Here is a 56,479-nt window from a genome sequence, read left to right on the forward strand (position 1 = left end):
CAGTACTCGCCCCTCCTTCACCCAGCCTCCTACATGGGCGCCGTAAGCATCGTCGGTGGCGTTGAACAACAGCAGGTCCAAGGGCTGCGCAACCGATACGCGAGCTGTGATCCGCGTGTCGGCCCGCAGTTCACTGGAACGCATATCAGGTGGAGCCAGGTTGAAGTGCCGGAGCGTCGCAGGCGAACAGTTGGCAGTTCGCCCCCGCCGTCAGGCCGGGAAGGCCAGCGCCCTCCGGCGACCCTGGAAACCGGGAGCCCACAAACGGAACGGTGCAGAAAGCGGCCGATAGTTGGTGCGGCAGTGCATCCACGGCCCTGTCGTCCCCGAGGCCGAACCGGGCAGGGTGCCCCACTCACGCGCACCTCTCGGGCGGTTGGGGGCAGCCTCTACGACTCATCTCAATCGGTGGTCAGAGTCTGCGGAATGTGTTGGCCGGGCGGGCACGGCAACGGCGGAAGCGGCGGCGGCCATGTCGACCGAATCGCTGGCGCGGTGGGCGCAGTCGAGAGAGATGACTTGTCAGCCTTCACGCGCGTCTCCGAGCGACACCACGTCGGCCATATCGGGGGCCTCAATGGTGAGCGGCTTGTTGAAGTCCAGGAAGGTGACGTTCAGGTCCAGCGGACCGTTGCCGGTCCCGGGGAAGAACTTCTCGTCGTGCGTGCCCCTGAGGCGGAACTGCTTGGTGTGGCGGTCGCCGTCGACCCACAGGTCCATGGTGAGCGGTTCGGTGATCTCCAGCCCGTAGAGCTGGTCCAGCCGGTCACCGGTCACGTCGTCCATCGCGACGGTTCCCGCGTAGTGGACCGTGCTCGCGCCGGCGACCGTCTCGGTCCCGACCATCTTGAGGTCCTTGGACCCGGTAAGCAGCACGGCCTGCTCGATCGGATTTTCCTCCAGTACGTCCGGCAGTAGGCCGAACGCCTGGTTCTCCGAACTCCCACGTCCCCAGACGGCCGGAGCGGCGCTGAGCCAGCCCTTGTGGTCGGGCCGGCGGGCGCGCAGCGCGCTTCCGCCCGCGTACATCGTGTCCTTGACGAACCGGAACTCCATCGGCCCGTGCCAAGCCGTGCCGGACTCGGCCGTCACCTTCATGTTCATGGCCCAGGGCTTCGTGGTCATGGAGACCTCGCCTTTGACATGCCCCATGGACGGTACGGTCCCGGCGATCCGGTAACGGAGCGAGGTGAAGTTCTCGGTGCTCTGGGCTGCCTTCGCCACGACTGCTTCGGGCTTCTCTCCGGCTATGGCATCGGTTCCTGCAGCCGCGGTCGAGTCGACCGCGGCCCTGCGCGCGGAACTGTCCGCGGAAGGAGCCGTGGAGTCCTTCCCATCGGCTGCGGCGCAGGCCACGCTTCCTCCGGCGAGCAGCACACCCGCGCAAGCGGCGCGGATCATTCTCCGTGGCAGCGTGCCATGCAACCAGAACTGCACAATTCCCCCATAGGGCGAAGATCCATGTCAGGGCCGCGAGGGGGTTTCCGTGACGTTCGGTAAGTCCTGCGGCCTGTTGGACGTATGTTCACCTCACATGAATCCGCTGGTCAAGTGCGTTCATGGGCGTCGCCAAGCTCGACACCCGGACCGGTCGCGTCCGGTCCTTCGCCCAGACGCTCACCGAGCGCCAGGGCGAACGGCTCCCGCAGCGACTCGAAGCCGTCCGTCAAGACGATTTACCCAGCCTCCACACTCTCGCGCCAGGAGTCGACCGAGACCGCGAAGCTGTCATCGCTGGCCCGGCCCTGCCCTGGAACTCCGGTGTTGTTGAAGGCCACGTCAAGGGGATCAAGATGTTCAAGCGGCAGATGTTCGTCGGCCGAGCCAGTTTCAGCCTGCTACGCAAGCGCGTATTGCTGGCCGCCTGATCAACCACCCGACTCCCGGTGATAGGACTTGCCTCCACGGAAAAGTGCGACAGCATGGACGCAGAAGTGGCAATCAGCCTGATCCGTACGGCCGCTGCAGACTTGGCCATGGAACCCTGGCAGCGTCTCTCGGACGCCTACCTGGCCCAGTTGGGCCTGGACGCCCTGATGGCCGGCATCGAGGCTCCGTCGCTTCTCCTACTGGCCGGCCTCGCGCGTGGTGAGCATCCCCAGGCCCGCGAACTGTTCGACCTCGTGCTGGAAGAGTTGGGTCTGTTTCCGCTTACCTCGGACGATCTCGCCAAGGCGCGATGGACCGCGGTCCAGTGGTGGGCCGGCCAGATCGTGGCGTGTCAACTCGATCCCGTACATGGAGCGAAGCTGGTCCATGAAGAAGCTGCAGCCGAACTCGACTACCCAGATGTTCTGCAACCCATCGTTGATCTGGCGAGAACGCTCGACCTGCCGAACCATCAACCTCCAGACCAGCAGCACATTCACGATCGGGTAACCTCCACGGCGCGAGACTTTCTCGCCACAGAAGCGAACCGGAACCGTAGCCTTTGAGCTACGTTGCAGAACGCACCGTGACCGTTTCGCGGAAAGCGTGCCAGAACCGAGATTCGTGAACAAAGTCCCTTGGATTTGTTCACGAGATTGGGTTCTGGCTCGATATTTGTGGAGCGGTGACGCTCGGTGTTGTTGAAGGCCACTGTGCATGGTGATGTGCCACCACGACCGACGGAAGTGTCGGTGGGACGGACGATAATGCCGTTCATGGCAGATCGCAGTCCGGTCCTCCGGATCATCACCTCGGCAGCGCGGGAGTCCCTGAAGCCGCTCGGTCTGGCCCAGCGCGGGCGGTCGCGGCTGTGGATCGATGATCACGAGTGGTGGCTCGGGGTTGTGGAATTCACTCCGCCACGGACCGCCGGCAGCGGTCTGCACGTCGGTGCGATGTGGCTGTGGCACGACGTGGACCACCTGGCCTTCCATGCAGCCGCAGTCCGGACCGGCACCGAGCCGTTTCGCGCCGAGGACCAGTTCACGTCGCTGGCACTCGAACTCAGCCGGCAGGCGGCTGCGAACGTGGCCGCGCTGAGGGAGAAGTTCCTGGCCCTGCCGGACGTAGCCCGGTACCTGACCTCCAGGCCGGTGCGACGGGGATTCCTCTGGGACAGCTTCGACGCCGGGATAGCAGCCGCTCTGACCGGAGCCCCGGCCACGGCCCGCGAACACCTCGAACGAGTCCTTCGAGAGGACCCACTGGCCCCGTGGATGGTCCAAGCCCACGAGAAGGCACGCGAGCTCCACGCCATCGCACCAGATCGCGACGACGTGACTGCCTGGGTCACCCGGGCCGTCGACTCATGCCGGAACAAGCTGGGCCTGGATCCCGTGACCCTCGCGATCAACTGAACGGACCCACTCGTTGAGCAACAAAGCTGCAGTCAGGCCAGCAGGACTCGCTTCCGCAACAGCCCGAAGCCGGCCCGGCCGTACATCTGGCGCTCGAGCATCTTGATCCGGTTGACATGGCCTTCGACCGCGCCAGAATTCCAGGGCAGGGTCAGCCCTGCGGTGACAGCGTCGATGTCGCGGTCGATGCCAGCCTCGAGGGTATGGAGGCTGGGCAGGTCATCCTGTTGGACGGCGTCGAGCCAGACCGAGAGCTGCTGGCCCCGGCGGTCGGTGAGCATGGTCGCGAAGGACCGGACGTGTCGGGTGAGGGCGTCGAGTTCGGGGCACTGGGTGCGGACGGTCTTGAGCTGGAGTTGTTCGGGCTCGGTGAGGGCTTCCGGGCGGCTGAGGATCCGTCCGGAGACGGTTCGGGGCGACGGCGGCCGGGCGGTCATCGGTCGCGGTGAGGTGCGCTTCTTGTGTAGGTAGACCCTGATGAGGCACGGAGTCACAGAGCGAGAGGGTGACACGAGGCGGTCAGCCCTCACGCCACCGGTTCAGTACGTCCAGCCGTAGGCGTCGGACGGCGATCCGCCGGTGGCTATGCCCGCACCCTTGGCGACGTTCAGGTTGGCACCGATGATGTAGCCGCCGCCGTTGACGTAGGTGGCGACCCATTCGTACGAGGTGTCCGTGGTCATCGGCTGGAACATCTGGGTGTAGCACTTGCCGGGCGGCACCCCCATGTAACCTCCATTGCCCCAGTACACGTTGGTCTGGTATGAGCCCCACGAGCACACTTCGAACTGCCAGGCCGGAACTGCCGAGGCCGACGACGTGAGCCCCAGGCTGACAAGGCCCGCCGCTGCGGCGACCACCGCGACGGCGCGGGCGCGCTTCTTGAATACCGACGTCATAGAGCTGTCTGATTCCTCACGTGAATGACGCCGCGGCAGTCAGCCGAAACCCGGCCAACGCCTGCGACACAAAATGGAGTTGCAGCCGCCAGCCTCTCCGAACGGCGGAGGTGACACCTCGTTCCTCAGAGGTGAGCGAGTAAAACGCGCAGATCTTGTGCCCGGTTCAGGGCGGGATTGCTCCGCACGGCCTCGCTCGGCGGCCCTGATGTGGGGGCCGCCCATGTACACACCGCCGTAGCGCGGGCCGGCGTCTAAGCCCCGCTGCGGCGTGGGGTCCCCAGCCGCGAATCGGCCCTCGCCGAGATGCGGCTGACGGCGCGCAGGATCTCGTCCCGGTTCCTCGCCCGTTTGATCCATACCGGGAGACGGGCCACCAACGTCATCCTCTGCCCGGTGTCGTACCAGGGGGCTCGTTCCCGCAGCGGTGCCTGGACGAAACGACGGATCAGATCGAGATGTTCGAGGTTGTACGCCCACAACCACCCGTGCCGGGTCTCGACCTGGAGCCACAGAGGCAAACCGAAGTACGGATCCGTCGCGGGCTGAGCTGTGCCGGCAGAGAGCTCGACACGACTGCCGCTCCACACTCGGGACAGTCCACAGCCTCGGCAGACCAGACGGCGCGGCCTGAACAGGATCCGACCCGCGGGATCGGAGTCTTCGGGGGCGGGAACGACACGAGCGGCCTTCTCGCAACCAGGGCATCGCACGATGATCAAGCTGATGAAGTCGTACTCGGTGTTGCGCGGATCCCGGAACCGGACGGAGAACAAGGCCATGCGGTGAGTATGCAACTGCCTGCGTCGTCCGGCCTCGAGGACGATGGAACCCATGGATTCACTGCTGCACCAATTGCCAGCGGCTTTCTGGACCGTTCCGTACGTGGGCTCCCGGTTTCCGGGGGCGCCAGGGGGTACCGGCCTTCCCGGCCTGGAAGAGGGGGCGAACTGTCAGCTGTTCGCTTACGCGGTGCTTCGGCACTTCAGCCTGGCTCCGCCTGATCTGCGGTCGAGCGAGCTGTGGGCCGATACGCGGGCCACAGCTCGTGTGTCGGTTGCGCAGCCGCTTGACCTGGTGCTGTTCAACGCAACCGATGATGCTTATGGCGCTCATGTAGGGGTCTGGGTGACGGAGGGGCGAGTGCTGCATCTGTGTGCGGAGGTGGGGCGCCCGGCAGTCTGGGAAGTGACAGATTTCGCGAAACGACAGCGTTACCGGGTCCTGATCGGCTTCAAGCGTGTGGTCGCGACCGCCCCTGGCGGCCCCGATCCGATGCCGTGATCACGCGCTTGCATCCACGTGGTCGTCTCAGCTGCTGGTGAGGCAGTTCCCCAGCCAGTTCGCTTGCTCTGCGCGATCGACTCCGCCGTCGCCGCTCACGACGTAGGTCAGTGCGTCAACTACAGCTCTCTGGACATGTGGCCGGTCCGGTTCAGGTCGTATGTCGCAGCCAGTGGCCGCGTCGTCGCTGTAGGGGCCAAACGTCCTGTGGCACGTTGGCGTGACTTTTCCGGCGAGCCGGATGGCTGTTGACCCTCAAGTCGCCGCCGCACTCATTCCAGATCCTGAGCGCGGCATCGTTGAGCTGGAAGCCTGCAGCTGTCAGTTACTGCGTCCAGTCCCGCGTGGTGATTGTGCGACCTGTTGTCCACCCGGCGGCGCGTAGTGGTGCCTTTGACGGTCTCGCCTGGTGGTGAGGGCCGTGTCGGGTTTCTAGGCTGTTGCCCGTCGGACTCGATAGTTCCAGCGTGTAAGTGATCGGACGACGGTTTCGGCGCCGATGGGGTTGGCGCTGTGGACGAAGACTGTTCCGATGCGGAATGGCTGTCCGTTGAAGGCGGCTTCTTCCATGAGGGTGACGACAGGCAGGATGCTGTCGTCACCGCCGAGGTCGTGGTCGAGCCAGAGTTCGTCGATAAAGCTGTCGCGGTGTTCTTGTAGGAGCTGGATGCCTTCGTCGCTGGTGCGGGCGATCCGTGTGGCTCTGGGCAGGGGCCGGAGGTCGTCGATGCCTAGGATGACGGGTGTCGGTGCAAGCGGGTTCTCTGTCACCTGGTCCATCTTCGCAGTGGGGCGGCTGGTCGATCTGACAAGGCGGTGAGGTCGTGTGAGGTGCGGTGCGGTGTAGTGGCCGCGTGGGGAGCGGTCGCTTGCGTGGCGAAGGGGCTCCATGAGGTTTCAGCCGGACGGTCGGGCTCAGTGACGGGGTCCGTTCCTGGTCCGGATCGCCGCTGACGGCCGCCATCCCCACCGCGCCCATGCGCTCGCCGCGGTGGCTTCGCCGGCCCGCGCGCGTCATTTCGGTGTTGCCTCCCGTGAGGAGATGCTGCTCCACCGCGCTGACGCCTGTTCTGGCGGCTTGTACGACGGCTACGGGGTCGAGGTGACGGGTTACCCGGCAGGGTTGGTCGGTCGCTGCCGCCCGTGCTGCGATCACCGCCGATGCCATCTTCCTGCGGCCTCTTCTCGACGATGCCGACCCGGCCGTCCGTATCGACGCGGCCTATGCCCTGGCCACGGCCTGTGATCACGATGGGGCGGTCCGTGCGGCCTTCCGGGTTAGGTTCGATGTCGAGCAGGATCCGACGGTCCGCGCCGCGTTGCTCCTGGCCGTCGCCGAAGCCACCCGTGCCCACCCTCACCCTCCGACAACGGCATGGCTGGAAGAGCAGTGGCAGGAGGCGACACAGGTGTCTGAGGCCCGACTGGCAGCCGCCATCGGCTGGCTCTGTCTGACCGACGGCCCCGCTCCAGACGGCCTGCGCGCTGCCCTCGACGACCTTGCCACTGACGCACGCGTCCGCAGCATGGATACCTTGCCCTGGATGGCTGCGGTCGGCGGCTCCGGGGAGAGGGGGCTGCGGCGCTGCATCCGGGAGATGCTCCATCCCGGGCAGGCCGAACCGGTCGGCCAGGACGACCCGTGGGCCCCGTGGACTCCGGCCTCTCGGTGAGGGCAGGGTGGCTGTGCGGCATGTCATGCGGGCGGCCTGCCGGCTCACCGGTGTGCTGACGGTGCCCACGGCGGCGGGAGGTGACGGCGGACGGAAGTGGTGGCGTCGCACTGCTTCTCGACGGTGCCGTGGAATACGGCCTTCGGTGGCAGGGGTATCGCACCGGTTGGCGTCCGCTCACGCCTTCGTCGTCATGCGGGCACAGGGCCTCGCCTCGGGCCTTGTGCATCGTCCGCGGCTGGACGGTTGCCGCGGTTCGAGCCGGTCAGGAGGATCCCGGAGCACAGACTGCGGAACGGGCGTCCAGCTTGCGGTGGGGGCCGAGCAGGTTGACGTCCCAGTACGTACGGTCGTAGCCCAGGCCCCAGGCGGCGAAGTCCCGGCTCATGACGGCCTTGTAGAAGCTGTTGTTCGGACTGGGGTCGGTGGCCATGTCGGCGAAGTAGTCGTCGTTGTCGTAGCCGGAGAACATGAACTCGTAGATGCGCTCGGAGAAGACGCCCGCGTCGCTCAGCCGGGTGCGCAGGTTGCGGCCGTCGCTGCCGACCGAGGTCAGTCTCTCCATGCTCGCCATGTCCCGGGCGTGGCCGCGGCCCACGTCGTCGGCGCGGTCGGAGACGAGGAGGGGCGGCAGGTCCAGGCGTGCCCGTTCCTTGTTGATCTCGCAGGTGAGGTGGTCGACGTCCGGGTAGTACTGGCGTGCCGCGGCCGGCGTGGACACCGGCGCTGTCGCGGCGGCCGCGGGATGGGGGCCGAGCAGGGCGACGGCGGCCACCGCCGCGGCGACGGCTGCCGCACCGCTTGTGCGCTTCACGAGGGTTCCTCCCGGGACACGACAGGCCGGCCCACCGCCGGTGCGGTCACCGTGTCAGCCACCCTGCCCTGCCCGTCGGCAGCCACGCGGGGGAATCACCCGCGCGGACTCCGTGCGGCACCCGGACGCTCCACGGTCAGGCGGCGGTCCCGTCGAACCACGCGGCGACAGCCGGAAACCACGCCTCCCGAACCCGACGCCGTCCCTTCGAACCGGTCCGCGGCCTCGGCCAGGTAGGACAGGAACCCGGTCGCCGGTTCGGGCGGTCGTCTCCGGCCGTGGCACGCAGCGCGGCGAGCATTCCGTGCAGCGCCTTGGATCCCCGGGCAGCCAGGGGGGTTCGAACGCGGTCGCTCAGGTGTTGTGTCTCGCAGTCGCTCAGGCGCTCGGGCGCCCCGAGAGACGGGCGTCTTGAGTGCCGACCAGGGTGCTGCCGTTGAAGAGGCCGATCTCCACCGTGGCGTAGTGGATTCCGTTGGAGTCATTGGCGTAGGTGTTGTAGGTGAACTCCCTGCCGCAGCGGGTCGTGTAGCCGTGCCAGGGCCAGTAGTGGGTGCTGCCGTGGTAGGGGACGGTCACCAGTCGGATGCCGATCTTCGGGCCGTCGCAGCGGGAGTTGCTGGGCTTCAGCTGCATCGTGACAGCGGTGAGGCTGTTGGGGCCGCCCCACTGGAAGAGTCCGTGGGAGTCGGCGTAGCCACTCAGGGATCCGGCGGTGCTCGTGCGGTTTCCGGCGGCCGCGGCGGTGGCGGTGTGGGGGGTGAGTGCTGGAGTGCGGTCGGTGTGCCAGTTGGCGGGCGTGGCCGCCGTTGCCGGACCGGCGGTGGCGAAGACGGCAGCACCCGCGACCACTGCCGCGGCTGTTCGAGAGAGTTTCATCTCAGCTCCGGTGTAGAGGAGGAACCTGCGTCGAACTGAGCTCCAGTGCCCGGTGTCCCGGACCGGCGGCTTGTACGGGCCGTTGCTCTGCTTGCGGCCGCCAGGACCCGGGCCTGGTAACTGGACGAGAAATCGGGCGAGTTTGTGACACGCCTCCACCAGATGTGGCCTGCTTCACATGCAGGGCAGGGTGTTGTCCGTTGAGGTCGGGACACCGGTGGTCTGGCGCATCGCGCGGACAGGCGGCATCGGCGCTGCCCGCTCGCACGTCTGCCGGGTGCTGTCTCACGGCACCTCGGCGTGCTCAAGACCGCAGGGCTGGTCACCGAACGGCGCGACGGCAACCGGATCCTCTACACGCTGGCCGAGGACCGCCTGGCCGCCGGCGTCGGCCGGTTCCTCAGCGCCGTATGCCCCGAGCAGATCTTGCTCCGCCACACCACATGGTGTCGGCCCGCCCCCGGAGCGAGGAAGCATGAGACAGCCGCGCCTGGCCAGCGTCATCGAACGACGGCTGCTGGTGAACTACCGGATCGACCCGGCCGCCGCGGCACGCCTGCTCCCCCAGCCGCTGCGCCCGCACCTCGTGCACGGCCACGCCGTCGGCGCGATCTGCCTGCTGCGCCTTGGGCACCTGCGGCCCGCGTGGGCACCCTCGGCGTTCGGGCTGCGCAGCGAGAACGCGGCCCATCGCATCGCCGTCGAGTGGGACGGGCCAGGCGGCGTCCGGACCGGCGTCTACATCCCGCGCCGCGACAGCGCCTCACGCCTCAACGCCTGGGCCGGAGGCCGGGTCTTCCCCGGCGCACACGGCCGCGCCGACTTCGATGTCCACGAGACACCGGGACGGATACACGTCGTACTGGCCACGCACGACGGCGGCACCCGCGCAGCCGTCACCGCCGAGCCGGCCGACGAACTGTACGGCAGCCGCTTGTTCGCCGACCTCGCGGAAGCCTCCCGGTTCTTCCGGAGCGGGGCGACAGGCCTCTCGCCCGGCGCCGACGGCCGCCTCGAAGGCATCGAACTGCGCACCGGTACCGGGCACATGGAACCCTGCCGGATCCGCGCCGCCCCGACGTCACCGCCGCCGCCCGGACGCCGGCCAATGGCCCGGTCCGCGGGACCGGGTTCTGGCTCACTTTCCGTGGAGGGCACCCCGCCGGCCCTGCGGCAGGCCGGGGCGCAAGCAGAGCCTCTGGCGGTGGACCAGCGACCGTCAGGAAACCCCGGGCTGCGGACCGGTATTTCAGGGAGAGATGGTCCAGCGCGGGGCGGTCCGGGCCCAGGCCTTGTCCCACTGGGCGAGGTTGTGGCGCTCCAGTCGGTGGTTGGCGTAGCCGTACGCCGTGGCGCCGATCAGGGGGACCGTGAGGGCGGCGACGAGGGCCCAGCCCATGGCGTGGTTGCGGACCTGCTCCGCGGTGAGGGGCGGGTCGGTGACTTCTCCTGCGGTGTCCACCCAGACGCGGATCTCGCTGCCCGCGGGCAGCGAGGGGCGGACGTAGGCCCGCGCGGTGCGGGAACGTCCGTGGGGGTCGGTGAAACGGACGGTGACCGGATACCTGGCCTTCTTCGCCTCGTGCGATCCCGGTTCCGGGTGGCGTGGTGCGTCCCTGACGAGCACGGCGGGGAGGGTGTAGCGGGTGGCGGCCTGGTGGCGGGCTGTCCTGTCGTAGTGGTGGTAGGCGGTGTCACCGGCCAGGAACATGGCGGTGGGGATGCCGCCCAGGACCGTCAGGAACAGGCCGGCCGCGATCCATCCCTGCACGAGGTCGGCGCGGCGGCGCAGGGGGTTGCGCCGCCATCGCCACAGCAGGACGCGAGGGGGTTCCTCGGGGGGCGGTTCCGCCGGCGGTACCGCGCGGGCCACGGTGCCTCTCCTTCCGTACGAACGTGACACTTCGCTGGGCTTCCAGGACAGGGAGGGTTGGGGTAGTCCGGGGCGCGCCCGCCGCATTCCCCCGCCCGTGCCGGCGCACACGGGGACGACGGCACCTCTCAGACCGGCCCCGGCCGCATGTGCGTGACGTCGCTGACGGCGGCGGTGGAGGGGTGTGCGTGGACGGCCCGGAGGAGTTTGGCGGCGCCGCGGACCGCCGCGGTGTGCGGAGCGGGTACCGGCCGCACCGGAGTGTCCAGTCGGCGGGCGAGACGGTACGTGATGTCGGGGCGCAGTGCGCCCCCGCCCACGAGCAGTGCGCCCCGCCGCAGCGCGTCGGACACCAGTGAGCCGGGGTCCTCCTCCAGCATCGTGGTCACCATCGTGACGACCGCGTCGGCGATCTGCGCGGCGGGGGTGAGGCGGTCCAGATCGACGATGCCCAGCGCGGTGTGGCGGGCGTCGACGACCGCGCCGTCCGCGAGGAGCGTGACCTCGGTGAGATGGGCGCCGAGATCCACGACGAGCAGCGGGCGGATCAGGTCGGCGTCCACGGACACCGCGGCGGCGCGCGCGGTGGGGACGGTGAGCACCGTACGCGGACGCAGGATCTCCACCGCGGTACGGGCCTCGGTGCGGTAGGCGACTCCGCCCAGGACCGGCGTGGTCAGGATGATCACGGGACGGCCGAAGCGGGGCAGGCGGTGGCCGAGCATCCGGTGGAGCATCCGGGCGGTGCCGGGGGTGTCGACGATGCAGCCGCGCTGGATGGGACAGACGGAGGCGGCGCCCTGGAACGTCATCGTGGGCACGTCGATGATCGTGCGCCGCCCGGACAGCCAGGCACGGGTACGGGTGCTGCCCAGATCGAGGGCGATGCCGCAGTTGTTCCGGGCCCAGGACCACGGGCGACGGCGGGCGGACGGGGGTCGGGAACCGAGCGGAGTGGTCACCGGTCCGCCTCCCGGACCTGCTGGCAGCGGGCGCAGTAACGGGCCTGCGGCACGATCATCAGGCGTTCGAGGGCGACGGATCCCCGGCACAGTTGGCAGGTTCCGTAGGTGTCCTGGTCCATTCGCGTCAGGGCGGCCTCGACGTCGGAGAGGACCATCACGGCGGAGGCGGCGAGGGAGACGCACACCTCGGTCCGGGACGTGTCCCCGCGGTCGGGTGACGCGTCGGCGCGGGTCGTGGCGGTGGCTGAGAGCTGCTGCAACTGCTCCTGACGGAACTGGCGTTGCTCGTGCAGGTTCGCGCGCAGTGCGGCCAGGTCCTCGGTCGAGAGGTTTCTGCTGCGGTCGTCGGTGGTCTGCTGGTTCACCATGTCACCCCTTGGGCAGGGCGGAGAAGGAAGGCAAAGGGGTGGTCGTCAGCCGGCGTCGTGCTGGCAGGGGACGCAGTAGCTCGTGTACGGCAGGATTTCCAGGCGCTCGACGGGGATCGTCCTGGAGCAGCCGCGGCAGCTGCCGTAGGTTCCGTCCTGGACGCGCGTGAACGCGGCCTCGACCTCGGCGAGGACCCGCCGGATGGTCTCCTTCTGCGCGGACATCACCTGCTCCCCCGCCTCGGCCCCCGCCTCCTCGACGGCCTGCAGCTGTTCGAGGCGGGAGGCGCGTTCGTGTTCGAGGCGCCGGCGGGCCTCGTGGGCCGTCAGCCGCTCGGGGCGGGCTTCGGTCTGGGGGGTGTCGAGCGACATGGCGGGTCCTTCTTTCGGCGGGGCGCGGCGCGCCGCGAAACGGTCGGGTCGGGGGCCGGGTGTGCACCTCTGGTGCTCCGGTGTCTCCAGACTGGCCGGTGCACGGCGCGAAACCCATCGGGCGCGATGCCCATCTGCGGCCCGGCCCGGGGCCGCGGCGGCGTGGGCAGTCCAGGTCCGCCATATGGGCATCGGAGCCCATAGACGTGAGGTCCGGCGGCGGGCAGGTTGGGAAGTGGGCCGGTCAGGGCCCATGAGCGCGCTTCCCGCCGAGGGTGCGCGGTGACCGACACTGGAGACAAGGCCGTGTCGAAAAGAGAGGCGTCATCCGGTGTCACTGTTCTGGCGGATCTTCGCCCTCAACGCGGTCGTGCTGGGCGGCGCCACCGCGCTGTTGCTGTGGGCTCCGGTGACCGTGTCCGTGCCGGTGGTGCTGACCGAGGCGGTGATCCTCGTCGCCGGCCTGGTCGTGATGCTCGTCACGAACGCGGCCATGCTGCGGATCGGTCTGGCTCCGCTCGAACGGCTCACCCGGCTGATGACCACCGTGGATCTGCTGCGCCCGGGGCAGCGGCTGCCGGATCAGGGCCACGGTTCGACGGCCGAGCTGATCCGCGGCTTCAACACCATGATCGAGCGTCTCGAGCGCGAGCGGGCCACCAGCAGTGCCCGGGTCCTGAACGCGCAGGAGGCCGAGCGTCGTCGTATCGCGCAGGAACTGCACGACGAGGTCGGGCAGACCATGACGGCCGTCCTGCTCGCCCTGGAGCGGGCCGCCGCCGAGGCGGACGAGCCCCTGCGGGGTGAACTGCGGCAGGTCCAGGAGATCACCCGGGGCAGCCTGGACGAGGTGCGCCGGCTGGCCCGCCGACTGCGGCCGGGGGTGCTGGAGGATCTGGGTCTGATCAGTGCGCTGACCTCGCTGACCACGGAGTTCTCCACCCACGCGGGACTGCGCGTGGTCCGCGGCTTCTGCTCCGGCCTGCCCGAGCTGGACCAGCAGACGGAACTCGTCCTGTACCGCGTCACCCAGGAGGCCCTGACGAACGCGGCGCGCCACGCCGAGGCCCACGAGGTCGAGGTGAGCCTGCACCACACCGACGAGGCGGTGGTGCTCACCGTCACCGACGACGGCCGCGGCACCGGCGTAGCCCGCGAAGGCGCGGGCATCCGCGGCATGCGTGAGCGGGCCCTGCTGATCGGGGCCACGCTCGACGTCGCCTCCCAGCCCCGGGCCGGTACGCGCGTCCGGCTGACCGTGCCCGTACCCAGGAAGCAGCGATGACCGCACCCGACAATCCCGTGATCCGTGTCCTCCTCGCCGACGACCACGCGCTGGTACGTCGCGGAGTGCGCCTCATCCTCGACCGGGAACCGGACCTCGAAGTGGTCGCCGAGGCCGGTGACGGCGCGGAGGCCATCGAAGTGGCCCGCACCCACGAAGTGGACCTGGCGGTACTGGACATCGCCATGCCGCGGATGACCGGGCTTCAAGCCGCTCGCGAACTCGTCGCCCTGAAGCCCGGGGTGCGGGTGCTGATGCTGACGATGCACGACAACGAGCAGTACTTCTTCCAGGCGTTGAAGGCCGGCGCCAGCGGATACGTGCTGAAGTCCGTGGCCGACCGCGACCTGGTGGCCGCCTGCCGAGCCGCCATGCGCGACGAGCCCTTCCTGTACCCGGGCGCGGTCACCGCGCTGATCCGGCACTATCTCGACCGGGTCCGCCACGGCGAGGAGGTGCCCGACCAGGTGCTGACCGCGCGCGAGGAGGAGGTCCTCAAGCTGGTGGCGGAGGGCCACTCCTCCAAGGAGATCGCCGAGATGCTCTTCATCAGCATCAAGACCGTTCACCGGCACCGGGCGAACCTGCTGCACAAACTCGGCCTGCGGGACCGCCTCGAACTGACCCGCTACGCCATCCGCGTCGGCCTCATCGAGGCCTGACCCACCGACCGCCTCAGGGCGCCGGCCGCCCACTCCCCGGCCGGTGCCTTGAGGCCTCCTGGCCCTCTCAGCCGACCGGCACCGACACGCGAAGGGGACGGGGCATGTCACGCTGCACGCCCACGGCCCCATACGCGAGTGGCCTGCTCAGGGACATCGTGCGGGCCGTCCTGCTGGTCGTCCTCACTGCTCTGCTCGCCACATCCGCGCCCGCGCCCCCGCTCGCCGCCGTGTGCGCTTCCCCGCCCGCCGCCGCGTCCGTGTCGGCCCCCGACCGCCCGTACGCCGACGACGCGGACTCCGCCGTGTCCACCACCGCGACCCGCGGCCAGCGCGAGTCGAGCGCTGAGCGTCATCCGCCACTGCTTCCCGGCCCCGCCGTCACGCACAGGGGACCCGCGGGTCCACACCGGCCCGCGCCGACATCGCTGCGACCGCCGTCGTCCGAGCGGCCGCCGACCCGTCACGCGACACGTGCACCTCCTTCCCCTCCGGTATCGAGACCTCTCCCTTCCTTCCCCTGACCGCGGTCGCAGAGTCGGCCGCGGCATGTCTGCCGGAGGCCCGCCGTGCAACGATCCCCGCGCATTCGAGCGCTGATCGCCCTGACCGCCGTAGCACTGTCCCTGTACATCGCGTTCACCGTGCCCGTCCGCCTCGGGCTCGATCTGCGCGGAGGCACCCAGTTCGTGCTGGAGACCCGCCCCACCACCGCGGACGACGCCGACAGCGAGGCCACGGAACGCACCCTGGAGGTGCTGCGCGGCCGTGTCGACGCGCTCGGCGTCACCGAACCCACCCTCACCCGTTCCGGCACCGACCGGATCGTCGTCGAACTGCCCGGCGTGCAGGACCCCCGCAAGGCGGCGGACGTCCTCGGCCGCACCGCCCAACTCACCTTCCACCACGTACTGGGCACGGCGGCCGACACCGCCACCCCACCCGAATCGCTGCCCGAACGGCCCCACCAGCTCGTGCTGGCCGACGAGTCGGGCCAGGCCCTGCGCCTTCAGGCAGCCTCCCTGACCGGCAAGGCCGTCGACAAGGCCACCGCCCGCTTCGACCGGCAGGGCGGCGCCGGATGGCATGTGACCGTCGACTTCGAGGGACCGGGTAAGGAGGGATGGGCCCGTCTGACCGGTGAGGCCGCGTGCCGTCCGGACGGGGACCCGGCCCGCCGGGTCGCCATCGTGCTCGATGACAAGATCGTCTCGTCGCCGCAGGTCGACCCGTCCGTCGCGTGCGGCTCCGGCATCAGCGGCGGCTCCACCCAGATCACAGGGACCTTCGACGACAGCGAGGCCCGCGAGCTGGCACTGCTCATCAACGGCGGTGCCCTCCCGGTGCCGGTCGAGACGATCGAGCAGCGCACCGTCGGCCCCACCCTCGGCGCGGAGGCCCTCACCGCCAGCGCCTGGGCAGCCGCCGTCGGCACCGCACTGACCTCGCTGTTCATGATCGTCGTCTACCGGCTCATGGGGGTCCTGGCCGTGGTGGCACTGGCCTGCTACGGCCTCATCGCCTACGCCGCCCTCGCGGCCCTGGGCGCCACCCTCACCCTGCCGGGCCTCGCCGGGTTCGTCCTCGCCATCGGCATGGCGGTCGACGCCAACGTCCTCGTCTTCGAACGTGCCCGCGAGGAGTACGCCGCCCGCTCCCGCCCCACCCCACGGGCATCGCTCAGCGCCGGGTTCCGGGGGGCGTTCAGCGCGATCGCCGACTCCAACGTCACCACCCTCATCGCCGCCGGACTGCTGTTCTTCCTCGCCTCCGGCCCCGTGCGCGGGTTCGGCGTGACCCTGGGCATCGGTGTCCTCGCCTCCATGGTCAGCGCCCTCGTCATCACCCGCGCCCTCGCCGAGTACGCCGTCGCCCGTCGCGGTGTGCGCCGTCGGCCCCGCCTCACCGGCGTCGCCCACATCGGCGCCGTCCGTGACCGGCTGACCCGCGCGGATCCGCGCCTGATGCGTCACCCGCGCCGCTGGCTCGCCGTCTCCGCCGCCGCGCTCGTCCTGGCCGGCTCCGGCATCGCCCTGCGCGGTCTCGACTTCGGGGTCGAGTTCACCGGGGGCCGTCTCGTCGAGTACGCCACGGACACCCCCGTCGACGCCGACCGGGCCCGGACCGCACTCGCCGACGCCGGGTTCCCCCGCGCCGTCGTCCAGGCCTCCGGCGAGAACCAACTCACCTTCCGCACCCCTCATCTCACCGACGCCGAGGCAGCCTCGCTCACCGCAACCGTCAACGCCCTCACGGGCAAGGCCGATCTGCTCCGGGACGAGACCATCGGCCCGAGCCTCGGCAAGGAGCTGTGCCAGGGCGCGCTCATCGCCCTGACCGTCGCCCTCGTCGCTCAACTCTGCTATCTGGCGGCCCGCTTCCGCTGGCTGCTGGGGACTTCGGCGGTGGCCGCCCTCGCACACGACGTCGTGATCCTCGTCGGCGTCTTCGCCTGGCTCGGCAAACCCATCGACGGCGTCTTCCTCGCCGCACTCCTGACCGTCATCGGCTACTCGGTGAACGACTCCGTCGTGCTCTTCGACCGGATCAGGGAACTCGCCCGCCGCGACCGCGAAGCGCCCTTCGCCCGGGTCGCCGACCGGGCACTGCTCCAGATCCTGCCCCGTACCGTCAACACCGGTATGGGCGCCGCGTTCATCCTCACCGCGCTGGCCGTCCTCGGCGGCGAAACCCTGACGGACTTCGCCCTCGCCCTCCTGATCGGCCTGGCGGTCGGCACCTACTCCTCCATGTTCACGGCGACGCCTCTGGCGGTGGAATTGCACGGTCGGGCTTAGGAGTTGCCGGGCCCTTGTCCGAGGGGCGGGGTCGCCATCGGCGTCATGACAGGAATGCATTGGCGCCGATGGCTGTTTCCCGCGCCCGGCCGAAGGGCGTTCTGGCACTCGGCGGACCGCCTCAGCGGTGGCGAGGCGTAACTTACGTCTTTCACGGCACGGTGACCGTCACTGCAATCTGGCTGCGGCTCCACTCCTGAGCCCACCCCATCTACTTCCGATTCATCCTGGCCTATAGCAGGACAGGGCGGTTGGCGGACGCATACTCGTCCGCGATGTTGAACACGCTGGCGCAGTGTGGGCATTCGGCCTTGCCGAAGAGGTGGGCGATTCCGTCGGCGAGTGCCTCGTGTCCGTCGCGGACAGCAGTCTCGTGCATCCAACGGCCGGTGCCGGAGAGCTCCTCCAAAGACGCCGGCCGCAGGCCGCGGCGGTTCACATCGCCCAGGTTCCAGTCCCGGATCGCCGCATAGCGCCCGTGGTTCCCGATAGCGATCGTGACTTTCATGGCGCAATGGAGGCAGACCATGTGATAGAAGTCGTCCGTGAAATCTCTCAGGACGGCACTCCAGTGGTACTCCTCCCTTGCCGCAAGTAGATCGAGGAATGCCTCTAAGTAGTCGACCGGTCGCGATTGCAGGTGCCGGTCCAGCAGTTTGCGGAACTCGGCGATCGCGTCGGCGCAGTCCGCCAGCAGATCGTCGCAGCCATGGTGCCCGGCCACACCTCGCAGTATCGCCCCGGCCGGTCCACGCGCCTGTGCGCTCCTCGATGCGAGACCTACCAGGCTCGGCAGGGCGGCAAAGCCGGCGGGGAAGACAAGGTCGTGTTCCGGCACCAGCCGATATCCCAGTTCTTCCCATGCTTCGGCGTCGTCCTCGAACTCCACCCGTTCCAGAAGTGTGGGGACTCGATCGACATCCCCGTAGCAGTCGTGCATCTGCGTCCAGTTCACCACCTGAGCATTAAAGCGCCCGCGTGGCAGCCGGGGTGGACATCCCTGTTCGATACTGACGCTCCTTTCGCCCCAGGGTCACCTTCACCGTTTTGCAGGTCTGTCTGCGGCCGGGTCTCCAAACTGCTGCCACACAGCCCGTCAACGAACGCTGGAAAAGCCCTGCCAAGGTGGCATTGCCATCCGGACCACTGCAGCGGAGATTCCTTGCCATTCTGATGGCCAGGGGTGCGCGTACCAGAACAGCTCCCGCCATGCCGGGGGTTGGTCCAGCGCCACCGACAGAGCGGTCTCACCTGTCGATAGCCCACGGTGTTGGCGCTGCTCCGGCGCGCGATCTGCTGCAGCTTCTGCTCTTCCTGGTTGGTCAATCTGCACACTCACGCGGCATCAGCCACTCACGCCTCCAGCGTCGGATCGAACGTCATCGCCATCCACGTGCTGCAACTACCACCCCGGCGAGCCTTTCCAGTCACAGCACCGATAGGACTCCGGTAGGTCCATCTCGGTCTTGGTGTCGTGCGTGTCATGACAGGCACGACCCTGTGGCAGATGGTGCAAACGCCGGCCCAGCACTTCAGGATTGCTGGAGAGTGTCCAGGATCTGGTAGAGGGTAAGGCCAGAGTGGGCTTTTTGGGCCACACGCTGTTCGGTTGGTCGAATCGCGCCAGCGATCAGCTGGAGCGGCACCTTCCCCGCCGTCGGCCATCTAGGTTCTGTCTCTTTGGTCAGCGTCGTGTCCAGATGAGGATGGCGGCGAGGTGGAGTGCGGCCTGGTAGGCGATCGCGAGTTTGTCGGTTCGGGTGGCCAGGCCGCGCCACTGTTTGAGGCGGTTGATGCACCGCTCGACGGTGTTGCGCTGCTTGTAGGCATCCGCGTCGAAGCCGGGCGGGCGCCCGCCCTGGCGGCCCCGCCGCAGACGATGGCCGATCTGGTCCGACGGCTGCGGGATGACCGCGCGGATCTGCCGGCGGCGCAGGTGGCTGCGGATCGCGCGGGACGAGTAGGCGCGATCGGCCAGGACCATGGTCGGACGGGTCCGGGGCCGGCCGGGGCCGGTTCTCGGCACCCTGATGCGGGCCATGACTGTTTCGAAGGCAGGGGCGTCACCGGCCTGGCCTGCGGTGACGGCCAGAGCCAGCGGTCGTACGTGGCCGTCTGCAGCCAGGTGGATCTTGGTGCTCAGCCCGCCACGGGAGCGTCCGAGTGCGTGGTCGGCCGGCTCGTTGCGGCCTTCGGCCCCCTTTTGAGTGCTCCGGCGGCGTGCTGGTGGGCTCGCACGACGGTGGAGTCGACCGACACGGTCCACCCGATGTCATCGACGGCATCCGCTGCCGCGAGGACGGCGGCGAGGATGTTCTCCCACGTGCCGTCGACGGCCCACCTGATCAGCCGCTTGTGAGCGGTCTGGAACGAGCCCAACTAGTCGGGGAGGTCTCGCCAGGGCGAGTTGGTGCGGTACTTCCACGCGACGGCCTCGAGCGTGCACCGGTGATCGGCCCACCGCCGTCCGCGGACCGGATCGGCCGGCATCAGCGTCTCGATCCGATCCCACATCGCATCAGTGATCACTAACCGGACAGGCGCATCCGACCAACTGATGAGCCCACCAGAGAGACACGCTCCAGGCGCCTACCCAGGACTCGCCCTGGGGACGAGGAGTTCGGGCTCCTCGATCTGCGGCGAGCAGCCCCTTCAGACGGTAGACAACCAACTCAAACGTGTTCCCCCTCTCCGCACACCGGACAGTGCCGCTCAACAACCGAAGTACCGACCGGATGACCGTAAAAGACGCATGATCTCACCCACCCACGCCTCGTCACACTCTGGCGAATCTGCAGCACGGCCGCAGCCTCGACCCCGACGGCTGGATACAGCGGGTACGCTGAGCACCCGGACCGCTGCGGGCCGTCAACATCCAGGGTCGGATGTGTCCGCCGGGGCCCAGTACCGATCACCCTCGCGGCGCCCTCGGCGGCACCAGCGGGTCCGACCACAGGTCCGCCGGGAGGCTGGCCCCGTGCTCATGCAAGGGGCTGGCCGAGCCGGACAGGACGTCCTCCAACTCGCGCACGATGTCCCGCAACGGACCCCGCGCGCCCGGCACACGCGCCCGCAGAAAGTCGATCATGTCGTCGGGAAGGTGGACGAGCCGGTCGTCATCGGGGCCGCCGCCGGAGAAGCGAGCGTCGAACTCCCGGCGGGCCGCCGCGTCGTCAGTCATGTCGAACCACAGGACGGCGTGGAAGTAGAGTTCGCGGTCGACCAGTTCGATGAGCGCGACCGTGTTCTCGGGGGTGTATGGCGTGCCGGTCGCGAACATCACTCGCTGATAGAACTCCGGAAGCAGTGCCGGGATGTCTCTCGGCGGCATGGGCACGGCGGACGCCCGACCCGGAGTAGTGCGGGACGGCCGTTCCGGGACCGTCGCGGGACCCTCCACCATGCGGTCGATGGCGAGCGCCAGTGCGTTCGCCGTGCCCATCTCGGCGAACCGAAGGGACCTTCCGGGTCCGTCCACGAACGTGAGCGCGTCCCCACCCGGCAGGCTTCCGAGCCGCGTCCCTGAGATGCGCTCCCGCTCGTACACGCGCATGCGGGACCCGCCTTCTGTGATGAGCAGTCGGCGCGACGTGACGACGGCTACCCGGGAACCCACCTTCTGCTCGGCGACCACGGCGGTGATCCGCTCTCCATCGCGGAGGTGCTCCAGAAGATCCTCCTGCCACTTCAGCAGCAGCCGCCGCTGTCGGGGGTCGTCCACGAGCAGGGCCCGGCGCAGCCGCGGGTCGAGCGCGGGCTGGGACGCCCCGCCGAACCGCGCGGGAGACCAGACCTTGCGGGCGACGGCCACCACCAGCCACAGCAAACCGCCGACTACGACGAGGAAGAGGAAGTTCAGCACAGGTCACACTCCTGGGAGGCGGGACACCTTGCGCGCCGGATCATCAGCGCGCGCGACGGAAGGCGTATGCGGAAACGACGGTCACGACGATCGCCATGCAGAGCCCGGCCGTCAGCGACAGCACCGCCGGCGCTGCCCCCTGCCCGTCCAGATGGCCAAGGAACGTACACAGCAGCCAGGAGCAGGTGCCGGCCACCGTGCCGAGCGTGACGGAATCGAACAGCAGAGGAGCGCTCGGCGGACGGCCGCCAGGCAGTAACCGCTGGATGCCGGCTGGCGCGGCGAGGGCCACGGAAGCCGCCGCGCAGATCAGCGGCGCCGCCAGCACGGGCGCGAGGTGGATACGGAACTGGAATGCCTGGACCGCGCCAAAGAGCATCACAATGCCGGCGATGACCGACATCTGCACCGTCACGCCGTGCGCCCGCCTCCGCTCGGACTCGGCGGCGACGAAGCCTCCGGCCAGGTCGATGACCGAGCGAGCGCGCTCCAGGGTCTCCTCGACATCCCGTCCGAGGTCTCCCGCCGTCTCGGCAAGGCTCGCGGCGAGGACGCGATCGCGCGCGAGGGGTGAGCCGGGCCGTTCGTCGGGTGTCGGGGGGACTGCTGCGCGGAGGTTGGCGAGGATCAGATCACCAGAGCGGGCAAGGGTCGCAAGATCCGCCCGTGCTGCGGCCAGGGTGTGCGTGTCCCCTCGCAGTCGCTCCATGGCGCGTGCCATCTCCTCGGTGAGCCGTCCGAGCGGCGAGGCGGTGGAAAGGGCCCGCGCGTGCCATCGGCCCAACGTGTCCGTCGCGTTCCCGAGGGCCATGTAGTCCGCTTCCACAGCACCGCGCTGGGTGCCGAGCACGTGAAGGTGATGCCGGGCCTGCGCCGCGTGCATCAGGTGGAGCGCGGTCGGGGCGAGATCGGCAGCGCCGTACTCGCTCCAGAACGCGGCGTCCGGACGCCGACCGGGGGGCGCGAGCGCCACCAGACGCCGTTCGCGCGGCCACCGCCCGGCCGGTCCCGGCTCCCACAACAGCACTCCGTCCGCCAAACGGCCCCACGCCTCGAGCCCTACGGGCGGCAGTCCGAGCCGGTCCGTCAGCGCGACTACGCGCGCCCCGGTCCGCCCGTCTCTGCGCCGCGCCAGCCGGCCCACCGCACACAGGACGATCGCCTCTCCGAGTACCCGCTCGTCCGGGGTCGCCTGGCCGGTCGCGCCCTCCCAGCGCGCGAGTAGAGCGGCACCGTCTTCCATCGGTCCCGGCGTGAGCCGGACGGAGAGGCCAGCCAGCTGTCCGCGGGACCACAGCAGCGCGCGATCCCCTGCCGCGGCACTCGTACCGCGCCGCTCCGCCCTGATCCGCCAGGCGGCTTCGGCGGACGTGAGGTCCGGCAGATCGTCACCGGCCGGCCCCGTCATGCCCAACGCGCCGCAGGCCCGCCACAAGGCGGCGAGGCGCTTCCCACCGGGCGTCTCACCGTCACCAGCACGAGCCACCTGAACAACGCCGTGCACGACGAGAACCAGCTCGCTGATCCGGGGGATTCGGGAGCCATCAGGCATCGAGGGCGCCCATCAGCCGGCCGATCTTGTCGAGCAACCGGGGCACACGCTCCAGCACCTCAGGGGGCGGTGGCTCACCCGACGCGGGCGGTCCGTCCGCCCGCACCTCGGCGCTGAGCAGGTCGCTCAGGAGCGTGATCGAAACCTCGACCCCGGCCAGATCCGCGTGCCGCAGCGCCACATCCAGAGTGGCCAGTGACGTCTCGATCTGCTGCCAGCTCACATTCCGCACGGGACGTGCCGCGGCATCAATGCTTTTGACAAGCCTCTGCGCCCGGCGCAATACACGTTTACCGGACGAACCGTTCGTAACCTCGCCTAGTGGCATATACCTGGCAGCCCCCCGCCTTGCGTCCCGTGTGCGGCCTACGCCCGGGAGTGCACGGCAGCATAGCCGACACAGGGTTACTTCTCCCCCACAACGGATATTTCCAAGGCGGTACTTGATGCACCCGCCATACTCGAAGTGCGCGGTGCGCTCGGTGAGAGGCGTCCACGCGTCAGGGGGCGGCAGGCGGGGAGGGGCTCGATGGAGTTTCACGCGGAGCCGGTGCCGGGTGGCCCGGAATCCGCCGAGGACGCTGACGAGGTTCTTCGACTAAGAGCGAAGATAGTCCTCCTCGACGAGATGCTGGGGGAGCTTCCCCAATGGGCCACCCAGCGTTGGGCCGCGCTGGCGCGACGCGGGACCCTCTGGCGGCGATTGCACGCGGTCACCCTCGACCCGGCCGGCCTCGACGCGGCGATTTCCGACCTGCAAGCAGCGGTCGAGAAAGGCCGGCTACAGCCGGAGCGCTACAAGGTGGTGCACGATCTGGCCAATGCCCTCCTCCAGCGCCATGAACACAGTCTCCACGACATAGCGCCAGTCCTGAGGGCGGCGCGGCTGCTGGAGGAGGCCGCTGCCGACGCTCCCGAAGGCGATCGTGCCGGACGAGCCGAGATCACGAACAGCCAGGCAAGCGCCCTCGCTCGGTACGCCACGGCCACGGGGGACTTGGGATTCCTCGACCGGGCCATCGCGGTGCAGCGTGACGCCGTGGCGCTGGCGGGCCCGGACGCCCTCCCGCGTCACCTGTGCAATCTCTCCGATCTCCTCCGAGAGGGCTTCCTACACCGAAGGCACCGCGCGGCCGCAGACGAGGCGATGGAGGCGGCACGGCAGGCCCTCGCGCTCGCACCGCCGGGACACCCCGGCCGGCACACGGCCCTCCTAACCCTCGCCGAGCGGTGTCTCCGGTCCGACGGGGTTCGGGGGCACGCCCGGGCACTGCTGGACGAGGCCGCCGCTTTGATCCGCGAGGCCGAAGGGTTGCCCGTCGTCACGGCCGAGGAACGGGCAGGCATCCAGGCGACGCTCTCCGACCTGCGTGCGGCGCAGTACGCCCGTGACCCGTCGCACGCCTTCCTGCTCGACCGCGCCCTCCACCACGCAAGCCGCGCCGTGTCCCTGACCCCAGCTGGCTCCCTCAATCGGTCCGTCGCGCTCCGCAGGCTCGCGGAGCTGTTCACGCTCCACGGCAACCACACCGGCGACCGGAGCTTCGCCGAGGGCATACCGCTGCTCTACGAGGGAGCCGCCCGCGACGCCGGCCCCCGGGAAAGGTTCAGCCTGCACACCCTGAGCTTCCACGACGCCGGCGCGCGGGAGGCCGCAGCACTGCTGGCGGAGCTGCCGCCGGAGGCACAGGACGGCGGATTCCTCGCGGTTCTCCGGGCGGCAGCGCTTACGGATTTCTATCTGCGCTCGCCAGCCGACCACAGCAAGGCGGCCGATCAGGCCTCACAGCTACTGGACCAGGTCCAGGACAGGCCGGAACTCCATGATCTCGTCGAGACGTTGCGGGCCGCGCTCGCGGTGCGCAGGGCCAAACACACCCATGCCCTCGTCGACATCGAGGCGGCCCTCGGGCTCCAGCAGCCGCACACCGAGCGGCTGCAGGCGAAGGGCCTGCCGGGGGCGGACGCCGCACGCGATCAACTCGCCGCTCTGCTGGAACTGCGCGCTCTGGCAGCTCATCCCACCCCGGGCGAGATCGCCCTCCGGCACGCCCTGCTGCTCAAGGCGCTGCCGTTGCGCCGCGCCGCGGTGGGCCGCCCGGCACATCCTGCACGGCGCCTGGCCCGCTGGTTCAGCCTCGGCTTCTGCGCCGGCCTTGTCGAGCAGTGGGAGGAGGCCAGCCACGCCTTCGGTGCGGCCTTGGAACTGTTCTCAGGCGTGGCTGCCGGTCTGGAACACGCCGACCGCGACACACTACTGGCCGACTCACCGCCGGACCTCCCGGCCAACGCGGCGGCCGTAGGGATGCGGCGCGGCACACCCCGTACCGCGCTAGAACACGCCGAGTCAGGCCGAGCGCTGCTGACCGGCGAACGACTCGGCCTGCGCGACCGGATGCCCGAGCTGACCGCGCTGGACGAGAACCTCGCCGACCGGCTGGCGGCGGTCGACCGGCGTCTCGCGGACCTCGGCCCCCCACCGGCGGACCTCGCGCATCCCGACGCCGTGGCACGGATGACGGGCCACCGCGCCCTGGTGGCGGAGCGCGAGGAGATTCTCGGCGGGGTCCGTACCCTCGACCCGCTGCGCCGTTTCATGCTCCCTCTCAGCGGCCCTGAGCTGCTCTCCGTCTCCGGACCGGTCGTCGTCCCGTTCTGCTCGGTCTTCGGCTCGTACGCTGTGGTCGTGCACGCGGGGGCCCTCACCTCGGTGCCGCTCCCGTACCTGACGGCGGACCGGCTGACGCTGGAGATCAATGAGTTCGACGAGGCGCTGCGCGCGGCCAGCTCCCATGCGTCGACCTTGCAGGAACGAAGCGACGCGGAGAACTCGCTGACCCGGATGTGCATCTTCCTGTGGAAGACGATCGTCCAGCCGGTTCTGGACTATCCAGAGGTCCGCCTACTACTTGAGGATTCCTCCCTAGCCCGGGCCTCCGACGGGCGCCCCCGACTCTGGTGGTGCCCGGTCGGCCGGCTCGGCCTGTTGCCGCTGCACGCCGCCGCCGCCCATCCAACAGCGAGAGCCGCCCGGCCGGGGCAGCGCCTGGCGGCGCTCGACCGCGTGGTCTCCTCCTACGCCACCAGCCTCTCGGCGCTCGCGTCGGCCCGCACCGCACCCCCCTTTCGTCCGGAGCAGGGACTGCTCACCGTCAGCCTTCCCCGGACGCCGGGTCGCGCGCCGCTCGCCCACACCCGGGAGGAGGCCGACGCAGCGCTCGCGTGGGCAGCCGACCGGTCCACCACAGACCTGCCAGGGGAACGGGCCACGCGGGACGAGGTGCTGGAACGGCTGCGCTCAGCCGACTGGCTGCATTACGCCGGGCATGCCGACCCGCCCACCGCGCGGTCGGACACCGCCGGGCTCGTGCCCTACGATCACGCCGCCCGCGGCTCGATCGGGCTCGGGGACCTCGTGCGAGTGGGTGCGGGACAGCGCCGATGGCTGGCCTACCTGTCCGCCTGCTCGACCGCACGAGGGCGTCCCGAACTCATCGACCAGGCCTCGCACGTCGCGGGGGCCCTCCAGGCCGCCGGTTACGCCCATGTCGTCGCCACCCAGTGGCCCGTGCGAAGCGACACGGCCGCGGAGATCGCGGAGGACTTCTATTCGGCCCTGCCACAGGGCGTGGTCCGGCACGACGACGTGGCGTTCGCGCTGGACCATGCCGTGCGCATGGCCCGGCAGGATCGGCTGGACCGCCCCTCGCGGTGGGCCCCCTACCACCACCGGGGCCCATGACCGCCCCTGCCGCCTGGGTGCCCGCACTCTGACGAACCGCCGCTGGCTGCCTCCGCCCCCTGGCGTTGTCCCGGATTACACGGCTGCCCTCGACTCCCTCGTGCGCGAACGCGGCACCCAAGCCGAGCCATCCCCGTCGCCCGTGACGGCACCGGGGCGCTGCTGACGTCGGCAGACCGGACCGACTCCGCTTGGCACTCGGCGGGCTCGCAGCGCCGTGCGCGCATCGGCGCCGGCCGCGCGTCGGCACTGGGCCACCGTCCACACCGTGATCCGCCGCACCTCGCGATCGTCGTCCGCGAGCAGCGGCAGGAGCAGCCCCAGCTGTGCCGCGACGGCGTCGCGGGGCGCGCCGGGAACCGGCAGATCGTGCTCGTCGACGCTCGCGGCGATGACACCGAGCATGCCCACCAGGGCATTACGCCGCACCCCCTCGGCGATGAGCCGCGCCAGGAAGGGCACCGTCGGCGCAGTCGCCGTGTAGACCGTGCCCTGGTGGACAATGCTGCTCCACAACTCCTGCTCCGCCTCTTCGGCAGTCTCCTCCTCCAGGGACGCGAGACCCCGCAGCAGCGCGGGAACGTCTTCCGCGGAGCCGTAGGCGTGGTGCAGCTGCGACCAGGACACCTGGTCGAGGCCGGCGAGGACGAGGGGGAGATCCATGGTGCGGATCATGCCACCCGGCGCTGACAACGATCGGCGGTGCCCGCTTCGCTCGCGCGGTCTTGGCCGGTGCTCGGGCGGGAGTGGTCGCAGCCGCACCCGCAGTACCCGTCAGTCCACCTCTTCGGTGGATTCGGACGAGCTGGTCTGGGACTGCCGTGCGCGGGCGAGCCGGTCGGCGACCTCCTCCGCGGTGCCGGAGCCAGGAATCACGCCGCGTACGGGACCTTGTGCGAGAGGAAGCACGCGCTCTCTGCGGTTGTTGGTCCGCTGCTCCTGGTGGCCCTCCAACCCTTCGGCGGCGGCCTTGGGCGTCGAGATGGCCAGGCTGAGCAGGCCTACCGCGGTGAAGAAGTCCGCGGGGATGGCCTTGCCGGTCATGGTCTTCCACACGTCGCTGGCGAAGGTCGTGCAGTTGTGCAGGGTGAAGTTGTAGTTCTCCTGGGCCCTGTCGTGGACGAGCTGATAGCCCTTGATGATGTCCCGCAGAGGCACGTTCTTCGACTCGTGGTCGGTGGGAGAATGCTTGACGGCAACAGGGTCGGGACACCGAACGCCGCCGGGCATGTTGCCCAGGGCCGCGATAGTACGGTCAACCGGGAAGAAACCGAACGTGACGCGCTTCCCCTCGGACCCGGTCACTTCCATCCAGGCGTGACCGCCGGCCAGGGTGCGGTCCGAGCTCACGTTGAACGTGACCTTCAGCTTCTTGTTGAGATTCTCGTCCCGTAGGTCGTGCATCAACAGTTCGCGCAGGGGCGCCAGAGCGGTGCTCTCCGGCAGGGTGGGCATCGGCTCTCGAACCAGAGCCAACCGCTCCCGCGCCGGGGGCTGCGCGGCTCTCTCCGGCGAAGGCGAATCGGATTCGGATTCCGGGAGCACCCGCCTGACACGGCGAAATGGCACGGCCTCTCCCGCGAACCTGTTCGCTCTCTCGGCGAGCTCGTCCAGGTCCGCGCCGCCCTCTATCTGACGCCGGATCTGTTCGCGGAGCTCGCGGCGCTCCGGGGAGCTGTCGGAGTCCTGGCCGTTGCCCCGCTCGGGACCTGATTCGTCGGCTTCGTAGTCCCTGCTGTCCCTGCGGCCGCGCGGGTCCTCCATGCGCTGTACGACCGGTTCCGCGGCGGCGCGCTGCACGGCCCCTCCGTGACCGTGCGAGCCGGGCAGCGTGAGATCGGGTGCCTCACCCCGGGCCACTCGCCGGCCGTTCGCGGCGGAGGAGACCTCGAACGCGTCCCGCGGGTTCGAGACCTTCGCGCCCGTTCCGTCGTCCGTTCCCGCCACCGGGCCCAGTGCCTGCTGACGGACATGGTCGAGCTCGTGGTACATCGTCTCGTCGTCCACGGCTTTCGTACCGATGAAGATGTCCGGGCCGCTGGTGTAGGCGCTGGCGCCCATCTGCTCCGCCGACTGCTGTGACACCGGGTCGTCGTGCACCCGTACATGGCTGAACGGCATGCCGTAGGCCTGCTCGGCCTTTTTCTGGATGTGGGGCGACAGCGGGCGGCCAGGGGTGCGTTGGGCGTCGAAGAGGGTGGTCCGGCGTTGGACGACGGGCTGGTCATGCCCGCAGGCGGGGCCGTGCTCGTGCAGCGACCGTTGGATCGCCCGGCTCAGCTCAGCGTTGCCCACCGTGTCCTGCGGGACCCCCATGGACCGCTGGATCGCCTGGGTGACCGCGGCATTCCCCGCCGCCGTCTGCAGGGCCTCCACGGAGGAGAGCGGGGCGGTCGCGGGCGCGGGCGGAGAGGCGGAACGCCTGTTCGCGCCTTCGGCCCCTACCGAGTCTTTGCCGTGATCGAAGTGCACCTGGGCTTTCTACTCAGAACACCGATCCGCCACAAGGGCCTGCCGGGCAGACCTTGCGCGGAGCAGTGCCCCAACGGGCAGTGTTCCCATACCCGTTCGGCCTCATGATGCGCCGGACAAGCACTAGGCGGACTCGGAACGGTCCTCTCTCGTCCCCTCGTGACCCCCGAACGTGTCGATCTCGCTGGGCACTTGCGAGGGTGAGCGCTCCGACGCCTGCGCGCCCTGTGCCGTGGCGAGCGGGCCCAGGTGCCGGGCGGCGCTGTCCAACACCCCGAGGTCGGCCTTGGTGTGCGCGATGGCGGCGTCGATCAGGACGGCGACCAGCGGCTCGGCGGCGTGGGCGCGGCGCTGCTGTGCCAGGCCCGCGAGTTCGGACAGGTACGTCTGCCGCTGCGACTCGATCAGCATCGTCAGCGCCTGTGCGCCCAGGGCGGAGGCGCCGAGGAGCTTCAGGAACAGTTCGTCGCGGAATCCGCCGACGCGCACCCAGGCGGTGGTCGCCCAAGTGCGCAGCTCGGCCTCGCCCGCCTCGGTGAGCGTGTAGAGATTCTTGTCCGGCCGGTCGGTCTGCGTGACCTGCGAGCGTGAGACATAGCCGTCCCGGACCAGCCGTTCGAGGATCTGGTAGAGGTGACCGATGTTCAGGCCACCCCACTGCGGGCCGATGGCCTCCTCGAAGCGGGCCTTGAGTTCGTATCCGTGGTTCGGCCGCTGGGTCAGCAGCGCGAGCACGGCGTGGTGGATCGGCATATACGTCCCTTCTACATTGTGACAACATACCCCTGAATTGTCGCAATGCAGGTGCGGCGATGTACGTGCCGCGATGTATGAGGGCGAGGCTGCATCAATGGCTGTGAGCGTGGCGTTGCGCGGGGTGAGCCGCCGGTATCCCGGGCTGACCGCTCTGGACGAGGTCGACCTGGAGGTCGCGGCCGGCGAGGTGGTGATGCTGACCGGGCCGTCCGGCGCCGGCAAATCCACCGTCCTGCACGTGACGGGCGGCATGGACCGGCCGGACGAGGGTCACGTCGAGATCGACGGCGCGAAACTGGTACCTCGGGACCTGGACCGTCACCGGCGGCGTATCGGCTTCGTCTTCCAGCGCTTCCACCTGCTGCCCGCGCTGACCGCGCTGGACAACGTCCTGGCCCCCGTCCTGCCGCGCAGAGTGGACTTCGACCGGCGTGCCCGCGGCATGGAGTTGCTCGAAGCCGTCGGCCTGGACCAGCGGGCCGACGCCCTGCCCTCGCAGTTGTCGGGCGGCCAGCAGCAACGCGTCGCCGTCGCACGCGCGTTGATCAACCGGCCGGGACTGCTCCTCGCCGATGAGCCCACGGGCAACCTGGACAGCGTCATCGGGCGGGAGATCATCGACCTGCTGATGTCGTTGCGCGAGCGGTACGGGATGACGATGCTGATCGCCACGCACGACGGGGAGGTCGCCGCCAACGGCGATCGCGTGGTGCGGCTGCAGGACGGCAGGATCACCTCGGACCAGCGGGTCGCGCCGTCCGGCGATGTGCTGCACCGGCTGGGGGGCCTACGCCCGTGATCACGATGATCCTCGATCAGCTCCGGAGGCGCCGCGGGCGCGCGCTGGCCCTGGCCGCCGGAATCCTGGTGGCGGCGACCAGCTTCACCCTGCTGACCGCGACGGTGAGCACGAGCCAGGCGACCACCGTGGGCACCGTACGGAAGAACGCACGGTCCGCGTACGACGTCCTGGTCCGCCCGCCCGACTCGCAGACGGACGTGGAGCGGCAGAGCGGACTGGTCACGCCGAACTTCCTGTCCGGCACGTTCGGCGGCATCACCATGGACCAGTACCGGCGCATCCGTGGCATGGCCGGGGTCGACGTGGCCGCGCCCGTCGCCAACATCGGCTACCTCATGGTGGCGAGCACCGTCACGGTGGACGTGTCCCGCTTCCTGGACGGCAAGGCGGCCCGGCAGATCCTGCGCATCAGCCCCAAGCTCACCTCCGGACTGGGCAGTTACCGCACCTCGGACGAGTACGTCTACCTCACCCGCTCCCCCCTGACGTCGGCATCCGAGTCGGACCACCTCTTCGAGTCCGACACCCTGGAAGCGGGCGCGGCCGACAAGGACACCCAACGGTACCGGCTCAAGGGGAAGTACGACGTCTGCTTCTACTTCAACGGGGACAAGACCGAGCAGACCGAGTTCAACCTGCAACTGCCCATGAAGCCGAACAACATCGCCGAGGACCTCAGGGACAGGTCTCCCTTCGACCCGGACCTGAGCTCGCGGATGAACTGCCAGTCCGGCCGGGACAAGGCCACCATCGACGTTCCGGTCAGTTATCCCGTGCTGCTGTCCGCCGTCGATCCGGTGGCCGAGGACCGGCTGGTGGGCCTCGGTGACACCATCGCCTCGGGCCGCATGCTCACCGAGCAGGACAAGCCGTACACGGTGTCGTCCGCCGAGAGCGTTCACGGACAGCACGACTCCTACATCCCGGCGTTGCTCAGCGACGACCCGCTGACCGCCGGCTCACTCGACGCCACGGTCGAGCGGCTTGATGTCGGCGACCCGGCCCAACTTCCCTCGAAACTGGGCAACCCGACAGCCGACAGCTTCGTCCGGAGCCTGCACGGCACCGCGGTGGGCACGACGCGGGTCGACCTGAGCAAGGGCTACCAAAAGGCCCTGAACGAGGACTCGTTCGACACCGGGGCCTACTGGACGGTCGGCCCGGTCAGCTACCGCCGGACCTCCGACGGTGACCTCGCCGCGCAGTCGCAGCCTCCGCAGAAGCCCGGCCTGTGGATCACCAACTCCAACCGGCAGCCGTTCCCAGGCGTCCCCGAGGAGAACCACCAGGGCACCCAGTACCGGAAGGTGACCAGCCACGCCGCCACGGAATGCATCGGACTGGGTACCTGCGCGGGCGTTGACTCCGGGCGCCTGCCCAATCCCTTCGTCCGCCTGGTCGGCCGCTACGACACCGGCAAACTGCGCGGCTTCTCACCCTTGTCCGACACCCCGTTGGAGACCTACCAGACGCCGCAGGTCACCGGCGCGGACGACGCGACCCGCGCGAAGCTCCACGGCAAGCCGCTGCGGCCCGACCGAAATCTGGGCGGATACGTCAGCCCGCCGCCCACCATGCTGACGACGCTGGACTCCGTCACCGCGCTCGCCAAGAGCCGCCGGGTCCCGAGCCTCCAGGACAAGGCGCCGGTCAGCGCGATCAGGATCCGGGTGGCCGGGGTGACCGGCGTCGACACCGCCTCCCGGGCGCGGGTGAACGCGGTGGCCGGGAAGATTCGGGCCGCCTACCCCCGGCTCCAGGTCGACGTCACCGTCGGCAGCTCGCCCGCGCCGCAGACGGTGGCACTGAGCAACTCGGCACGAGTGACTGAGCGTTGGGTCGCCAAGGGGGTGGCACTGCGCATCCTCCGGGCGGTCGACACCAAGAGCGCGGTGCTCTTCGTCCTGGTCCTCGTCGTGTGCGCGCTCTTCCTCGGCCAGGCGGCGCTGGCCTCGGTGCGCTCGCGCCGCACCGAGATCGGCACGCTGCGCTGCCTAGGGTGGAGCGGCGGCGAGGTGCTCCGCCTGGTCCTCGGCGAACTGGCCGTGATCGGGCTGGCCGCCGGAGCCGCGGGCACGGTGCTCGCATACGTGCTGGGCCGGGTACTGGGACAGCCCGAAGCCGGCACCAAGTCGCTCCTCGTACTCCCCGTGGCACTTCTGCTGGCCACCGCTGCGGGCCTGATCCCCGCCTGGCTCGCCACCCGACTGGGACCGATGGAAGCCGTCCGGCCTCCGGTGACGGCGAGCCGCCACGCACGCCCGGTGCGTTCGGTGGCCGGACTGGCCGTGCTCAACCTGCTGCGGGTGCGGGGCCGCACGCTGCTGGGTGCGGCAGGGCTGGCGCTGGGGGTGGCGGCCTTCACGCTGCTGCTCGCCCTGACGCTGGCCTTCCGGGGCGAGGTGGCCGGGTCGTTGCTCGGCAGTGCCGTGGTGGCACAGGCGCGCGGGGCCGACTATCTCAGCGTCGCCCTGTCCCTGCTGCTGGGCGCCGCCGGCGCCATCGACGTCCTGGTCATCTCGCAGCGCGAACGCGCCGCCGATCTGGCGGTGTTGCGGGCGACCGGCTGGACCAACCGCGAGCTGGCGAAGCTGACCCTCTACGAGGGAATCGGGTTGGCTCTGCTGGGCGGTCTCGCCGGTGCGGTGGCCGGTCTGGCCGGCGTGCTGGTCCTCGGCCAAGGCGTCCTGCACGGACACCTGTTCACCGTCGCCGGCGCCGCGCTGCTGGCCACGCTCGCGGCGACCGCCCTGGTGGTGGCGGCGCTTGCGGTGCCGATCCGGGGGCTGTCCCGCATCGCCCCCGCCCACCTGCTCGCCGCGGACTGAGCGGGCCACCGCCAACAGCGGCTTTGCACAGGGGAGTATCCCGACTCGTGATCACGGGACGGGGTACTCCCCTGCCGAACGGGGCAGGCAGGCCACGTCGCCACCCTCACGCCCTCGCGCCTCCCCCGAAATCTCCGACGCCAATGGCGAACCACGTCACCACCTGGCGCGCAGCACGCCGTCATTGTCAGGTAGAGCGGCTTCGAACAGTGGGTGGTGCCTGTCGACGGCAAGAGGCAGGATGCATGCCGCCGTCGCGCCTGTCACCCAGGTGGTGAGCTGTTGGCGGTCGGTCTCGTCGACGGTCGCGTGGCGGATCGTTCCGTTCGCTGTCTCCCAGACGAAGTGCACGGATTCGTCTTTGGGCAGCGCGGCAAGGACCGCTTGGACATCAGAGGTGAGGCCGGGCCAGACGGTCAGGAGCGCCCGTTGGCCGAGCACGGCACGGACGGTGTCGAGATTGTTCGCGGTGAGACGGTGCCAGCGAACGGCGCCGCGCAGGTAGACCTCCTCCAGGAGGAGCGTCCGCGGTGTGGCCAGTTCTGCGCGTATTCGTTCCCAGAACTCCTCGTCCGCAGGCTGTGTCACCTCGCGTTCCTCAAGGTCTGCCGCGTAGGGCGATGCCGTGACCGGTTCCGCGAACAGGCCGAGTTCGCGGGTCCGGGCGACGGCTGCTTCACAGGGCTGGTCGCTGCCGACGTAGACGTACTGATCCCACCCGACGTGCACGGTGAACGTGTTCTGCTGCTCCAGGCGGCACCAGGCGCCCTGGTCGCGGAGCATGGCCCGCACCAGTTCCAGCGCGACCGGTACTGAGACCTCGGCACCGTCGTAGTAGCCGGTGAGGTCGGACGGGAACAGCCCAGCGAGGCCGTGCCCGTCGACCGACGTCTCAAGGCCAAAGCCGACGAAGCCGGCGACCTGCGGTTCACGGATCTCCAGCAGGTCAATGCCCGACTCCTGCGCGAATGCAGCGATCGCCTCCAAGTAGGCCGCTTCGACCGGCCCATGGTCGCTCTCCGTGTCCTCGGCGCCGATGTAGCGCCCATGCTCATCGCGATCAGCCGGGTTGTACTTGGTTATCCGGTGGGCGAAGGACGGCGGCACGCTGCTCCCTGGGCTTTGGAAAGGATGTCAGCGTAGTTCGTGACTACGGCCCGCCGGGTGCCTGCCGCGATCTCCCAATCAGCCCCTTCTGCTGGACCGCGTACGCCTGTCCGCCACTGTCAGCGGAGCGCCGGCTTGAGCTGACACCCTCGATGGCCCCAGCCTCCGTGAGGCGCCCGACATTGACCTTCAGCGGCGGGTTGGTGCGGGAGAAGACTTGCCGCCTGACCGACCGCATCAGCCGTTCGTCGAACACGCCGGATACACGGCGGAAGAGCCCGCATGGTCATCATGGCGCTTGCGTCTCACGAGGGCGGCCCTCGGCCCGCAGTTCGAACCACATGGTCTTGCCGGTGGCCGTCCGGACGCTGCCCCAGGCGTCCGCGAGCAGGTCGAGCAGTTCGATGCCACGGCCGTTCTCGGCATCCAGGTCGGCGACGCCACGTGCCGGGCTGGCGGACTCCGTGTCCTCGACCTCGCACAGCAGGCGGCGGTCGCGCAGCTGCAGGTTGAGCCTGAGCGGGCCGCGGGTGTGCCGCAGCGCGTTGGTGACGAGTTCGCTGACCAGGAGCTCGGCGGTGTCGGAGAGATCACTCACGGCCCAGTCGGCCAGTTGTGCCGTCACCAGACGTCGGGCCTGACGTACGGAGGTCAGTTCCCGGCGCAGGGGCCAGGAGGCGTCAAAGGCGGTGGCGCAGCCGCGCGGCGCGTCGAGCGGCTGCAGGGGCGCGAGCAGACGGGACCACAGAGCCCACTGCCGGGCGAGCCATGAACGTGCGGTGGCGCGGGAGGACGGCCGTCCGCGGTGGGAGGACGTGCGGTAGCCGATGACCCAGGTGGACATGGGGGATCAGTCCCTTCGCTGCCGACCGGACGGACGGCCCGCCGATGATCACGCCTGGCGTACACCAGGCTCTGCACGTAGCAGTCGCTACACCCCAAATATACATGTAGCGGGCGTTACAGTAAATATACATTCAGAACGCCGAAAACGGACCGTCCCGGAACTCCCGCCTACCCGCCCCCAGGAGCACCTCATGCCTCGCCCGCCCGATCCAGCCAAGCGACGCGAGATTCTTGACCAGGTCCGCGAGTACGTCACACTCCACGGTGTCACGGACCTGTCTCTGCGCCCCCTCGCCAAGGCCCTGGGCACCAGCGACCGCATGCTGCTGTACTACTTCGGCACCAAGGAACAGATGGTCGCCGAGGCCCTCGACATCTACGCGCGCCGCCCCCTCCTACGCACCCGGGCACTGCTGGAAGCCGTCGGCCCGCCCACCACTCCCGCGGACCTGCGCCGTTTCCTGGAGGAGGTCTGGCAGCAGTTCACCGATCCCCAGGTCCGCGCGACACTGCCCCTCTACTTCGAGGTCATGAGCACCAGCGTGCTCCATCCCCACCGCTACGGGCCTGTCATGCGCAACATCGTCGGTGAGTGGACCCGCCTGTACACCGCCATCTTCCGCGACCTCGGCATGGACGCGGAGCGAGCGCGCACACAGGCCACCTTGCTTGCCGACGCCTCGCTCGGCCTGCTGACCGCCCCGCTGGCCGACGGTCACTGGGACCGGTCTCATAAAGCCTTCCAGGCCCTCCTGGACCTCCTGGAACCCGGATGGGACAAGCCAGCGTGAAACCACGCGGCGTACGACAGCGCCTAGAGGACCGTCGTCGCTGCGCGGTGCTGCGCCTGGTCCGTCTCTCCCGCCTCGTCCCGGTCGACGCATTTCGCCAGGCAGCGCGTACGGGAGAGCACGAAAACGCCGTACGAGAGCAGCGCGACCCCCAGGAAGGCGGGCATGAGCCACATGCCCTGGCGGGGCGATTCGGCGAAGAGGGTGACCCCGAGGCAGAAGCTGACCACGGCGTCACCCAGGGTGAGCGCGGGCTGGGAGGCGATGAGGGGGCCGCCCTGCATGGCGTAGCCCAGCAGCACGATGGAGAGCGAGCCGACGACCGCGAAGGCGTAGGTCTGCCAGGCGAGGAGGAAGGCTACGGTTCCCTGCCGGGACAGGATGTGCGTCGCGGACTTCACGAACGCCGCCGTGAGGGCGTTGCCGACCGCGGCCGCCGCGGCCAGGCAAGCGGCCCGGGCCAGGCCGTGCGGGCGACGCAGGCCGGCCGTGATGAGGACGGTCTCCACCACGGCGACGGCGACGATGGTCGGGATCCACCACATGCCGGGGACCTGCTCTCGGCCGCCGGCGGGCGCGGCGGAGAAGAGACTGATCGCCAGGCCCGCGAAGATGGCTACGACGCATCCCCACGCCTTTCGGGAGACTTCGACGTGGAAGACGAGGCTGCCGAAGATCAGCGCGAGCGGCAGTTCGAGGATGAAGATCGGCTGGACGGCGGCCAGGCTGCCGAAGTTGAGCGCCAGCGCCTGGAACAGCGCCGAACCGACGACCCCGAGGATGCCGCCGAGCCAGATGGGATTGCGCACCAGGGCCAAAACCAGTCCGAAGGGGGAACGCGCTTCGGGAGTGGCGGTTGCGGCGCGGCGCTGCAGGACGGTGCCCCAGGCGTTGCTGCTGGCGGCGAGCACGGCGAATGCCATTGCGAAAATCATGTCGACCGCATCGCCTCCGGTTTCCGGGCGGGTCGTTTCGACTCGCTGTGACGGCGTCCTTCGCCCCGGTTCCAGTTACACCCCGCAACCGGGCGAATCCGGTGGGTTTCACCGATGCAAACGGTGAATTCTGCACAGATTTTAGTCGAGTGCAGCCGACATGAGAGGTCGTGCCGGAAGTGGGGCCCCGCCGAAGCAGGAAATCAAGAGGAGGCTCGGTAGTCCGGCCGTCCTGCTCAGCGTGCGCAACGAAGCCCCGATGCGCTCACGCGAGGACTGCTCAGCCTGCGGCGAATGACCCGACTGGGGGGTGATGCACAGTCTTCGAGACGGGACCGTGCGGCGTGACAGCCCACCGCCCCTGGTTCGGCTACTACCGCGACGGCAGCCTGATAGCCCACTTCTTCTTCGAGAGTCCGTGCGATCGTGGAAGTGCGACTGGTCGGGGGTGTTCCGTCATCTCAGGCTCCTCATGGCGGCGTCTGACGGGCGTCACGGTCGAACGCAGCGTCACAGAAACGCCGTTGTCCACAACTGCCACCGCCAAGCCCGCGAAAATGCCCCGCATGCGTATCCGCCACGTCATCGCCGCCGTCGCCATCACGGCCGCCGCGCTCGCCGCCTGCACCATCAACGACCACAGCGAGAGCAACTCCCAGCCGAACGCAACTGCGAGCGACCTCACTCGGAGGTAGAAGAACGACGCCCTCCGAGACTGCCCTCCTGGGATTCTGCAACCCCGTGATCGCGGAGAAGCTGGACCAGGCCGCCAGCCGGAAGAAGGGCTCCCGGGGCGGCCGGCCCGCAAGACCTACCCTTGATCGCAGCCCTGTCATGCCCTACGGGCGCGCGTATGGCCGAGTCATGACCTCCATATTGTGACCGTCCGGGTCGTCGAAGTAGGCGCCGCGACCACCGAACAGATCGTTGATCCGGCCGGGCGCTGTATGGCCGGGGTCCGCGTAGTAGGTGACCCCGATCGCTCCCAGGCGGGCGATCACAGCGTCGAACTGCTCGTCGGGCACGAGGAAGGCGTAGTGCTGCGACTGGATCGCGGCGTCTCTCTTGTCGCAGTAGTCGAGCGTCACGCCGTTGCCGAGGTCAACTGGCAAGAACGGCCCAAACGGTGTGCCCACCTTCAGGCCCAGGATCGTGGCGATGAACTCGGCGGACAGGTAGCGGTCGCTCGCGTAGACAGCCGTGTGGTTCAGCTGCACGCCGGCATGGGGGAACGGCTGGTCGTAGGACATCAGTGGTGTGTCTCCGGTCTTGGGGTCCGCTGGAAAGGCGCCGTAGGCGGGCGCCGGGAGCAAAGACACGGAGAAGGGGGCGGGCCTCTGGCCCGCCTCGGGCTCACGCCGAGGCCGGGAAACTCACTCGTGCGTGGCCCAAGGCCGACCCGGCAGTCACGCGACCGACCTTAGTGATCACCGCGGGCGAGGGCAACACCGTTCCTCGGCCGTGAGCCGTCCGCAGATCGAGCCACTATCTCCTATTGGGTGCTTTCGTCGCCGCCGGCGGATAGTCGAGCCGACCTCGTGGACCGCGTTGCTCCGGTGTGTCGAACTGCGTGCCGCATTCCGCTCATTCGTACGCACTTTCGTGCCGCATGTCACCGTGGTTGTCACCCGGTTCGGCGATCTGTTTTTTCCAGGAAGACATTTCGCGAGAAGGTGGGATCCACCCCCACTGAGAGGACCTTCCTCATGCGTCTGATGCGCACCGCGGCCCTGGCCTCCGCCACCGCGCTCGCCCTCCTCCTCCCCACCGCCAACGCCCGCGCCACCGCTGTCGCCTGCGGTGGCTCCGTCTCTTCCCGGGGCATCGCCGCCCACGGCTGCATCAGTGCCGACAAGGGCAAAGAAGGACGTATCTACACCCGCAATATCAAGGCCCACGTCGTCCTGACCAACTCTGGACCCCACGCCGCCTACGTCGACTACGAAGCCTTCTTCCGTGTCGTCTCCGGTGGCCACTGGGTGAAAGTCGGCAACGGACGTACCCTCGTTCCCCGCCGCACCACCAAAGGTCCTATCGAGATCGGCAGCACCACCCGCGTCTGCTTCGTCGTCAATGCCAAGGTCGAGATCCGGGTCCACGTCAAACCCGCCGGCGGCGCCTGGAGCAACTGGACCGGGGCGGCGACCTCTCAGTGCCAGACCTGATCGCGAAAGGTCCTACGCACGCCATCCCGTCAAAGGGGCCGAGACTCTTGAGGCCGACGGCAAGCCCGGTCTGGGCAGGTGTTGACTGAGTCGACGGGCCGGACGTGAGGCTGTCAACGTCCGGCCCACCCCTTCACCACAGGGGGGTGTCTTGTCGATCTCGGCCGTCAGCGGTCACGCTCCGACGAAGGTCACCGTTTCTGTCATGTCCGCCCGCCCGGTGCGCAGTTGCGGCACGCCCGTCTTCTCGAACCCTACTGAGACCCCGCAGAGCAGCACGAGTTCGTCACCGGCGCCGACTGCCCGGCTGACAGTCTCCCGGTACACGGTCCACATCACCTGGGGGCAGCTGTGCAGCCCCTCCGCTCTCAGCAACAGCATGACCGTCTGCAGGTACATCCCCGCGTCAGCCCACTGTCCGGGGCCCATCGTCCGGTCGAGGTAGCAGAACAGGACGGCGGGTGCGCCGAACGCCTCCGAGTTCAAGGTGGCGATCTTCCTGGGCCGGTCGGGGTCGTCGCGCTCGATCCCCAGCGCTTCGTACCGCAGAGCCGCCGCAGCGGAGAAGCGCCCCAGATACAGTGAGGCCAGCCCATCCGGGTACATCGGATACTGCCGCTCATCACCTGGGTCACCCGCCAGCGCCCTGGCCGTTGCGGTCCGCTTGAGTGCTGCCAAGGGAGCGCCGGTGACGACGTACAGCTGCCACGGCTGGAGGTTGCCGCTGGACGGAGCCCGCGTCGCTGCGGTCAGCACTCGTTCGAGCACCTCCTTGGGCACGGGCTCATCGCTGAACGCCCGTACGGCCCGGCGACTGTCCACGGCTTCATACACATCCACGTCTTCGCGTCCTCTCATCCCACCGCACTCCTCCACCGTATTCAGCGGTCGGGACCGAGCATCGCCGGAGATTGGACGACGTCCCGACGATGAGCAACGGGCGTTGCGGCAGGTGGCGGGACCACCGCCAGATCGCGAACGCAGCTGCACCCGACGGAAGGATTGAAAGTGGGCACGCCTGAAACGTCAGCGCTGGACGCCGTTCTGCAACACGCCTCCCGTGTAAAAGTTACGGAGGCCGTCCGCTCCGCCGGTTCCGTCGACGGCGTGATTCTGGCCGACCTTTCCGATCCGACCGAACTCGACCGCCTGCGGACCGCCATGGCGGTCGAAGCCGTGCCCGGATTCAGGTGCATGTGTGCGGGTGACGTCCGCTTCGAGTTCCTCGATGCGGACGACGGGGAGTTGACCCCCGTCGTCCTCCACCACGGCGAGGCGCTTCGCTGGGACGGCTGGGACAGCGACGCGCTCCTCACTGACGGTCGTCCTCTCCTGCTCTGGCTCGACAGCCACGGCGTGCCAGGCCCACTGCGGGAATTTGAAGAAACCGAGCATCGGCGCGAAAGAGACCAGAAGGAGGCCACGCACTGGCGAGCAGCGATGCCGACCGCGCTGGACGACCTTTCCGATCGGCTTCTCTCGCTCTCACGGACCGGTGAACGGGCTTCTCCTGACCTGCTGAACGCAGTACGGGAGCGGCTGGAACCGGCATTCCCGGACCCCGTCGCCAGGACGCTGGCGCTTTTGGCCTGGTGCGGCGCGGGCAGCGGCCGCTGTTCGGGATTCCCCTTGCACGAAGAGGTGCCCGGCCTGCTGCTCAAGGATGTGCCGATCACCGAGATCGTCGCCGGTCTGCAGGACTTCCGTGCGGACTCGCGTCACTACGCCGGAGCGGTTCGCCATCTCGTCGGCTGGAAGAGCCGGCGCAAGCAGAAGGAGGATATTGCCGCCCTCCCTGAACCTGTGAGAAGCCGTCTCCTGCAAGAGGCCCAGGCCTCCGGCGATCATGGCAAGCAGGCTCGGGCAGAACGATGGCTGGCGCCAACACGGGCCAGGTGAGGCATCGGGGCGAAACCCGTTCTCAGGTGAGCACCCCTGCCCGCTGGCACCTCGACTGCGGCGCAGATCTCCCGTACAGGACGGCTTTCAGAGTTGCGACGCCCCTCCGTCGACAGGAAACTCCATTCCTGTCGAGAAAGTCGCGCCGAACGCCAAGTACGCCACTGCGGCGGCTACTTCCTCCGGCATGCCCAGCCGCTGCATCGGGATGGTGCTCCGGTAGGTGTCCTTCATCGTCTCGACGACGTCGGCGGGCAGGGAGCGGTCGAGGATGCCCGAGTCGATCGGGCCGGGACTCACGGCATTGACGCGCACCTTGCGCGGCAGCAATTCGCGGGCCAGGGTGCGTGTCATCGACCGCAGGGCCGCCTTGCTCGCCGAGTAGACACCGAGCGCGTCCAGGCCCAGGACGTTCACCACCGACGTGGTGAGGACCACGCCGCTTCCCTCGCGCAGCAGCGGCGCCAGCGCCTGCACCGTGAAGTACGGGCCTTTGGTGTTGATGGCGAACACCTCGTCGTACATCTCCTCCGTCGTCGAGTCGAGTGATGCGGACGCGGTGACGCCGGCGTTGACGAACAGTGCGTCCACTGCCCCGAGTCGCTGCTGGACCGTGCCGGCCAGTTCGGTGATGTCCTTCAGCGACGCGGTGTCGCTGCGGACGGCGATCGCCCTGTCCCCCAACTGCTCCAGCGCGGCGTCCAGGGTGGATCGGGTGCGGCCGGTGATCAGTACGTGGGCTCCGGCGTCCGCGAACAACCGGGCCGCTGCCAGGCCGATACCGCTGCTTCCACCGGTGATCACGATCTTCTTGCCGTCGTAAGTGGTCATGCCCTCAGCCAAATACCCACCCGCACCCCCTGTCCAAGGCCTGTTCCGTATGCCGTCATGTCCCAGGCGTATGGCGACACGCGACGTACTCTGGGCGGATGGACGTCGATCTGCGGCTGGTGCGCTATTTCACGGTCGTGGCGGAGTACGGCAACTTCGGCCGGGCCGCGGCCGGTCTGCACCTCGCGCAGCCGTCGCTGAGCCGCCAGATCCAGCGGCTGGAGGCTCAGCTCGGCGTCCGGCTCTTCGACCGTTCGCCGCAGGGCAGCCACCTCACCGACGCCGGGCAGGCGTTCCTGCCCAGGGCCCGGACGCTGCTGCAAGATGCGGAACTAGCTGCTCGCGCGGCCCGGGCCGCGGTCGGGCCCCCTGGCGTCACCGTCGGGTACACCGAGGGACTGGTCATCACCGCCTGCGTGCAGGAAATGCGCCGTCGGCATCCTGAGGGCCAGGTCCGCACCCGGCACCTCGACTGGCGGGGCCTGCACGCGCTCACCGAGGGCCGGATCGACGCCCTCGTCGCATACCGCCCACTGCCCTTCCCCACGGACGGCCTGCGGGTGACGAAGGTCCGTGAGGAGTCGCGGGTTCTCGTCACGTCGGTGCGTCATCCTCTGGCGAGCGAGGAGGCTGTCAGGATGCGGGCGCTGTCGGACGAGGAGCTGATGAGCTGCGTCAGCACGCCGGTCGTCTGGAGCACGCCCAAACCGGTCGGTGACCGCCCGGCGCCGCCTCCGCCTGCGGGCGACGACAGCTACGAGGACAAGCTGGAGCTGATCGCCACCGGTCACTGCGTCGCGCTCTTCCCTGCCGGTGATCGACGCGCCGCCGCGCGCGGGGACATCGCCCTGGTCCCCGTCCTCGACGCCGATCCCTGCGAGGTCGTACTCGTCACGCGTGCCGACGATCCGAACCCTCTGCTCAGATCACTGGCGGACGTCACCCGTGCGGTGCTCGGCACGGCCTCCCGGCCGAGGAACGGCGAACTGCCGGTCGGTCGGACGATCGCCTCCCATTGACGGACCCGGCTCGCGGGAGAAGTCGCCGTGATGCGCCGTTCCTGCAGAGATACGCGTCGATCGTGCAGGATTTCACCCGTGTCCGCACCGCAAGCTGGAAGGCGCCCTCATCAGGTTCTGACTGAAGCGCGGAGGCAGCACACCATGCGGTCGTTCGTTCACACATCCCACCCGGCACGAGTGGTCTTCGGGTCCGGTACCGTCGGCCGGCTCGACGAGGAAGTGCGCCGGCTCGGCGGCAAGCGGGTCCTGCTGGTGTCCGCGCCCACGCTCGACGACGCGGCCCGGCGGGTCCGGGACGCGCTCGGTGACCTGGTGGTCGCGGAGTTCCGCGGTGCCCGGATGCACACGCCGCAGGAGGTGACGGAGGAGGCGCTCACCGTGCTGAGCGAGGCGGGTGCCGACTGCCTGGTGTCGGTCGGCGGCGGCTCCACGACGGGCCTGTCGAAGGCACTGGCCCTGCGCACCGACCTGCCCCAGGTCGTCGTGCCGACCACCTACTCCGGCTCCGAGGTCACCCCCGTCCTCGGCGAGACCCGCGACGGCCGCAAGATCACCCGGTCCTCGGCCGCGGTCCTGCCGGAGACCGTCGTCTACGACGTCGACCTCACGCTGTCGCTGCCTGTGAGGACGTCGGTCACCAGTGGCGTCAACGCCATGGCCCACGCCGTGGAGGCTCTGTACTCCGCCGATGCCGACCCTGCCACCGACCGCCAGGCCCTTGAGGCGATCTCGCTGATCGCCCGAGCGCTGCCGCGCGTGGCCGCGGACCCGGCCGACCGCGAGGCCCGCGCCGATCTGCTGCAGGCGGCCTGGCTCGCCGGAACGTGTCTGGCCACCGTGGGCATGGCACTGCATCACAAGCTGTGTCACACCCTCGGCGGCGGCTTCGGCCTGCCGCACGCCGAGACGCACACCGTGATCCTGCCGCACGTGCTGGCGTACAACGCGCCGTCCGCCCCGGACGTGATGCGCCGCATCGCCCAGGCACTCGACGTGCCCGACGCCGCGAGCGGTCTGGCCGATCTCGTCGCCTCGCTGGGCGGGCCGACCTCACTGCGTGAGCTGGGGATGCCCGAGTCCGGTATCGCCGACGCGGCCGGACTCGCCGTCGCGACGCCGTACCCGAATCCCCGGGAGGTGACCGCCGAGGGCGTCGAGGAGCTGTTGACCGATGCCTGGCACGGGCGGCGGCCCGAGGGCCCGGCCACCACGGCCACGGTGCTGGCCCGGCTCACCGCGCAGGTCGTGGCGAGCTTCGCGACATCGCCCGACGCCCGGCTGCGCGACCTGCTCTCCGGCCTGGTGCGGCACCTGCACGCCTTCGTGGCAGAGCAGGACGTCACCGAGGCGGAGTGGGCGTGCGCGATCGACCACCTCACCCGGACCGGGCAGCTGAGCAGTCCGACCCGGCAGGAGTTCGTGCTGCTCTCGGACGTGCTGGGCATCTCCAGCGCCGTGGACCTGCTGACCAACTCCCGGACCCCCGAGACCACGCCCTCCGCCGTACTGGGCCCCTTCTACGTGGAGGGCCCGCCCGAGGCCGAGCACGGCAGCGACATCTCGGACGGCCTCCCCGGAACGCCGCTGTGGGTGGACGTGACCATCGCCGACACGGCGGGCGAGCCCCTCAAGGACGCGGTCGTCGACGTGTGGCAGGCCGACGAGGACGGCTTCTACGACGTCCAGCTCCCCGACCAGGAGGGGCCCGTACTGCGGGGCCGGCTGCGCACCGATGACGACGGCCGGCTCACCTTCTGGTCGATCCTGCCCTCGCACTACCCCATTCCGGGCGACGGCCCCGTGGGCCAGATGCTCGACGCGGTCGGCCGCCATCACTATCGCGCACCGCACCTGCACTTCATGATCAGCGCGCCCGGTCATCGCCGTCTGATCACGCAGTTGTTCGTGGCGGACGGCTCCCATCTCGACAGCGACACGGTGTTCGGCGTCAAGGACCCGCTCATCGTGGACTTCGCCCCGCAGACCGGCCCCGCCCCGGCCGGCCGCGCCGTCCCGGACGGGGAATGGCGCCTGCTGAGGCACACCTTCACCATCGCCCGCACGGCCGACTGACGGAGATGGTTCTACCGGCCGTGCTGCGCCTCGCGGCGCAGTGCGGCCGGTGTGGTGCCCATACGGGTGCGCATCACCCGGGTCAGGTGCTCCTGGTGGGAGAACCCGCAGGCGCGCGCCACCTGTCCGATGGACGCGGAGCCGGTGCGCAGGAGCCGGACGGCGCGCTCCAGCCTCAGCCCCAGCAGGTACTGATGCGGCGAGTGGCCCGTGCCGGCGCGGAACCGGCGGGTGAACTGGCTGGGACTGAGCGCGGCCGCGGCAGCGAGGTCGGCGATGGGCAGGGGGTCACCGATCCGGTCGTGCATGAGGGTGTGTACGGCGGCGAGCTGCCGGTCGGAGAGCCCGGAGCGGGCGGGCTCCGGCGCGGGGAGGCGTGCGACGTGCCGCCGGACGACCTGTGCGGCGAGCATGCTCGTCAGCTGGTCCACGTAGGTGCGGGCCGATGGCTCCCAGTGCCGCACGGTGGAGTCCAGTTCGCGCAGCAGCTGCTCGGCGAGCGGATCGACGACGCCGAGTTCTTCGGCAGGCTCGACCGGGTGCCCGCCGTTGGCCTCGCGCAGGGCCTGGTCGGTCAGGTAGGCGTGCACCGTGTCGAGGCCGCCTTCCAGTTCCACGCTCAGTTCCCGGCCGGCCGGATGCAGGAACAGGCCGCCCGGCAGGACGGTCCGGGACCGGGTCACGTCGCCTCGGCCGCGTCGTACGGTCACGGTGCCGTTGAGATGCAGGACGAGCAGGTGGGTGGGTGCGGCCGCGAAGTCGGCCCGGAAGGGGCGCTCCCGCTGGGACGACACGTAGAGATCCGTCAGACCGAGCCCGGCGCTGGTGGCACGGGGCCGTACGTCGGGCTGCCGCAGGACCCCGAGGGTGTCGGCGAGTCCTAGCTCCACCACGGCGCTGCCTCCTCATCGCAGTCGCGTCATCCCGACGCGGCCGGCGTTTCATCTGGATCGATCACTCCAGAACTATGGAGGATACTCCATGCCGCTCCCATCGCCGATCTGTCCACATCCGTCGAGACCACGGGGCCCGGCGAGCCGGGATCCGTCGGGCGGCGCGGTCGGCAACCAGTTCACTCCGACAGGGGCAGGCATTCCGTGAGCAGGTCGACGACGTCCCGCCACGCTCGCTGCGCGTGTCGAGGGTGATGGCCGACCCCGGGAAGCACGATGTGGTCGACCGGTGGGTGGTGGAAGGCGTGCAGGGCTCCGCCGTAGACCACGAGACGCCAGTCGACACCCGCGGCCTGCATCTCGGCGGCGAACGCGTCCCGTTGCGCGGGCGGCATGATCGGGTCCTCCGACCCGACCCCGGCCCACACCGGGCAGCGGATGCGCGCCGCCTCGCCCGGTCGGCCCGTGGTCAGCGCGTTGACTGTCCCGATCGCGCGCAGGTCGACGCCGTCGCGCCCGAGTTCCAGCGCGATGGCGCCCCCGGTGCCGTAGCCGACGGCGGCGATCCGGTCCGGGTCGGCCCGCGGCTCGGCGCGCACCACGTCGAGCGCCGCGTGGCCGATGCCCCGCATCCGGTCGGGGTCGGCGAGCAGCGGCATGCAGCGGGCCAGCATCTCCTCGGGGTCGCCCAGGTAGCGCCCGCCGTGGAGGTCGAAGGCCAGCGCCACGTATCCCAGCTCGGCGAGGGCATCGGCCCGGCGGCGCTCGACTTCGCTGAGCCCCGTCCCCTCGGGCCCGATCAGGACCGCGGGCCGACGCCCGGCACCGGCGGGGAGTGCGAGGTACCCGGCCATCGTGACGCCGTCGGCCGGATACTCGACCGTGCGCGCGGTTATCGTCGCCATGAGCCTGGACTGTAGTGAGCTTCGGGCTCGGTCGGGCGGGCGTTCTGCCGCCGGCAGAACGGTCCGAATAGGCCGCTGAACGCCGATGCCACGACGGCCGAGGGCCTGCGGGGCCCACCGGTCGAGCGATTGACGTCGTTGGAAAATCCCTTGCCGCCCGGTCCGCGGGCTTGGTGGAATTCAGCGGCTTCGACGGTGGGAGGGGACGGCTTGGCGGTGTTCGGGTGTGCGGGTTGCGGTGCGGTCCTGACCGTGCCGGTGTCGGAGGTGGCGTTGCCGATTCACCTCGCCGACACTCACTGGGAGACGCTGCACCCGCCGCTGCTGGAGGCCGGTTCCTACGCTGTCGACCCCGCGCCGTACGGGCCGCCGTGGCGGTGGCTGGACGAGGTCGGAGCGCGCGAGGCGGCGGAGCGGGGGCGCTTCGTGCCGTTCGGCGTCCTGTCCGACGGGCCGTCGGGCACCGTCCTCCTCGCGCCCGGCGACCTGCGCGGCACGCGGCTGATCCTTGAGCGGGCCGGGGGCTACTGCAGGGGGATCGACGGGAGGGACGGGCCGAACCTCGCCTGCCTGGGCTGCGATCTGCCCGTCGGAACGAGGATGGACGACTGCGGGTGCTGGCAGGTCGTGCGGCTCCTCCCCCAGGCGGTGGTGCGGCTGCCTGCCCCGCCCGAGCGGCCGATCATGGACTGGACGGAGCTGACGGCCACCGGCGCGCTGTCGCACCGGCTGAGCGGTTACCGGGACATTCCGGCGGGCGTGGCCCTCGCGCGGGTGGTGGTGGCCGCCGGGGGCGCGCCGGTCGAGGTGGCGTCCGGGCCGGTCGCGGATCTCCTCGGCCGGGCTCTGGGCGCGCTGTTGCCCGCCGGTGCGGGTGCCAAGCGGCTGGACCTGGCGGGACCGGGGTTCGGTGAACCGGCGGCCGACCTGCTGCTGGTGCCGGTCCACCCGCAGACCGGAGCCATGTGGCAGCCGGGTGCCGGGGCAGTGCCGGTGCCCATGGACGCGGCGCTCTGGGCCGAGCTCGCCTTCCCGCCACACCGCTCCCGGTTGCCGTCGGCCGGCGGGCTGCCCGCAGGTGTGGAGCGCGACGACCCGCTGCCGCCGCACCCGTGCCCCCCGTTCAAGCCGTCCGGGGAGGCGTTCCGGTACACGCTCGCGCGGACGGCCGCCGTCAGGGAATCGTGGCTGCGGGCGATCTACGACCGAGGATGCTGACGCGTCAGAGGCAGTGCGGGACCGGTGAGCCGTGGAAGGCCCCCCGCCCGTTTCATTCGTCGGCGGTCAGGAGGAGGGTCGCGATGCGATCGATGTCGATGTGGTGTCCCTCCGTGCCCGCCGGCACCAGTGCCTCGGCCCGGTCCAGGAATTCAGCGACGGGCGAGGCCATCATGTCGAGCACCGCGGACCCGAGCCGGGACCGGACGACGATGCGGACGACAGGGCCGTGCGACGAGCGCCGGGGCGAGACAAGGACATTCCCTTCGCCCACCGGCCTGCCCAGTCCCACTTTCAGGAGGCTGAGCGCGAATATCCAGTCGACCGTTCCGCTTGAGGTCGCTCCGATCGACAGACGGACGGCGTAGGGGTCCGCACAGTGATAGTGGAATGCCGCGGGGAGTGTGACCTGCGGTTCGCCTCCGACGATCACGTGCACGTCGAGCTCGCAGGTGACCGTCGTGTCGGCTGCGCTCGAAAACGGTTGAGTCATTTTCTGCCCGTTCAACAAGGTCTGGGGGATGGCAACTCTTGTCCGAAAAAGCCTAGGCGCGCCCGTAGCGGCCACTTGCCGGGAAATGTACGAAAGGTTGCCCAGGAGGGAACCGGACACGGCGGAGGCTTGAGGCTGAGCGACGCCGCCGGCGGCGCACACAGACCTTCCACCAATGGTCCGATCCGGACACTTTCGTGCATCACCTTCCATGACCCGGCATGGTTTTGTGAATATCCTGTAGCCGCAGGCCGGTCATGATCACCAAGCAGCGTTCGCCCTCCCGGCGACGACGGGTGGGCAAGTAAACACATGACAAAGCGAGTTGAGTCAGGTACAGAAGGGCGAGGCATACGGGGGTGGGTCAGGTGACCGAGGAGAACGGCGTCGGGTTCGGAGCGCTGCTCAGGCAGTTGCGGCTGGAGGCGTCGCTGACGATCGAGGCGCTGGCCGAAGCCTCGGGGGTCAGCGGTCGCGGGATCGGAGACCTGGAGCGCGGACGCCGGGCAACGCCCCAGCGGGGAACGGTCGCAGCGCTGGCGAACGGGCTGAACCTGCGCGAGGCGGAGCGCGAACGCCTGCTCGCCGCCGCCCGGATCGGACGCAACCCGCGCCAAAGCCCCGCCGACGTCCGCGCGTTCCCGCGCGGCATCGACGACTTCGTCGGCAGGGAGCAGGAACTCGCCCAGCTCACCGGGCTCGCGGGACAGGCGGCCCTCGGACGGTCACAGGTCGTGGCGGTGTCCGGGCCTCCCGGTACCGGGAAGACCACCCTGGCCCTGCACGCCGCACGCGAGCTGGCGGACCGCTTCCCCGACGGGCAGCTCGTCCTCGACCTGCGCGGCATGGACGACGAGCCGCCCCTGCCGGCCGAGCTGATGCTCCGTGTGCTCAAGGCCGTCGGCGTCGCCGACCGCGACCTGGCCAAGGCCGGATCGCAAGGTCATCCGGAGCTGTACCGGCAGGCACTCTCCGGGCGCCGCTGCCTGATCGTGCTGGACAACGCCCGTGACGAGGCGCAGGTCCGTCCCCTCCTGCCGAGTGCGGGAGGGGCGATGGTCCTGATCACCAGCCGAAGGATGCTCACCGGGCTGGAGGACGTCGAGCGCCTGCCGATCGGCGAACTCAGCCCCTCCGAAGCCGCCGTCTTCCTGACCGGCGTGATCGGCAAGGACCGCGCCGGCACGGATCCCGACGCGCTCTCCGAGGTCGCCCTGCGCTGCGCCTACCTTCCCCTTGCCCTGCGCGTGGCGGGCAACTGGCTGGCGACCCGCACCGGTTGGACCGTCCGCCGCCTGGCCGATCGTCTCGCGCTGCAGGAACGCCGTCTCGACACCCTGGCCGCCGGCGACGTCCGCGTCTCGGCCGCATTCGATCTGTCGTACCGCCAGCTCACCCCCGATGCCGCGCGGCTCTTCCGCTTCCTGGCCCTGGTCGACGGCCCGGACGCCAGCGTCGCCATCGGCGCCCAGCTCACGGGACAGGAGTACTTCGACGTCGAGGACACCCTGGAGGAACTGGTCGAGACCGGGCTGCTGGGCTCCGACCGGGACCGGTACCGGCTCCACGACCTGCTGAAGCTGTACGCCCGCGGCCGGCTCGAAGCCGAGGATTCCGAGGCGTCGGCGGAGGCGGCCAGGGGCGCCCTGCACCGCTGGCTGCTGGAGACCGCGGTCGTGGCCGGCCGCTGGTTCGAGCCCGACTACGGTGCCCCGCCCGCCACGTGGCAGGGCACCGTCGACCTGTCGACCGCGGACCACGCCCGCCAGTGGCTCCGGACGGAGAGCATCAACTGGCTCGCGGCCTTCCGTTCCGCCGCCCACGAACAGGACCACGCCGGCGTGGTCGAACTCGCCGAAGCCCTGCACTGGTTCTCCGACCAGTGGATCTTCTGGGGGCACTGGCCGGAGGTCTCCGCCACCGCCGCCGCCAGCGCTCAGGCACTGGGCGATCCCCTGCTCGAAGCCACCCACCTGAACCTCCACGCCTGGGCCCTGCTGATCTGCGAAGGCCGGCACCACGCCAGCATGGAACGGTCAGCCCGGGCACTGGAGGCGGCCCGGCGCGCCGGTGATCTCGCCCAGCAGGCCTGGGCCCACAGCTACACGGCGTGGGCGCTCAGCCACCTCGGCGAGTACTCCGCGGCGGCACCGCACAACCGCGAAGCGGCCGAACTGTTCGAGGCCGCCGGTGACATGCACGGGACGCTCCACGCCATGTGCAGCCACGCCGACACCCTGCTGCGGGCCGGACGTCATGAGGAGTCCATCGCGGAGCACCTCCGTACGCTCGCGTTCCTCGATCAGGCCGGCGACAGCATCGAGCCGCACAGTGCCGCCTTCAACCGGACCAACGTGCAGACGTCCATCGGGCAGGCCCAGACCCGCCTGCAGAACTGGACGAAGGCCGCCGATCACCTGCGCATCGCGGTGGACCTCGCCCGTGCGAGCGCGAATCCGGGACTGGAGAGCCGTGCGTTGATCCATCTCGCTGAGGCCCTTCACGCCGGAGGGCACCTGGAGCAGGCTCGCGAGTCCTATGTGCAATGCGTCGGTCTCGGAGAGTCCGGCAACCCCGAGCACGTGGTGACGGCCCGGGAGCGCCTGGCGGAACTCGATCACGGCTGACCCTGTCCTTCCGCCGATGACGGTGCTCGTGCCCGCCCTCACCGAGGGCTTCGTCAGGTGCGTCCTGTGCGGAGTGCGCTGTCGGTGCGGGGGCGACACGGTTGGAGGCGGCCGAGTGGGAGGCGAGAGGCGCTTCATCCCACTCGGCTGCCACGGGGAACGCTAGGTCTTCCCGGTCCCCGCGGTACGTCCGGCAGTGCGCGTCACCTGGTCCACGAGCGCACACCTACGTCGCTCGAACCCGGCGGCCCGTGGGGCCGGTCATGTGCCTGGACGGCCGGCTGTCATCGTTCCGGGACGGTGTCGGATACCGCCCTGTTGGGCACGTGAGTGGAGCTCACGGAGCCTTCTTCAGGGTGAAGTCGCCCAGAGCCGAGTCCTTCTTCGACAGATCGACCCGGGTGGTCTCCGGCTCGTAGCCTTCCATCGAGACGGTCACCGTGATCGGGCCGCGGCGCGTGTCGAGCCACTGGGAGTAGGTTCCGTCCTCGGCCGTGGTCAGGGTGTGGCTCGACTTCTTGCCGACGATCTCGACGGTGGCCCCGGCGAGGGGGGCCGTACCGCCTTCGCCGTCGTCACCGAGCACGGTGCCCGCGTATCTGGCCCATCCCTTGGGAGGGTTGACGGTCATCGTCACCGGGACCGGTGCGACGTGATACGGCGTGTCGGTGCGCATGCTCAACTGCGCCGAGTAGACACCCGGTTGGCTGACTCCGGCGGACGTGGCGTCCAAGGACACGGTCACCGTGGTGCTGGCACCCGGTCGCAGGGTCGCCTGCCGGCCACCGAGACCGAGCCAGGTCACGTCGTCCGTCCGGTCGCCCTGGTCGTATCCGGGCAGCACGCTCGCCATGGCGGTCACACTGCCCCCGGGGCTGCGCATGCCTCCCACGTTGTAGAAGCCGGGAGCGGCACCGCCTCGGTAGATCGTGGAGGCGGCGTTGGGCAGCGCCGTCCACGTCCCGGACCGCGGGTCGTAGGCGGAGCTCTTGTTGGTGACGCCGGCCGCGGCCCTGCCGCCGACGATGACGAGCTGTCCGTTCGCTGCCGCGTAGTTGGGTGCCCACACCGCCAGGGACATGTCCGCGATCGGTGACCAGTCGTCGGTCACCGGGTCGTAGACGTAGGCGTGCTTCGTCGCGGCGGAGTTCACCGTCTGGCCGCCGGCGCAGTAGAGCTTGTCGTCGATCTCGCCGCAGGCCGCCCAGCCGATGGGGATGGGGTACGGAGCCATCGCCGACCACTTGTCGGCGGTCGGGTCGTAGGCGTACACGTCCGTGTTGAGGCAGTTCTTCTGGCCGCATCCGCCGACGACGTACAGCTTGCCGTCCAGGACCGCGCTCGCGGAGCCGGCGTAGGGCTTGGGTGTCGGCGCTCCGGTGCTCCAGGTGTCGGACGCCGGGTCGTATATCTCCAGCTTGGGATCGAGTGTGCTGTCGTTGCGCCAGCCGCCCACGGCGTAGAACTTGCCGTCGATGAATCCCTTGGCCGGTGCGTCGCGTTCGTCGGCCGCCGACGCCAGTTGCGACCAGGCGTCGGCGCCCGGGTCGTAGACGTACATGTCCCGGCTGTAGGTGTTGGTGCTGGGGGTGTAGCCGAAGGCGGAGTAGAGCCGGCCGTCGTACGCGGCGACCGCGTTGTCCGTCGTGGCCGTCGGCAGATCCGCCACCGACTGCCAGGCCGTGCCGTCGACCGTCTGCGACTCGGGGCTGCCGACCTGCTCGGCCACGGTGAAAGTGGCGGGAGCCTTGCCGGTGTTCTTTATCGTCAGCTTCGTCGTGGCTTTCCCGCCCAGGGTCAGGGTCTTGTCCACGGCCGCTTGTCTGACCGTGAGTCTGCCGGACTGGAGAGACTGGTCCGCCTCGGTCACGCCGTCCGGCACCACGCGCACCGTCTTGGCCGCGGTGGCGAACTTGCTCTTGGTCACCGCGAAGGACCGTTTGCCGGGAGAGTCGGAGAAGAGCCAGTAGAAGCCGTCGTCCAGTCGCGGGTCGGCCGGGGTGGCCGTCGTCAGCGCGGTCTGCCCGTGATCGTCGGCGTCGCGGACCCTCGCGTTGAGAACACCGGCACCCGTATTGGCGTCGGTGACGACACCGGCCACGAGGCCGCCCTTGACAGGTGTGGTCGGGCGGTCGCCGATGAAAAGATTGTCCAGTTCCCAGTAGTTGTCATTGCTTGCGACGTATCGGAACCGCACCTGGACGGACTTGGCTCCGGAGTAGGCGGCGATAGGAATGTCTATGTGGTCGGTCTGGCTGACCTTCGTCCACGTGCGCAGATTGGTCCAGGTCGCGCCGCCGTCGGTGGTGATGTCGACCGTGGCGCTCTGCGTGACGGAGGCGGGGTAGGCCATGTCGAAGGAGATCCGCGGCCTGGTGTAGGTGCTGAAGTCGTAGACCGGGCTGAGCAGTGACGAGTCCTGACGCCTGCCGGCGTAGCTGATGCTGTTGGCCAGGGCGAAGCCACCGCTGCCGCCGGTGTTGTTCCCTTGGTGCGTGGGATCCGAGAACTGCCAGCCGCCCTCGGTGCCGGGGGCGTTGACGACGGTCCAGCCGCCGGGCGGGGAATCGGTCGCGTCGAACGCCTCGGTCCGGCCGACGGTTCCCACGTCGTAGCCCGCGAACGTGTCCACCTCGCGGTCCACGGGGAGGGCGACGTCCGCCTTCCGTGTCGTGGATCCGACGGTGACGTCCTTCGTGCCGGTCTGGTAGCCGGGGTACTGGGCCACGACCTTGAGGGTGTAGTCACGGCCTTCCGGCAGTCTCAGCTTGTAGACGCCGGTGTAGGGGTCGGTGAAGACCGGTGCGCCGGGCACGTCCTCGGCGGTCACCGCCGCGTAGAGCGGGTATCCGTGGCCGGAGCCGTCAGTGATCCTGCCGGTGACGGTCTGCGAGGGCGCGGCCTCCAGCGCGATGTCCCGTGTGACCGAGTCCCGGTCGGCGACGGTGACCCCAGCGATGGTTCCGCTCCGGTAGCCGTAGGCGTCGGCGCGCAGGTCGTGGGTGCCGGTCGGCAGCGTGAGGGAATAGTGGCCGTGGGAGTCCACGGTGGCCTGGTAGCCGTCGGCCGTGACGGTCGCCGTGGTCAGCGGCGCTCCGCTGGAGTCGGTGACGGTGCCGCTCACCGTGCCGTGCGGGTAGTTGCGGAACGCTGCAAGGCCGTTGGGAGTGCCGAGACCCGTCGGGCCGTCGTAGCCGGACCCCGCGGTGCAGAGATAGGCCGGCGTGCAGGTGCCGTTGGTGCCGCTGGTGACGTCGTTGAGCTCGGACTTCTTGAAGTAGGGGTAGGCGTTCGGATAGGTGCCGGCGTCGGGGACGGCGGCGGCCGCGTACACGCCGGCGATGATGGGTGCGGCGGCGCTGGTGCCGCCCATCTCGCCCCAGCCCTTGCCGCCGTACGTCTGGTAGAACGCCACACCGGTGAGGGGGTCGGCCACCGCGGCCACGTCCGCCACCGACCGGTTGGCGCAGCCGGTGTCCGTCTGGAAGCCGGGCTTGGGTTCGTACAGCGAACACCCCGACCCGGCGAGGCCCCAGGCCGATTCGGTCCAGCCGCGCGAGGCGGTCGCGCTCGGGTTGAGCGTCGTACCGCCGACGGCGGTCACGTACTGCGAGGCAGCCGGATAGGAGACGCCGTATCCGCGGTCCCCCGTGGAGGCGACCATCGCGACGCCCGGCCGGTTGTAGTGGGCGTCGAACTCGGTGGCCTCCTCCGCGAACTCGCCGCTGCCCGCCTGGCTGGTGTAGTCGCTTCCGTAGGAGTTGGAGACGTACTGCGCTCCCTGCGCGACGGCTTGGTCGACGGCGGCGAACATGTCCTGGAAGTCGGAGCTGTCCGCCTCGACCAGCAGGAGGTGCGCGGCGGGCGCGGAGGCCGAGACCATGTCCAGGTCGAGGGACGCCTCGGCTGCCCAACTGCTGTTGGGTGAGGGGAAGTCGGTGCCGCCTCGCTGATCGACCTTGCGGAAGCAGCCGTTGTCGGTCGTGCATGCGGGCAGTCCGTACTGCTCACGGTAGACGGCCAGATCGGCCTCCGCCGTCGGGTCGTCGTAGGCCACCACGACGGCGACCGTCCGGCCCGCGCCGCCGTCCGCCGGCAAGGCGTACGCGCTCTGCAGATCGGACGGACCGTAGCCCACGGGATCCGTGGCCGCCACCCCGCGCCGGGCGACGGTGTCGGTGCGTCGCAGCGCGAAACAGCCGACATGGCCAGGCTTCGGCGCCGAGCACACGGACTCCACGGGCGCCTGGGACTGCTGCGCCGGCGCCTCGGCGGCGGGCTCCGCGGACGCCGCCGCGGCCAGAGGCAGACCAGCCCCCAGCAGTGCCGTCACGACGGAGGCGACAACCCCCAGACGCCTGGGCATCGGCCCGGGTCTCGCGGTGAACAGCCTGGATATTCGCACCGTGCGACTCCTGTGCACTCGTACCTCGGACCAACCCGTTGACCACGGGTGACTGCGAACTCCTGTTCGCAACAGACGTTTTCGCAGATCAATTAATGAAACGTCAAGTAACAATGTTCATCGGCCGGTTCTGGACATAGCGACACATGGCCGACAGTTCGCCAGAGGAGTTCGTTCGAGACACGTCGGCTCGGGGCGGGTCGGGGCGGGTCGGATCGAGAAGGAGCCTAGGAGCCGCGCGTCAGGCCGATCGCTCGTCCGTGCACGGATGGTGTTCCCACAGTGCACAGGCGCGCGGGGAGGTGCGCGTCGTCGGCTCGGATCCGGAGACCGGCTTCGGCCGCGGGCCGCTCGTCATGGGGTGACCGGTCGGCCTCCCCTGCTCGTTCCTCCCCGGGCAAGAGTCCGTGCGTTCCCCGGCGCGAAACGCCGATCAAGCGTCCGTAGGGTCCGGGACGACAATCCCGCTTCCCGAGTGCGCGCCGCGGCCCTGGTTCGCCGTACCGCGAGCCCTGGTCCTCCCCCGCCGGAACGCACTCGGGGTCTGAGGGCCACCTTGCCGATTTCCAAAGGGGTGAGCATGCGTACACACACCAAGCCGTTGCTTCAGGTGTGGGCATGGCAGAAGGACGCCGCGTGCCGGGGCATGGACAGTTCCGTCTTCTTCTCACCGGAGAGGGAGAGGGGCCGAGCCCGTCAGCGGCGGGAGGAAGCGGCCCGGACCATCTGCCGTCAGTGCCCCGTGAGCGGTCCCTGCGGCATGTTCGCGCGGGCGTCGCGGCAGGAGTACGGCGTCTGGGGCGGCTACTCCGAGAACGAGCGGCGTTCCACGGCCGTGCTGCCCGAGCGGACCTGAGCCCCTCATGGCCACGCATGGGCCGGGTACGTCTCCTGACCGTGGACGGAGGTCAGTCGCCGACGTTCCGCTGCGCCATGACCAGGTGCATGGCGCGAAGGTCGTCCAGTGTCAGGACCGCTCCTGCCAGGGCGCAGGCGGCGCGCATGCCGATCAGGCTGTCGACCTCGCCGGGTTCGAGGTCCTCCCAGTCGGCGATCCCGGCCGCCTCGAACGCGGCGGCCAGTTCGGCGGGCATGC

Annotated in this window: 48 protein-coding genes and 3 pseudogenes (1 of these 51 cut by a window edge); 21 read left to right on the forward strand and 30 right to left on the reverse strand. The window is 69.6% G+C overall.

Annotated features, from left to right (window positions below):
- Positions 1–522: 522 nt before the first annotated feature.
- Positions 523–1,224: a hypothetical protein gene (locus tag ACIQOE_RS37750; protein ID WP_401416463.1), complete on the reverse strand. Its 702-nt coding sequence runs from the start codon at positions 1,222–1,224 to the stop codon at positions 523–525.
- 335 nt (positions 1,225–1,559) lie between these two features.
- Here ACIQOE_RS37750 and ACIQOE_RS37755 point away from each other — a divergent pair, with 335 nt between their 5' ends.
- From ACIQOE_RS37755 to ACIQOE_RS37765, 3 genes are all read left to right on the forward strand, one after another.
- Entirely contained in the window at positions 1,560–1,868 is a 309-nt protein-coding gene (locus tag ACIQOE_RS37755) for a hypothetical protein (RefSeq protein WP_399013709.1), read from the forward strand.
- A gap of 54 nt (positions 1,869–1,922) precedes the next feature.
- On the forward strand, positions 1,923–2,435 hold the full coding sequence (locus tag ACIQOE_RS37760) for a hypothetical protein (RefSeq protein WP_399013707.1): 513 nt from the start codon (positions 1,923–1,925) through the stop codon (positions 2,433–2,435).
- Between the two features lie 186 nt (positions 2,436–2,621).
- A complete protein-coding gene (locus ACIQOE_RS37765; protein WP_401416465.1) occupies positions 2,622–3,287 on the forward strand; it encodes a hypothetical protein in 666 nt (221 codons plus the stop codon).
- A 32-nt stretch (positions 3,288–3,319) separates the two neighbouring features.
- Here the strand turns inward: ACIQOE_RS37765 and ACIQOE_RS37770 are convergent, their stop codons facing one another.
- The 3 genes from ACIQOE_RS37770 to ACIQOE_RS37780 form a co-directional block, all read right to left on the reverse strand.
- Complete coding sequence (locus ACIQOE_RS37770; protein ID WP_401416467.1) at positions 3,320–3,724, reverse strand: transposase; 405 nt, start codon at positions 3,722–3,724, stop codon at positions 3,320–3,322.
- A 102-nt stretch (positions 3,725–3,826) separates the two neighbouring features.
- On the reverse strand, positions 3,827–4,186 hold the full coding sequence (locus tag ACIQOE_RS37775; RefSeq protein ID WP_401416470.1) for a hypothetical protein: 360 nt from the start codon (positions 4,184–4,186) through the stop codon (positions 3,827–3,829).
- A 254-nt stretch (positions 4,187–4,440) separates the two neighbouring features.
- Positions 4,441–4,968, reverse strand: a complete 528-nt coding sequence (locus tag ACIQOE_RS37780) for a hypothetical protein (protein WP_401416472.1) — start codon at positions 4,966–4,968, stop codon at positions 4,441–4,443.
- Between the two features lie 52 nt (positions 4,969–5,020).
- Between ACIQOE_RS37780 and ACIQOE_RS37785 the strand changes: the two genes are divergently transcribed.
- Positions 5,021–5,470, forward strand: a complete 450-nt coding sequence (locus ACIQOE_RS37785; RefSeq protein ID WP_401416474.1) for a hydrolase — start codon at positions 5,021–5,023, stop codon at positions 5,468–5,470.
- A 432-nt stretch (positions 5,471–5,902) separates the two neighbouring features.
- On the opposite strand, the gene ACIQOE_RS37790 is transcribed toward ACIQOE_RS37785, so the two are convergent.
- From ACIQOE_RS37790 to ACIQOE_RS37800, 3 genes are all read right to left on the reverse strand, one after another.
- The gene (locus ACIQOE_RS37790; protein ID WP_401416476.1) at positions 5,903–6,250 is read right to left on the reverse strand and encodes a cyclic-phosphate processing receiver domain-containing protein; all 348 of its coding nucleotides are present in this window, start codon (positions 6,248–6,250) and stop codon (positions 5,903–5,905) included.
- 1,158 nt (positions 6,251–7,408) lie between these two features.
- A complete protein-coding gene (locus tag ACIQOE_RS37795) occupies positions 7,409–7,957 on the reverse strand; it encodes a CAP domain-containing protein (protein ID WP_401416478.1) in 549 nt (182 codons plus the stop codon).
- A 378-nt stretch (positions 7,958–8,335) separates the two neighbouring features.
- A complete protein-coding gene (locus ACIQOE_RS37800; protein ID WP_401416480.1) occupies positions 8,336–8,836 on the reverse strand; it encodes a hypothetical protein in 501 nt (166 codons plus the stop codon).
- Between the two features lie 279 nt (positions 8,837–9,115).
- On the opposite strand from ACIQOE_RS37800, the pseudogene ACIQOE_RS37805 reads away from it, so the two are divergent.
- A pseudogene (locus ACIQOE_RS37805) lies at positions 9,116–9,298 on the forward strand (ArsR/SmtB family transcription factor); the annotation flags it as partial.
- Between the two features lie 13 nt (positions 9,299–9,311).
- Positions 9,312–9,920, forward strand: a pseudogene (locus ACIQOE_RS37810) (DUF2071 domain-containing protein); the annotation flags it as partial.
- Positions 9,921–10,085: 165 nt separating this feature from the next.
- On the opposite strand, the gene ACIQOE_RS37815 reads toward ACIQOE_RS37810, so the two are convergent.
- The 4 genes from ACIQOE_RS37815 to ACIQOE_RS37830 all read right to left on the reverse strand — a co-directional run bounded on the left by ACIQOE_RS37815 (position 10,086) and on the right by ACIQOE_RS37830 (position 12,414).
- Positions 10,086–10,709 (reverse strand): hypothetical protein, encoded by a 624-nt coding sequence (locus tag ACIQOE_RS37815; protein WP_401416482.1) that lies wholly within the window; start codon positions 10,707–10,709, stop codon positions 10,086–10,088.
- Positions 10,710–10,837: 128 nt separating this feature from the next.
- Positions 10,838–11,671, reverse strand: a complete 834-nt coding sequence (locus ACIQOE_RS37820) for a rod shape-determining protein (protein WP_401416484.1) — start codon at positions 11,669–11,671, stop codon at positions 10,838–10,840.
- Complete coding sequence (locus tag ACIQOE_RS37825; protein WP_365577250.1) at positions 11,668–12,042, reverse strand: TraR/DksA C4-type zinc finger protein; 375 nt, start codon at positions 12,040–12,042, stop codon at positions 11,668–11,670. The genes ACIQOE_RS37820 and ACIQOE_RS37825 overlap by 4 nt, the downstream gene beginning before the upstream one ends.
- Positions 12,043–12,087: 45 nt before the next feature.
- The gene (locus ACIQOE_RS37830; protein WP_401416486.1) at positions 12,088–12,414 is read right to left on the reverse strand and encodes a TraR/DksA family transcriptional regulator; all 327 of its coding nucleotides are present in this window, start codon (positions 12,412–12,414) and stop codon (positions 12,088–12,090) included.
- Positions 12,415–12,745: 331 nt separating this feature from the next.
- On the opposite strand from ACIQOE_RS37830, the gene ACIQOE_RS37835 reads away from it, so the two are divergent.
- The 3 genes from ACIQOE_RS37835 to secD all read left to right on the forward strand — a co-directional run bounded on the left by ACIQOE_RS37835 (position 12,746) and on the right by secD (position 17,159).
- Entirely contained in the window at positions 12,746–13,699 is a 954-nt protein-coding gene (locus tag ACIQOE_RS37835; RefSeq protein ID WP_401416489.1) for a HAMP domain-containing sensor histidine kinase, read from the forward strand.
- Positions 13,696–14,361 carry a response regulator transcription factor gene (locus ACIQOE_RS37840; RefSeq protein ID WP_365564514.1) on the forward strand — a complete coding sequence of 222 codons (666 nt, stop codon included), beginning with the start codon at positions 13,696–13,698 and terminating at the stop codon, positions 14,359–14,361. The genes ACIQOE_RS37835 and ACIQOE_RS37840 overlap by 4 nt, the downstream gene beginning before the upstream one ends.
- 569 nt (positions 14,362–14,930) lie before the next feature.
- Positions 14,931–17,159, forward strand: coding sequence for a protein translocase subunit SecD (gene secD, locus ACIQOE_RS37845; protein ID WP_401416491.1), 2,229 nt, complete (start codon positions 14,931–14,933; stop codon positions 17,157–17,159).
- Positions 17,160–17,391: 232 nt separating this feature from the next.
- Here secD and ACIQOE_RS37850 read toward each other — a convergent pair whose 3' ends face one another.
- From ACIQOE_RS37850 to ACIQOE_RS37870, 5 genes and pseudogenes are all read right to left on the reverse strand, one after another.
- The gene (locus ACIQOE_RS37850) at positions 17,392–18,114 is read right to left on the reverse strand and encodes a hypothetical protein (RefSeq protein ID WP_401416494.1); all 723 of its coding nucleotides are present in this window, start codon (positions 18,112–18,114) and stop codon (positions 17,392–17,394) included.
- Between the two features lie 729 nt (positions 18,115–18,843).
- Positions 18,844–19,673 (reverse strand): annotated as a pseudogene (locus ACIQOE_RS37855) (IS5 family transposase).
- A 397-nt stretch (positions 19,674–20,070) separates the two neighbouring features.
- Positions 20,071–21,021 carry a hypothetical protein gene (locus ACIQOE_RS37860; RefSeq protein WP_365564524.1) on the reverse strand — a complete coding sequence of 317 codons (951 nt, stop codon included), beginning with the start codon at positions 21,019–21,021 and terminating at the stop codon, positions 20,071–20,073.
- A 43-nt stretch (positions 21,022–21,064) separates the two neighbouring features.
- Entirely contained in the window at positions 21,065–22,573 is a 1,509-nt protein-coding gene (locus ACIQOE_RS37865; protein ID WP_401416497.1) for a CATRA conflict system CASPASE/TPR repeat-associated protein, read from the reverse strand.
- Positions 22,566–22,796 (reverse strand): CATRA system-associated protein, encoded by a 231-nt coding sequence (locus tag ACIQOE_RS37870; RefSeq protein WP_401416500.1) that lies wholly within the window; start codon positions 22,794–22,796, stop codon positions 22,566–22,568. Before ACIQOE_RS37870 ends, ACIQOE_RS37865 begins: the two co-directional genes overlap by 8 nt.
- 306 nt (positions 22,797–23,102) lie before the next feature.
- On the opposite strand from ACIQOE_RS37870, the gene ACIQOE_RS37875 reads away from it, so the two are divergent.
- Positions 23,103–26,315, forward strand: a complete 3,213-nt coding sequence (locus tag ACIQOE_RS37875) for a CHAT domain-containing protein (protein ID WP_401416502.1) — start codon at positions 23,103–23,105, stop codon at positions 26,313–26,315.
- 75 nt (positions 26,316–26,390) lie between these two features.
- On the opposite strand, the gene ACIQOE_RS37880 is transcribed toward ACIQOE_RS37875, so the two are convergent.
- The 3 genes from ACIQOE_RS37880 to ACIQOE_RS37890 all read right to left on the reverse strand — a co-directional run bounded on the left by ACIQOE_RS37880 (position 26,391) and on the right by ACIQOE_RS37890 (position 29,540).
- Positions 26,391–26,978, reverse strand: coding sequence for a hypothetical protein (locus ACIQOE_RS37880; protein ID WP_401416504.1), 588 nt, complete (start codon positions 26,976–26,978; stop codon positions 26,391–26,393).
- Between the two features lie 111 nt (positions 26,979–27,089).
- On the reverse strand, positions 27,090–28,691 hold the full coding sequence (locus ACIQOE_RS37885; protein WP_365577245.1) for a DUF4157 domain-containing protein: 1,602 nt from the start codon (positions 28,689–28,691) through the stop codon (positions 27,090–27,092).
- 219 nt (positions 28,692–28,910) lie between these two features.
- The gene (locus tag ACIQOE_RS37890) at positions 28,911–29,540 is read right to left on the reverse strand and encodes a PadR family transcriptional regulator (RefSeq protein ID WP_401416506.1); all 630 of its coding nucleotides are present in this window, start codon (positions 29,538–29,540) and stop codon (positions 28,911–28,913) included.
- A gap of 97 nt (positions 29,541–29,637) precedes the next feature.
- On the opposite strand from ACIQOE_RS37890, the gene ACIQOE_RS37895 reads away from it, so the two are divergent.
- Entirely contained in the window at positions 29,638–30,342 is a 705-nt protein-coding gene (locus tag ACIQOE_RS37895) for an ABC transporter ATP-binding protein (RefSeq protein WP_401416508.1), read from the forward strand.
- Between the two features lie 5 nt (positions 30,343–30,347).
- On the forward strand, positions 30,348–33,173 hold the full coding sequence (locus ACIQOE_RS37900; RefSeq protein ID WP_401416703.1) for an FtsX-like permease family protein: 2,826 nt from the start codon (positions 30,348–30,350) through the stop codon (positions 33,171–33,173).
- A 156-nt stretch (positions 33,174–33,329) separates the two neighbouring features.
- Here the strand turns inward: ACIQOE_RS37900 and ACIQOE_RS37905 are convergent, their stop codons facing one another.
- Positions 33,330–34,280, reverse strand: a complete 951-nt coding sequence (locus ACIQOE_RS37905; RefSeq protein WP_401416511.1) for an RNA-binding protein — start codon at positions 34,278–34,280, stop codon at positions 33,330–33,332.
- 289 nt (positions 34,281–34,569) lie between these two features.
- The gene (locus tag ACIQOE_RS37910) at positions 34,570–35,124 is read right to left on the reverse strand and encodes an ATP-binding protein (RefSeq protein WP_401416514.1); all 555 of its coding nucleotides are present in this window, start codon (positions 35,122–35,124) and stop codon (positions 34,570–34,572) included.
- Between the two features lie 193 nt (positions 35,125–35,317).
- Here ACIQOE_RS37910 and ACIQOE_RS37915 point away from each other — a divergent pair, with 193 nt between their 5' ends.
- Entirely contained in the window at positions 35,318–35,917 is a 600-nt protein-coding gene (locus ACIQOE_RS37915) for a TetR/AcrR family transcriptional regulator (protein WP_365577237.1), read from the forward strand.
- A 23-nt stretch (positions 35,918–35,940) separates the two neighbouring features.
- Here ACIQOE_RS37915 and ACIQOE_RS37920 read toward each other — a convergent pair whose 3' ends face one another.
- Positions 35,941–36,840 carry a DMT family transporter gene (locus ACIQOE_RS37920; protein ID WP_365564552.1) on the reverse strand — a complete coding sequence of 300 codons (900 nt, stop codon included), beginning with the start codon at positions 36,838–36,840 and terminating at the stop codon, positions 35,941–35,943.
- Between the two features lie 578 nt (positions 36,841–37,418).
- On the opposite strand from ACIQOE_RS37920, the gene ACIQOE_RS37925 reads away from it, so the two are divergent.
- Positions 37,419–37,547, forward strand: coding sequence for a hypothetical protein (locus tag ACIQOE_RS37925; protein WP_365564555.1), 129 nt, complete (start codon positions 37,419–37,421; stop codon positions 37,545–37,547).
- Positions 37,548–37,691: 144 nt separating this feature from the next.
- Here ACIQOE_RS37925 and ACIQOE_RS37930 read toward each other — a convergent pair whose 3' ends face one another.
- Positions 37,692–38,102, reverse strand: a complete 411-nt coding sequence (locus ACIQOE_RS37930) for a VOC family protein (protein WP_401416518.1) — start codon at positions 38,100–38,102, stop codon at positions 37,692–37,694.
- A 456-nt stretch (positions 38,103–38,558) separates the two neighbouring features.
- Here ACIQOE_RS37930 and ACIQOE_RS37935 point away from each other — a divergent pair, with 456 nt between their 5' ends.
- Positions 38,559–39,017: a hypothetical protein gene (locus tag ACIQOE_RS37935; protein WP_351324758.1), complete on the forward strand. Its 459-nt coding sequence runs from the start codon at positions 38,559–38,561 to the stop codon at positions 39,015–39,017.
- A 174-nt stretch (positions 39,018–39,191) separates the two neighbouring features.
- On the opposite strand, the gene ACIQOE_RS37940 is transcribed toward ACIQOE_RS37935, so the two are convergent.
- The gene (locus tag ACIQOE_RS37940; protein WP_401416704.1) at positions 39,192–39,857 is read right to left on the reverse strand and encodes a nitroreductase; all 666 of its coding nucleotides are present in this window, start codon (positions 39,855–39,857) and stop codon (positions 39,192–39,194) included.
- A 168-nt stretch (positions 39,858–40,025) separates the two neighbouring features.
- Here ACIQOE_RS37940 and ACIQOE_RS37945 point away from each other — a divergent pair, with 168 nt between their 5' ends.
- Positions 40,026–40,916 (forward strand): hypothetical protein, encoded by an 891-nt coding sequence (locus tag ACIQOE_RS37945; RefSeq protein WP_401416520.1) that lies wholly within the window; start codon positions 40,026–40,028, stop codon positions 40,914–40,916.
- Between the two features lie 87 nt (positions 40,917–41,003).
- Here the strand turns inward: ACIQOE_RS37945 and ACIQOE_RS37950 are convergent, their stop codons facing one another.
- Positions 41,004–41,747, reverse strand: coding sequence for an SDR family oxidoreductase (locus tag ACIQOE_RS37950; RefSeq protein ID WP_365577227.1), 744 nt, complete (start codon positions 41,745–41,747; stop codon positions 41,004–41,006).
- Positions 41,748–41,845: 98 nt separating this feature from the next.
- On the opposite strand from ACIQOE_RS37950, the gene ACIQOE_RS37955 reads away from it, so the two are divergent.
- Together ACIQOE_RS37955 and ACIQOE_RS37960 are read left to right on the forward strand one after the other, a co-directional pair.
- Positions 41,846–42,766 carry a LysR family transcriptional regulator gene (locus tag ACIQOE_RS37955; RefSeq protein ID WP_401416522.1) on the forward strand — a complete coding sequence of 307 codons (921 nt, stop codon included), beginning with the start codon at positions 41,846–41,848 and terminating at the stop codon, positions 42,764–42,766.
- A 144-nt stretch (positions 42,767–42,910) separates the two neighbouring features.
- Positions 42,911–44,842 (forward strand): maleylacetate reductase and hydroxyquinol 1,2-dioxygenase domain-containing protein, encoded by a 1,932-nt coding sequence (locus ACIQOE_RS37960; RefSeq protein ID WP_401416524.1) that lies wholly within the window; start codon positions 42,911–42,913, stop codon positions 44,840–44,842.
- Positions 44,843–44,853: 11 nt separating this feature from the next.
- Here ACIQOE_RS37960 and ACIQOE_RS37965 read toward each other — a convergent pair whose 3' ends face one another.
- The gene (locus tag ACIQOE_RS37965) at positions 44,854–45,735 is read right to left on the reverse strand and encodes a helix-turn-helix domain-containing protein (protein ID WP_401416527.1); all 882 of its coding nucleotides are present in this window, start codon (positions 45,733–45,735) and stop codon (positions 44,854–44,856) included.
- A 179-nt stretch (positions 45,736–45,914) separates the two neighbouring features.
- Positions 45,915–46,640: a dienelactone hydrolase family protein gene (locus ACIQOE_RS37970; protein WP_401416529.1), complete on the reverse strand. Its 726-nt coding sequence runs from the start codon at positions 46,638–46,640 to the stop codon at positions 45,915–45,917.
- Between the two features lie 267 nt (positions 46,641–46,907).
- Here ACIQOE_RS37970 and ACIQOE_RS37975 point away from each other — a divergent pair, with 267 nt between their 5' ends.
- Entirely contained in the window at positions 46,908–47,858 is a 951-nt protein-coding gene (locus tag ACIQOE_RS37975; protein WP_401416532.1) for a hypothetical protein, read from the forward strand.
- 52 nt (positions 47,859–47,910) lie between these two features.
- Here the strand turns inward: ACIQOE_RS37975 and ACIQOE_RS37980 are convergent, their stop codons facing one another.
- Positions 47,911–48,369, reverse strand: coding sequence for an SsgA family sporulation/cell division regulator (locus ACIQOE_RS37980; RefSeq protein WP_401416535.1), 459 nt, complete (start codon positions 48,367–48,369; stop codon positions 47,911–47,913).
- 350 nt (positions 48,370–48,719) lie between these two features.
- On the opposite strand from ACIQOE_RS37980, the gene ACIQOE_RS37985 reads away from it, so the two are divergent.
- Positions 48,720–50,978 carry an ATP-binding protein gene (locus ACIQOE_RS37985; protein ID WP_401416537.1) on the forward strand — a complete coding sequence of 753 codons (2,259 nt, stop codon included), beginning with the start codon at positions 48,720–48,722 and terminating at the stop codon, positions 50,976–50,978.
- A gap of 337 nt (positions 50,979–51,315) precedes the next feature.
- On the opposite strand, the gene ACIQOE_RS37990 is transcribed toward ACIQOE_RS37985, so the two are convergent.
- Positions 51,316–55,344, reverse strand: a complete 4,029-nt coding sequence (locus ACIQOE_RS37990) for a carboxypeptidase regulatory-like domain-containing protein (protein WP_401416539.1) — start codon at positions 55,342–55,344, stop codon at positions 51,316–51,318.
- A gap of 619 nt (positions 55,345–55,963) precedes the next feature.
- Between ACIQOE_RS37990 and ACIQOE_RS37995 the strand changes: the two genes are divergently transcribed.
- On the forward strand, positions 55,964–56,239 hold the full coding sequence (locus ACIQOE_RS37995; RefSeq protein WP_401416541.1) for a WhiB family transcriptional regulator: 276 nt from the start codon (positions 55,964–55,966) through the stop codon (positions 56,237–56,239).
- Between the two features lie 52 nt (positions 56,240–56,291).
- Here ACIQOE_RS37995 and ACIQOE_RS38000 read toward each other — a convergent pair whose 3' ends face one another.
- Positions 56,292–56,479, reverse strand: partial view of a hypothetical protein gene (locus ACIQOE_RS38000; protein ID WP_365575713.1) — the 3' portion only. The gene runs 466 nt beyond the window's last position; 188 of the gene's 654 nt are visible here — the last part of the coding sequence; its start codon lies off the right edge, out of view; it ends in the stop codon at positions 56,292–56,294.

It is taken from the genome of Streptomyces sp. NPDC091282, from assembly GCF_044757385.1.
Lineage (GTDB): Bacteria > Actinomycetota > Actinomycetes > Streptomycetales > Streptomycetaceae > Streptomyces > Streptomyces gramineus.

What these genes read in the sequence shown, in the direction of transcription:
- ACIQOE_RS37755 (WP_399013709.1), top strand. Translation starts at nt 1,560, where the DNA reads ATGGGCGTCGCCAAGCTCGACACCCGGACCGGTCGCGTCCGGTCCTTC.
- ACIQOE_RS37760 (WP_399013707.1), top strand. Translation starts at nt 1,923, where the DNA reads ATGGACGCAGAAGTGGCAATCAGCCTGATCCGTACGGCCGCTGCAGAC.
- ACIQOE_RS37770 (WP_401416467.1), bottom strand. Translation starts at nt 3,724, where the DNA reads ATGACCGCCCGGCCGCCGTCGCCCCGAACCGTCTCCGGACGGATCCTC.
- ACIQOE_RS37775 (WP_401416470.1), bottom strand. Translation starts at nt 4,186, where the DNA reads ATGACGTCGGTATTCAAGAAGCGCGCCCGCGCCGTCGCGGTGGTCGCC.
- ACIQOE_RS37780 (WP_401416472.1), bottom strand. Translation starts at nt 4,968, where the DNA reads ATGGCCTTGTTCTCCGTCCGGTTCCGGGATCCGCGCAACACCGAGTAC.
- ACIQOE_RS37785 (WP_401416474.1), top strand. Translation starts at nt 5,021, where the DNA reads ATGGATTCACTGCTGCACCAATTGCCAGCGGCTTTCTGGACCGTTCCG.
- ACIQOE_RS37790 (WP_401416476.1), bottom strand. Translation starts at nt 6,250, where the DNA reads ATGGACCAGGTGACAGAGAACCCGCTTGCACCGACACCCGTCATCCTA.
- ACIQOE_RS37800 (WP_401416480.1), bottom strand. Translation starts at nt 8,836, where the DNA reads ATGAAACTCTCTCGAACAGCCGCGGCAGTGGTCGCGGGTGCTGCCGTC.
- ACIQOE_RS37825 (WP_365577250.1), bottom strand. Translation starts at nt 12,042, where the DNA reads ATGGTGAACCAGCAGACCACCGACGACCGCAGCAGAAACCTCTCGACC.
- ACIQOE_RS37830 (WP_401416486.1), bottom strand. Translation starts at nt 12,414, where the DNA reads ATGTCGCTCGACACCCCCCAGACCGAAGCCCGCCCCGAGCGGCTGACG.
- ACIQOE_RS37840 (WP_365564514.1), top strand. Translation starts at nt 13,696, where the DNA reads ATGACCGCACCCGACAATCCCGTGATCCGTGTCCTCCTCGCCGACGAC.
- ACIQOE_RS37865 (WP_401416497.1), bottom strand. Translation starts at nt 22,573, where the DNA reads ATGCCTGATGGCTCCCGAATCCCCCGGATCAGCGAGCTGGTTCTCGTC.
- ACIQOE_RS37875 (WP_401416502.1), top strand. Translation starts at nt 23,103, where the DNA reads ATGGAGTTTCACGCGGAGCCGGTGCCGGGTGGCCCGGAATCCGCCGAG.
- ACIQOE_RS37880 (WP_401416504.1), bottom strand. Translation starts at nt 26,978, where the DNA reads ATGGATCTCCCCCTCGTCCTCGCCGGCCTCGACCAGGTGTCCTGGTCG.
- ACIQOE_RS37890 (WP_401416506.1), bottom strand. Translation starts at nt 29,540, where the DNA reads ATGCCGATCCACCACGCCGTGCTCGCGCTGCTGACCCAGCGGCCGAAC.
- ACIQOE_RS37895 (WP_401416508.1), top strand. Translation starts at nt 29,638, where the DNA reads ATGGCTGTGAGCGTGGCGTTGCGCGGGGTGAGCCGCCGGTATCCCGGG.
- ACIQOE_RS37900 (WP_401416703.1), top strand. Translation starts at nt 30,348, where the DNA reads ATGATCCTCGATCAGCTCCGGAGGCGCCGCGGGCGCGCGCTGGCCCTG.
- ACIQOE_RS37910 (WP_401416514.1), bottom strand. Translation starts at nt 35,124, where the DNA reads ATGTCCACCTGGGTCATCGGCTACCGCACGTCCTCCCACCGCGGACGG.
- ACIQOE_RS37915 (WP_365577237.1), top strand. Translation starts at nt 35,318, where the DNA reads ATGCCTCGCCCGCCCGATCCAGCCAAGCGACGCGAGATTCTTGACCAG.
- ACIQOE_RS37920 (WP_365564552.1), bottom strand. Translation starts at nt 36,840, where the DNA reads ATGGCATTCGCCGTGCTCGCCGCCAGCAGCAACGCCTGGGGCACCGTC.
- ACIQOE_RS37925 (WP_365564555.1), top strand. Translation starts at nt 37,419, where the DNA reads ATGCGTATCCGCCACGTCATCGCCGCCGTCGCCATCACGGCCGCCGCG.
- ACIQOE_RS37930 (WP_401416518.1), bottom strand. Translation starts at nt 38,102, where the DNA reads ATGTCCTACGACCAGCCGTTCCCCCATGCCGGCGTGCAGCTGAACCAC.
- ACIQOE_RS37935 (WP_351324758.1), top strand. Translation starts at nt 38,559, where the DNA reads ATGCGTCTGATGCGCACCGCGGCCCTGGCCTCCGCCACCGCGCTCGCC.
- ACIQOE_RS37950 (WP_365577227.1), bottom strand. Translation starts at nt 41,747, where the DNA reads ATGACCACTTACGACGGCAAGAAGATCGTGATCACCGGTGGAAGCAGC.
- ACIQOE_RS37955 (WP_401416522.1), top strand. Translation starts at nt 41,846, where the DNA reads ATGGACGTCGATCTGCGGCTGGTGCGCTATTTCACGGTCGTGGCGGAG.
- ACIQOE_RS37960 (WP_401416524.1), top strand. Translation starts at nt 42,911, where the DNA reads ATGCGGTCGTTCGTTCACACATCCCACCCGGCACGAGTGGTCTTCGGG.
- ACIQOE_RS37970 (WP_401416529.1), bottom strand. Translation starts at nt 46,640, where the DNA reads ATGGCGACGATAACCGCGCGCACGGTCGAGTATCCGGCCGACGGCGTC.
- ACIQOE_RS37990 (WP_401416539.1), bottom strand. Translation starts at nt 55,344, where the DNA reads ATGCCCAGGCGTCTGGGGGTTGTCGCCTCCGTCGTGACGGCACTGCTG.
- ACIQOE_RS37995 (WP_401416541.1), top strand. Translation starts at nt 55,964, where the DNA reads ATGCGTACACACACCAAGCCGTTGCTTCAGGTGTGGGCATGGCAGAAG.